The organism is Arthrobacter sp. AZCC_0090 (assembly GCF_014207375.1).
GTDB lineage: Bacteria > Actinomycetota > Actinomycetes > Actinomycetales > Micrococcaceae > Arthrobacter.
Map to the genome: position 1 here is coordinate 1 of NZ_JACHEE010000020.1, position 57,671 is coordinate 57,671.

Annotated in this window: 52 protein-coding genes and 2 pseudogenes (1 of these 54 running past the window's edge); 21 read left to right on the forward strand and 33 right to left on the reverse strand. The window is 62.3% G+C overall.

Annotated features, from left to right (window positions below; genetic code table 11):
* Positions 1-325, forward strand: a 325-nt coding sequence (locus tag HNP00_RS21840) for a 3-methyl-2-oxobutanoate hydroxymethyltransferase (protein WP_184741816.1), incomplete at its 5' end; no start/stop codon positions are given.
* Positions 326-547: 222 nt separating this feature from the next.
* On the opposite strand, the pseudogene HNP00_RS21845 reads toward HNP00_RS21840, so the two are convergent.
* The 4 genes and pseudogenes from HNP00_RS21845 to HNP00_RS21860 form a co-directional block, all read right to left on the reverse strand.
* A pseudogene (locus tag HNP00_RS21845) lies at positions 548-1,596 on the reverse strand (IS110 family transposase).
* A 1,207-nt stretch (positions 1,597-2,803) separates the two neighbouring features.
* Positions 2,804-4,189 carry a Re/Si-specific NAD(P)(+) transhydrogenase subunit beta gene (gene pntB, locus HNP00_RS21850; RefSeq protein WP_184741863.1) on the reverse strand — a complete coding sequence of 462 codons (1,386 nt, stop codon included), beginning with the start codon at positions 4,187-4,189 and terminating at the stop codon, positions 2,804-2,806.
* Positions 4,190-4,272: 83 nt separating this feature from the next.
* Positions 4,273-5,838, reverse strand: a complete 1,566-nt coding sequence (locus HNP00_RS21855) for a Re/Si-specific NAD(P)(+) transhydrogenase subunit alpha (protein ID WP_184741817.1) — start codon at positions 5,836-5,838, stop codon at positions 4,273-4,275.
* A 508-nt stretch (positions 5,839-6,346) separates the two neighbouring features.
* Positions 6,347-9,022, reverse strand: a complete 2,676-nt coding sequence (locus HNP00_RS21860) for a CoA transferase (RefSeq protein WP_184741818.1) — start codon at positions 9,020-9,022, stop codon at positions 6,347-6,349.
* Positions 9,023-9,216: 194 nt separating this feature from the next.
* Between HNP00_RS21860 and HNP00_RS21865 the strand changes: the two genes are divergently transcribed.
* The 10 genes from HNP00_RS21865 to HNP00_RS21910 all read left to right on the forward strand — a co-directional run bounded on the left by HNP00_RS21865 (position 9,217) and on the right by HNP00_RS21910 (position 20,072).
* On the forward strand, positions 9,217-10,122 hold the full coding sequence (locus HNP00_RS21865) for a LysR family transcriptional regulator (protein WP_184741819.1): 906 nt from the start codon (positions 9,217-9,219) through the stop codon (positions 10,120-10,122).
* Between the two features lie 146 nt (positions 10,123-10,268).
* Positions 10,269-11,519 carry a cytochrome P450 gene (locus tag HNP00_RS21870; protein WP_184741820.1) on the forward strand — a complete coding sequence of 417 codons (1,251 nt, stop codon included), beginning with the start codon at positions 10,269-10,271 and terminating at the stop codon, positions 11,517-11,519.
* 35 nt (positions 11,520-11,554) lie between these two features.
* On the forward strand, positions 11,555-11,863 hold the full coding sequence (locus HNP00_RS21875; protein ID WP_184741821.1) for a 2Fe-2S iron-sulfur cluster-binding protein: 309 nt from the start codon (positions 11,555-11,557) through the stop codon (positions 11,861-11,863).
* Positions 11,864-11,897: 34 nt separating this feature from the next.
* On the forward strand, positions 11,898-13,157 hold the full coding sequence (locus HNP00_RS21880; RefSeq protein WP_184741822.1) for an NAD(P)/FAD-dependent oxidoreductase: 1,260 nt from the start codon (positions 11,898-11,900) through the stop codon (positions 13,155-13,157).
* Positions 13,154-13,681, forward strand: coding sequence for an HtaA domain-containing protein (locus tag HNP00_RS21885; RefSeq protein ID WP_184741823.1), 528 nt, complete (start codon positions 13,154-13,156; stop codon positions 13,679-13,681). Before HNP00_RS21880 ends, HNP00_RS21885 begins: the two co-directional genes overlap by 4 nt.
* Before the next feature lie 37 nt (positions 13,682-13,718).
* A complete protein-coding gene (locus tag HNP00_RS21890; protein WP_184741824.1) occupies positions 13,719-14,498 on the forward strand; it encodes an SDR family NAD(P)-dependent oxidoreductase in 780 nt (259 codons plus the stop codon).
* Positions 14,499-14,818: 320 nt separating this feature from the next.
* Positions 14,819-16,432 (forward strand): NAD(P)/FAD-dependent oxidoreductase, encoded by a 1,614-nt coding sequence (locus HNP00_RS21895; protein ID WP_184741825.1) that lies wholly within the window; start codon positions 14,819-14,821, stop codon positions 16,430-16,432.
* A 187-nt stretch (positions 16,433-16,619) separates the two neighbouring features.
* Positions 16,620-18,437 (forward strand): NAD(P)/FAD-dependent oxidoreductase, encoded by a 1,818-nt coding sequence (locus HNP00_RS21900; protein WP_184741826.1) that lies wholly within the window; start codon positions 16,620-16,622, stop codon positions 18,435-18,437.
* Between the two features lie 46 nt (positions 18,438-18,483).
* Positions 18,484-19,668 (forward strand): thiolase family protein, encoded by a 1,185-nt coding sequence (locus tag HNP00_RS21905; RefSeq protein WP_184741827.1) that lies wholly within the window; start codon positions 18,484-18,486, stop codon positions 19,666-19,668.
* The gene (locus HNP00_RS21910; RefSeq protein ID WP_184741828.1) at positions 19,665-20,072 is read left to right on the forward strand and encodes a Zn-ribbon domain-containing OB-fold protein; all 408 of its coding nucleotides are present in this window, start codon (positions 19,665-19,667) and stop codon (positions 20,070-20,072) included. The genes HNP00_RS21905 and HNP00_RS21910 overlap by 4 nt, the downstream gene beginning before the upstream one ends.
* A 389-nt stretch (positions 20,073-20,461) precedes the next feature.
* On the opposite strand, the gene HNP00_RS21915 is transcribed toward HNP00_RS21910, so the two are convergent.
* The 13 genes and pseudogenes from HNP00_RS21915 to HNP00_RS21970 all read right to left on the reverse strand — a co-directional run bounded on the left by HNP00_RS21915 (position 20,462) and on the right by HNP00_RS21970 (position 30,062).
* Positions 20,462-21,238, reverse strand: a complete 777-nt coding sequence (locus tag HNP00_RS21915; RefSeq protein ID WP_311770649.1) for an ABC transporter ATP-binding protein — start codon at positions 21,236-21,238, stop codon at positions 20,462-20,464.
* 2 nt (positions 21,239-21,240) lie between these two features.
* Positions 21,241-22,521 (reverse strand): ABC transporter substrate-binding protein, encoded by a 1,281-nt coding sequence (locus HNP00_RS21920; RefSeq protein ID WP_184741829.1) that lies wholly within the window; start codon positions 22,519-22,521, stop codon positions 21,241-21,243.
* A 51-nt stretch (positions 22,522-22,572) separates the two neighbouring features.
* Entirely contained in the window at positions 22,573-23,670 is a 1,098-nt protein-coding gene (locus HNP00_RS21925; protein ID WP_184741830.1) for a branched-chain amino acid ABC transporter permease, read from the reverse strand.
* A 14-nt stretch (positions 23,671-23,684) separates the two neighbouring features.
* Complete coding sequence (locus HNP00_RS21930; RefSeq protein WP_184741831.1) at positions 23,685-24,587, reverse strand: branched-chain amino acid ABC transporter permease; 903 nt, start codon at positions 24,585-24,587, stop codon at positions 23,685-23,687.
* A complete protein-coding gene (locus HNP00_RS21935; RefSeq protein ID WP_184741832.1) occupies positions 24,584-25,408 on the reverse strand; it encodes an ABC transporter ATP-binding protein in 825 nt (274 codons plus the stop codon). Before HNP00_RS21935 ends, HNP00_RS21930 begins: the two co-directional genes overlap by 4 nt.
* Before the next feature lie 557 nt (positions 25,409-25,965).
* A complete protein-coding gene (locus HNP00_RS21940) occupies positions 25,966-26,196 on the reverse strand; it encodes a hypothetical protein (protein ID WP_184741833.1) in 231 nt (76 codons plus the stop codon).
* A 128-nt stretch (positions 26,197-26,324) separates the two neighbouring features.
* Complete coding sequence (locus HNP00_RS21945; protein ID WP_184741834.1) at positions 26,325-26,576, reverse strand: hypothetical protein; 252 nt, start codon at positions 26,574-26,576, stop codon at positions 26,325-26,327.
* A 213-nt stretch (positions 26,577-26,789) separates the two neighbouring features.
* Complete coding sequence (locus tag HNP00_RS21950; RefSeq protein WP_260405124.1) at positions 26,790-27,278, reverse strand: hypothetical protein; 489 nt, start codon at positions 27,276-27,278, stop codon at positions 26,790-26,792.
* A gap of 22 nt (positions 27,279-27,300) precedes the next feature.
* A pseudogene (locus HNP00_RS23870) lies at positions 27,301-27,435 on the reverse strand (MBL fold metallo-hydrolase); the annotation flags it as partial.
* A gap of 62 nt (positions 27,436-27,497) precedes the next feature.
* The gene (locus HNP00_RS23565) at positions 27,498-27,620 is read right to left on the reverse strand and encodes a hypothetical protein (RefSeq protein WP_260405118.1); all 123 of its coding nucleotides are present in this window, start codon (positions 27,618-27,620) and stop codon (positions 27,498-27,500) included.
* A 154-nt stretch (positions 27,621-27,774) separates the two neighbouring features.
* Positions 27,775-28,359, reverse strand: coding sequence for a nuclear transport factor 2 family protein (locus tag HNP00_RS21960; protein ID WP_184741837.1), 585 nt, complete (start codon positions 28,357-28,359; stop codon positions 27,775-27,777).
* A gap of 73 nt (positions 28,360-28,432) precedes the next feature.
* Positions 28,433-29,230: an SDR family NAD(P)-dependent oxidoreductase gene (locus tag HNP00_RS21965; protein WP_184741838.1), complete on the reverse strand. Its 798-nt coding sequence runs from the start codon at positions 29,228-29,230 to the stop codon at positions 28,433-28,435.
* Between the two features lie 16 nt (positions 29,231-29,246).
* Positions 29,247-30,062, reverse strand: a complete 816-nt coding sequence (locus HNP00_RS21970) for an SDR family NAD(P)-dependent oxidoreductase (protein WP_184741839.1) — start codon at positions 30,060-30,062, stop codon at positions 29,247-29,249.
* 240 nt (positions 30,063-30,302) lie between these two features.
* Here HNP00_RS21970 and HNP00_RS21975 point away from each other — a divergent pair, with 240 nt between their 5' ends.
* Positions 30,303-30,989 carry a GntR family transcriptional regulator gene (locus tag HNP00_RS21975; RefSeq protein ID WP_184741840.1) on the forward strand — a complete coding sequence of 229 codons (687 nt, stop codon included), beginning with the start codon at positions 30,303-30,305 and terminating at the stop codon, positions 30,987-30,989.
* A 71-nt stretch (positions 30,990-31,060) separates the two neighbouring features.
* On the opposite strand, the gene HNP00_RS21980 is transcribed toward HNP00_RS21975, so the two are convergent.
* From HNP00_RS21980 to HNP00_RS23875, 5 genes are all read right to left on the reverse strand, one after another.
* Positions 31,061-31,489, reverse strand: a complete 429-nt coding sequence (locus HNP00_RS21980) for an SgcJ/EcaC family oxidoreductase (protein WP_184741841.1) — start codon at positions 31,487-31,489, stop codon at positions 31,061-31,063.
* A 21-nt stretch (positions 31,490-31,510) separates the two neighbouring features.
* Entirely contained in the window at positions 31,511-32,467 is a 957-nt protein-coding gene (locus HNP00_RS21985) for an alpha/beta hydrolase (RefSeq protein WP_184741842.1), read from the reverse strand.
* Positions 32,468-32,727: 260 nt separating this feature from the next.
* Positions 32,728-33,120, reverse strand: coding sequence for a nuclear transport factor 2 family protein (locus HNP00_RS21990; RefSeq protein ID WP_184741843.1), 393 nt, complete (start codon positions 33,118-33,120; stop codon positions 32,728-32,730).
* A complete protein-coding gene (locus tag HNP00_RS21995; RefSeq protein ID WP_184741844.1) occupies positions 33,117-33,329 on the reverse strand; it encodes a hypothetical protein in 213 nt (70 codons plus the stop codon). The genes HNP00_RS21990 and HNP00_RS21995 overlap by 4 nt, the downstream gene beginning before the upstream one ends.
* A gap of 39 nt (positions 33,330-33,368) precedes the next feature.
* Positions 33,369-33,560, reverse strand: a complete 192-nt coding sequence (locus HNP00_RS23875; protein WP_184741845.1) for an FAD-binding protein — start codon at positions 33,558-33,560, stop codon at positions 33,369-33,371.
* Positions 33,561-34,079: 519 nt separating this feature from the next.
* Here HNP00_RS23875 and HNP00_RS22005 point away from each other — a divergent pair.
* The 8 genes from HNP00_RS22005 (at position 34,080) to HNP00_RS22040 (ending at position 43,877) form a co-directional block, all read left to right on the forward strand.
* On the forward strand, positions 34,080-35,282 hold the full coding sequence (locus HNP00_RS22005) for an acyl-CoA dehydrogenase family protein (RefSeq protein ID WP_184741846.1): 1,203 nt from the start codon (positions 34,080-34,082) through the stop codon (positions 35,280-35,282).
* Positions 35,283-35,330: 48 nt separating this feature from the next.
* A complete protein-coding gene (locus HNP00_RS22010; protein ID WP_184741847.1) occupies positions 35,331-36,176 on the forward strand; it encodes an MBL fold metallo-hydrolase in 846 nt (281 codons plus the stop codon).
* A gap of 515 nt (positions 36,177-36,691) precedes the next feature.
* Positions 36,692-37,267, forward strand: coding sequence for a flavin reductase family protein (locus HNP00_RS22015; RefSeq protein ID WP_184741865.1), 576 nt, complete (start codon positions 36,692-36,694; stop codon positions 37,265-37,267).
* Between the two features lie 1,099 nt (positions 37,268-38,366).
* Entirely contained in the window at positions 38,367-39,215 is an 849-nt protein-coding gene (locus HNP00_RS22020; RefSeq protein ID WP_184741848.1) for a fumarylacetoacetate hydrolase family protein, read from the forward strand.
* A 4-nt stretch (positions 39,216-39,219) separates the two neighbouring features.
* Positions 39,220-40,965: an FAD-dependent monooxygenase gene (locus HNP00_RS22025; protein ID WP_184741849.1), complete on the forward strand. Its 1,746-nt coding sequence runs from the start codon at positions 39,220-39,222 to the stop codon at positions 40,963-40,965.
* Between the two features lies 1 nt (position 40,966).
* A complete protein-coding gene (locus HNP00_RS22030) occupies positions 40,967-41,389 on the forward strand; it encodes a nuclear transport factor 2 family protein (protein ID WP_184741850.1) in 423 nt (140 codons plus the stop codon).
* A gap of 49 nt (positions 41,390-41,438) precedes the next feature.
* The gene (locus tag HNP00_RS22035; protein WP_184741851.1) at positions 41,439-42,314 is read left to right on the forward strand and encodes a VOC family protein; all 876 of its coding nucleotides are present in this window, start codon (positions 41,439-41,441) and stop codon (positions 42,312-42,314) included.
* 144 nt (positions 42,315-42,458) lie between these two features.
* A complete protein-coding gene (locus tag HNP00_RS22040; RefSeq protein ID WP_184741852.1) occupies positions 42,459-43,877 on the forward strand; it encodes an FAD-dependent oxidoreductase in 1,419 nt (472 codons plus the stop codon).
* 348 nt (positions 43,878-44,225) lie between these two features.
* Here HNP00_RS22040 and HNP00_RS22045 read toward each other — a convergent pair whose 3' ends face one another.
* From HNP00_RS22045 to HNP00_RS22095, 11 genes are all read right to left on the reverse strand, one after another.
* Entirely contained in the window at positions 44,226-44,729 is a 504-nt protein-coding gene (locus HNP00_RS22045) for an HtaA domain-containing protein (protein WP_184741853.1), read from the reverse strand.
* An 89-nt stretch (positions 44,730-44,818) separates the two neighbouring features.
* Complete coding sequence (locus HNP00_RS22050) at positions 44,819-46,078, reverse strand: NAD(P)/FAD-dependent oxidoreductase (RefSeq protein ID WP_221451734.1); 1,260 nt, start codon at positions 46,076-46,078, stop codon at positions 44,819-44,821.
* Positions 46,075-46,269 (reverse strand): ferredoxin, encoded by a 195-nt coding sequence (locus HNP00_RS22055; protein WP_184741854.1) that lies wholly within the window; start codon positions 46,267-46,269, stop codon positions 46,075-46,077. The genes HNP00_RS22050 and HNP00_RS22055 overlap by 4 nt, the downstream gene beginning before the upstream one ends.
* Positions 46,270-46,308: 39 nt before the next feature.
* A complete protein-coding gene (locus tag HNP00_RS22060; protein ID WP_184741855.1) occupies positions 46,309-47,580 on the reverse strand; it encodes a cytochrome P450 in 1,272 nt (423 codons plus the stop codon).
* A 195-nt stretch (positions 47,581-47,775) separates the two neighbouring features.
* Positions 47,776-48,861: a zinc-binding dehydrogenase gene (locus tag HNP00_RS22065; RefSeq protein ID WP_184741856.1), complete on the reverse strand. Its 1,086-nt coding sequence runs from the start codon at positions 48,859-48,861 to the stop codon at positions 47,776-47,778.
* A 57-nt stretch (positions 48,862-48,918) separates the two neighbouring features.
* The gene (locus HNP00_RS22070) at positions 48,919-50,382 is read right to left on the reverse strand and encodes an aldehyde dehydrogenase (RefSeq protein WP_260405122.1); all 1,464 of its coding nucleotides are present in this window, start codon (positions 50,380-50,382) and stop codon (positions 48,919-48,921) included.
* A gap of 82 nt (positions 50,383-50,464) precedes the next feature.
* On the reverse strand, positions 50,465-51,193 hold the full coding sequence (locus HNP00_RS22075; protein WP_221451735.1) for an ABC transporter ATP-binding protein: 729 nt from the start codon (positions 51,191-51,193) through the stop codon (positions 50,465-50,467).
* The gene (locus HNP00_RS22080) at positions 51,190-53,013 is read right to left on the reverse strand and encodes an ABC transporter permease subunit (protein WP_184741858.1); all 1,824 of its coding nucleotides are present in this window, start codon (positions 53,011-53,013) and stop codon (positions 51,190-51,192) included. Before HNP00_RS22080 ends, HNP00_RS22075 begins: the two co-directional genes overlap by 4 nt.
* Positions 53,014-53,877: a branched-chain amino acid ABC transporter permease gene (locus HNP00_RS22085; protein WP_184741859.1), complete on the reverse strand. Its 864-nt coding sequence runs from the start codon at positions 53,875-53,877 to the stop codon at positions 53,014-53,016. It abuts the gene before it with no gap.
* A 215-nt stretch (positions 53,878-54,092) separates the two neighbouring features.
* Positions 54,093-55,313 (reverse strand): ABC transporter substrate-binding protein, encoded by a 1,221-nt coding sequence (locus tag HNP00_RS22090; protein WP_184741860.1) that lies wholly within the window; start codon positions 55,311-55,313, stop codon positions 54,093-54,095.
* A 438-nt stretch (positions 55,314-55,751) separates the two neighbouring features.
* On the reverse strand, positions 55,752-56,564 hold the full coding sequence (locus HNP00_RS22095; RefSeq protein WP_311770650.1) for a CoA ester lyase: 813 nt from the start codon (positions 56,562-56,564) through the stop codon (positions 55,752-55,754).
* Positions 56,565-56,728: 164 nt separating this feature from the next.
* On the opposite strand from HNP00_RS22095, the gene HNP00_RS22100 reads away from it, so the two are divergent.
* Positions 56,729-57,671, forward strand: the 5' portion of a protein-coding gene (locus tag HNP00_RS22100) for an NAD-dependent epimerase/dehydratase family protein (protein WP_184741861.1). 161 nt of this gene lie beyond the right edge of the window; 943 of the gene's 1,104 nt are visible here — the first part of the coding sequence; its start codon is at positions 56,729-56,731; its stop codon lies beyond the right edge, outside the window.

The following is a 57,671-nucleotide window of genomic DNA, read 5'->3' on the forward strand; positions in this document are numbered from 1 at the left end:
TGGCGACGACGCGCTGCGATTGGTCGAAGACGCCGTTGCCCTGGCCCATGCCGGGGCATTTTGCGTCCTCATGGAAATGGTCCCCGCGGACGCTGCTGCGGCAGTGGACGCAGCAGTGTCGGTGCCGACGATCGGCATCGGCGCCGGTAATGTCACTACGGGCCAGGTTCTGGTCTGGCAGGACATGGCCGGGCTTCGGGGCGGCAGGATGGCCAAGTTCGTCAAGCAGTACGCCGACCTCCGGACCTCACTCAGCGACGCCGCCAAGGCATACGGAGAAGAAGTGCGTTCGGGCCAGTTTCCGGGACCCGAGCACTCCTTCTAGTGGCTACATGTAATGTCGGGCAACAGCCTTCGTCGACGTGAACTTCCTCATTCCCGGCCGGCGCGTGCAGGGCATCACCTTGGGCTACAGCGAAATCGAAAGCTGATACCGGCGCTTGTCTCGCTCGTTGAAGCCGTCGGATTCCCGGTGAATAAAGCTCGTGACCACCTACAAGCTGGAAGACATAAACCAGGCCGTGGACGACCCTTCTATGACGGGAAGTCAAGCCAGGAGTGTCTGGAGTTGGCGGAAGATCTGTCTGGCGATGAAGCGCTTGAGGCAGCGGCGCATTTCCCGTGGGCTCTTTCCTTCCGCGGTGCGTCGCTCGATGTAGGCGCGAGTGGCGGGGTCTGTGAGGCTTCTGGTCCTGGCGACGACGTCCAGTGCGCGGTTGAGCTGCTGGTCACCGTAGCGGTTGAGCCTGTGCCTATTCGTGTTGCCCGAGGATGCCGGGATGGGGCTGGCGCCGGCGAGGGCTGCGAAGGCCGCTTCCGAGCGGACCCTGCCGTGGTGCGAATACGAGGCGAGGATGATCGCCGCGGTCACCGGGCCTACCCCGGAGATGTCCAGGATTCCCGGAGCCATGAGCTGGACATGTTCAGCAAGGGCCCGCTGGTTGTCCTCCAGTTCCGTGCCGAGTGTAATGACGGCGGAGGCGAGGCGCCGCGCCTCGGCCCGTGCAACGGCGGCGGCCGCTCCGTCACCCGGTCTTGCCCGCCAGCCCTGGACCGTCGTGACCTGGGCAGCGGTCAGCGGGGAGCGTGCATCGATTCCCAGATCGAGAGTCCGCAACAGAGCGGTCAGCGCGTTGCGCGCATCGGTACGCCGGGTGTCCATCGAGCGCCGGGCAGCCAGAAGGATTCGCAGTGCGTCCCTGAGGCCCTCGGACCTGGGGCTGACGAGTTCGGTCGTCGCCGTCTTCCCGGGACGGTCCGGCAGGGGCGACGGCGTCGATCGTCGGATTTGCCGTGGGCGCGACGGGATTGCCGCCGGGGCGGCCTGGCCTCGCAGACAACGAAGCACTCAACCTCGAGCAGGCGCGTCAGGCGTGCCCCGTAGGAGCTCGTCCCCTCGACAGCGGCCAGGACGTTCCCCGTCGGGGTGCGGCGCCGGATCCATTCCACCGCCCGGCTCATGCCCGCCCCGGTGGTGGGAAACGTTTCGGTCCCGATTACCGCGCCCGTAGTGGCGGCGAGCATTGAGAATGTGTGGGTCCTGGCGTGCGTGTCCACGCCGACGACGTGTGTGTACTGCTCTGCGACTATGGTCATTTGCTTGCTCCTGTCCGAAATGTCTGATCGGAACCAGCCGGGAGGGATCACACCGAGGCAAATCTCTAACGGGTTACGCAGCACCACCGGGGCGACGCGGACAGCCTTCTATAAAGCCATTGGAGTGGGCCGGCTGCTCCCGGGCCCTCCGGGCGGACAGGTCGTCTATAAGACACCGCAGGGCGGGTCAGATATGAAGGGGGTCACGCCCGGTGGTCCCGGAAGCAGTCTGCCAACCAACCTCGGGCTGGTCACAACCCATTAGAGATATGAAGGCAGGCGCCACCATCAAGCCGGTCTTCGTCCTCTAGGAATGGGCGGTGACGGTCGCGTTCCCTGCCTGCAGCGAAGCAGCCGTTACCGCTTGCCGACTTCACAACATGGGCGATGACGAAAAACGGAAGCCATTGATCATGCAGTAAGCCCCGGACAGCACCATGAACGAGAAGCGAGGAACAAACATCGTTCAAACTAAGGAAGGAAGCCCCGGCCGCACCGTCGGTCTCCAACGGCTCAGCCCGGTCGGGTCGTATGACGTGGAGTTTTGCAGCGACCCGAATTAGGCAGTGACCCGAATTAGCAAGTTGGGCTGCACGTGGGAAAGCCTGCCACTACCGCAGCCGCAATGATGATAACCGACCCTAACAGTGGACGTTTGCGGAGCCGGTAGGGGGATACCCACGGTGGCACCGGGTAAGAAGGAACCGTGCCCAGATCTCGTGTGGTCAGCGGAGAGGCACTGAATTCGTCGCGATAATTGATGATCCGCTGATCACCCAGTGCTTCCTCGCAGCTATCGGCGGATCGTCCGTGTAGTAGCCCACACCGCGTCGGTTGCCTTCCGGCCGACGGAACTTCAAGGGCTTATGAGATGCAAGTTTGGCATTGGTACTTAGACCCTATTCCAGCAATTCGTGCTTGTAGTGGAGCAAAAACTCGTGCCGGTAGTGGAGCCCTATCCAGGGTGATGCTGTAATCTCATCGATGTTGAGAGCAGGCAGGTACGCTGGTGCTTCTTCGGCCCGCGGTGTCGGCTCGGGCACGCCTGGTTGGCACGCCTTCTGGACGGGGCTACTTGGCGGAACCCGGCTTCTGGGCATGGCATTTCTCTTCTCGTTAGTGGCATCGGCTATATGTATGAACGGAAGCGTGTCAGCAGGGCGGACGAAGGTGACCTGGCGACCGGAATACACCAGAAGCTGTTCTGTTAGAACGCTTTGAGGATGTCTTCGACGCGTTGTTTGGCGTCGCCGAAGAGCATCTGGGAGTTGTCGCGGAAGAACAGGGGGTTCTGGACGCCGGCGTAGCCTGCGGCCATGGATCTCTTGAACACGACGACGTTCTCGGCTTCCCATACGCGCAGGACGGGCATGCCGGCGATGGGGCTTCCCGGGTCTTCGGCGGCGGCGGGGTTCACGGTGTCGTTGGCTCCGATAACGAGAACGACCGAGGTATCGCCGAGGTCATCGTTGATTTCGTCCATTTCCAGGACGATGTCGTAGGGGACTTTCGCTTCGGCGAGGAGCACGTTCATGTGTCCGGGCAAGCGTCCGGCGACCGGGTGGATGCCGAACCGTACGTTCACGCCGCGTTCGCGGAGCTGGTGGGCGAGTTCGGCGACGGGGTACTGGGCCTGGGCGACTGCCATGCCGTAGCCGGGGGTAATGACGACGCTGGATGCGTTGGACAGTAGCTCGGCGGTTGCCTGGGCGGTGATTTCGCGGTGTTGGCCGTAGTCGGCGTCCCCTCCCGTCGGGGCGGCGATGCCGAAGCCGCCGGCGATCACGGAGATGAAGGACCGGTTCATGGCCTTGCACATGATGTAGGACAGGTAGGCGCCGGAGGAGCCGACCAGGGCACCGGTGATAATGAGGAGGTCGTTGTTGAGCAGGAAACCCGCGGCTGCTGCGGCCCAGCCGGAGTAGCTGTTGAGCATCGAGACGACGACGGGCATGTCGCCGCCGCCGATGGAAGCCACAAGGTGCCAGCCCAGTGCCAGGGCAAGGGCAGTGACGACAACCAGCAGCCACAACTGGGAGTCATTGACGTACCAGACCGTGAGCGCGACAAATGCGATCAAGGCGCCGAGGTTGATGGCGTTCTTTCCGGGCAACATCAGCGGCGATGACTTCATCCGTGCCGAGAGTTTGAGGAACGCGACGATTGAGCCGGTGAAGGTGACCGCTCCGATGAACACGCCGATGAACACCTCGGCGTGGTGGACGGCCGTCAACGCCCCGGGCAGGTCCGGGGCTTCAAGGTGCCCGTTCCAGCCGACGAGCACTGCCGCGAGGCCAACGAAGCTGTGGAGCAGGGCGATGAGTTCGGGCATGCCCGTCATTTGAACGACGCGGGCGCGCCACAACCCGATGGCGCCGCCCACCAGCACCGCGGCCACGAGCAAGACCAGCCCGGTGAACCCTGCTCCTGTCCCCCAGGCACCCTGGAGGGTCAGCCAGATGGTGGCCGCGAGCGCGATCACCATGCCGGCGATGCCGTACATGACCCCGGCGCGGGCCTTCTCATGCTTGCTCAGCCCGGCAAGGCTGAGGATAAACAGCAGGGCCGCGACAATGTAGGCCGCCCCCGCCATGGATTCTGCGGTCCAGGGACCGGAGACGGTATCAGACACGGTGAGGCTCCTCGTTAATGTTCGTGCTGCTTCGGTGACGGCGCTCATCCGTTGACCCGGTTTCCTCGGGAGAACATCGCGAGCATGCGCCGCGTGACGGCGAAGCCACCGAAGATGTTGATGCTGGCCAGCAGGACCGCAACGGCGGCAAGGGCCTGCATGGGGAGGTTGCCGGAAGTGATCTGCAGCAGCGCCCCGACGACGATGATTCCCGAGATGGCGTTCGTGACCGACATCAGCGGCGTGTGCAGCGCATGATGGACTTTCCCGATGACGTAGAACCCGACCACGACCGAGAGCATCAGCACCGTGAAGTGCTGCGGCAACGGTGCCGGCGCGATCGCGTTGATCACGAAAAGGACCGCGATGCCCGCGGCAACGAGCCCGGCCTTACCGGCCCGGCTGAGCCCCTTCTTCTTCGATGCCTTGCCGGCAGCGGACTCCCCCGCACCCGCGGTGTCAGTCTTCACCGCAGGCGCGGCGGAGACCTGGACCGGCGGCGGCGGCCAGGTCTTCTCACCGTCGCGCACCACCGTCACCGAGCGCTGCACCACATCATCGAAGTCAATCCTCAGCTGCCCGTCCTTCTCCTTGGTCAGGAGCTTGAGCAGGTTCAGCATGTTGGTCCCGTACAGCTGGGACGCTTGTGCCGGCAGCCGGGCCGGGAGGTCGGTGTAGCCCAGGATCACGACGCCGTTGTCCGTTACCACGCGTTCCCCGGCGACCGAGCCTTCCACGTTCCCGCCCTGGCCTGCGGCCATGTCAACGATCACGCTTCCTGGTTTCATGCCGGCCACATCCTCGGCCGTGAGCAGCTTCGGCGCGGGACGTCCCGGGATCAGTGCCGTGGTGATGATGATGTCAACATCTTGGGCCTGTTCGGAGTAAATCTCCGCCGCCCGGGCGTTGTACGCCTCGGACGTGGCCTTGGCGTACCCGTCGGAAGACGTCATGACCTCCTCGACCTCCACCTTGAGGTAGGTTCCGCCGATGGACTTCACCTGGTCAGCCACCTCCGGCCGCGGGTCAGTAGCGCGTACGACCGCACCCAGGCTGCTCGCCGCCCCGATCGCCGCCAGGCCGGCCACCCCGGCCCCCGCAACCAGTACCTTCGCCGGCGGGACCTTGCCAGCGGCGGTCACCTGCCCGGTGAAAAACCATCCAAATTCGTGTGCTGCCTCAATCACGGCCCGGTAACCGGCAATGTTCGCCATCGAACTGAGCACGTCCATCGACTGTGCCCGGGAGATCCGCGGCACCGCGTCCAACGCAAGCGCCGTGATCGGCCGTGCCGCCAAAGCCTCCACCAGCTCCGGCCTCAAGCCCGGGCTCAGCGACCCGATCAGGGTTGCCCCGACGGCCAGACGGCCGATCTCTTCCTCCGTGGGCGCGTTCACCCGCAGCACCACTTCGCTGCCCCATGCCTCGTCCGCGCCCACAATCACGGCACCCGCCGCAGCATACGAGTCGTCCGCGAAGGACGCCGACTCCCCGGCGCCCTTCTCGACCACCACCTCGTAACCCAACTCCAACAACTGTCTGACGGTGACTGGCGTCGCCGCGACCCTTGTCTCTTGGCCTAACTCCGCCACAATCCCGATACGTGTCACGTTTACTCTCTCTCATCCATCCAACATGCCCGGGGCGGATTCCGCTGCCCGGCCAAAACCCGCGTATGTTCATTTCCTCGGAGGCGCTGTCAGCAAGACGGTGACCGCTCCTGTATCTCCTCAACTTGGCCGCCCCTTTGGTCGTCATAAGCCGGAGGCGACAAGGTAAGGCCGGTACGGTGTAATAGCTCCCTGGATTGGAGGAGGGGCGGCCATCGTAGCGCAGCACGTCGTCAGGGGTGCGACCTCGCCGGACCGGAGAGCCTAGTTGCCGGACACGAGGAAGGAAGCCGAAGTCAGGCACCCGTGCCGGCCACATGGTCTCTGCGCAGCTGACCTTGAAACGGCGCCGTTGTCGTTTGTCAATCCCATCCGGACTCCCGTTGATGATCTCCTGGCTGGCAGCGGCCTAGAGGCACTTGGCCTTTCCCTGAGCACCCTGTCAGGGGAACCGTCGAATCCGACCGTCCGTCAGACACTCAGCCGGCTGAATCACCAATCTCAGCAGTCACGACAGATTCCTCGCCTCGACCTGCTCACGTGATCCCTCGATGACTCCGTCTCTTGCCAGGAGTTCAATTTCGTCATTAGTCAGGGAGAGGATTTCCTTGAGGACAAACCAGGTGTCCTCACCGTAGCTGGGGGCGTGCCGATCAAATTTTCCACCTATGTAGGAAGGTGTTCCGCTCAGCCTGCCAGCGAGCTCACGCACGGGCCAGGTGCCGATTTCGGATTGATTCAGGTCCACCAGCCACTCAAGATGCTTTAGCTGCGGATCCGATTCGACTCGGTCTGCAGCCGTTTGGCAGACGCCCGCAGGAACCGACCGGGCCTGGAGTGCAGCCATAAGCTCGAAGCCGTCCCGGCCGGCCGTCGCCGCCTGGATCTCGGCTTCGAGCTCTTCTTGGTGGGCGAGCCGGCTTTCCAGGGTCACGAAGCGAGAGTCTGAGAGCAGATCCTGGCGGCCCAACTCGCCCACGAGCTGCGCCCATTGCGGATTGTCGAAAACCGAGATGGCGATCCACCGGTCGATCCCTGCGGTGCGGAACGCGCCACTGGGCGCCGCCGCCTTGTAGGGAGAACGGTTGCCGATCCTGGCCCATGGTCGTCCGTTGACCACGAAGTCCAAGGTCGCAGTTCCGGAGTGGTAGATTCCTGCCTCGGTTTGGGAAGAGTCGATCCAGCACCCCTCACCCGTCAGCCGCTGGCGGTACACGCCTGCCATCATCGCCATGGCCATCTGATAGGCGCCCACCCAGTCGAGGTAGGAGTACCCGATTCCGGCTGGAGCATAAGGCTCAGGGAGGCCCGACATCTCGGTCAGCCCAGAGAACGCCTGCGCCGTCGGACCGAAGCTCCGCAGGTTGCCAAAGGTCCCCTTCTGCCCGAATCCCGATTGCTGCACATACACGATCCGGGGGTTGATTTCCTTTAGCCGCTCATACCCGAAGCCCATCCGCTCCATGGTGCCTGGAGAGAAGCCCTCAATGATGACGTCCGCCTCGCGGATGAGGTCGGTTAGTATCCGTTTTCCCTCTTCGGATTTCAGATTGAGCCCCAACCCCAACTTACCGGCGTTTATTTCGCCGAAGGCCCCACTGCGGTTGAGGCTTTCTCCGCGCTGGGCAAAGATGGGTCCTGTCGCGGCGTCGCGTTCCGCTTTGCCCCCCGGCGGAACAATCCCGGAACCGAGCCGCATACCGTCGATGCGTGAACTGTGCTCGACCTTGATCACCTCGGCGCCGTGGGCGGCGAAGAAACGTCCGGCACCCGCGCTCGCGAGCATCCAAGCGAGATCGACAACGCGAATTCCGTCCAGGGCAAACGGCTTCCCGTGAGCGCTGAGGGCGCCGGTGCGGCGGGGCGGCCCGGCCGGATGAGCGGAGGGAGTACCCAGCTTCCTCGGCAGCGAAGCACGAAGGCTTGTGCCGTGCTCGTTATGAAGGGGTGCACGCGGACCGGCCTGCCACTGGGTGTTGCTCGCACACCATCGCCCGGTGACCTGGGTGAACGTCTTGCCCAACTCCGGGTATGCGACCTCACTGAAAGTGCTGCGTATTTTCCAGTGCTCGTCCGCCAGGTTCTCTTCAGGCCGGCGGACCGGAGCCCACGTCATTCCCTGTGCTTGGCCTGCTTTCCAGATGTCCCGATCGTACTTATACGCGCCGACCATCCGGTTGATGACATCCTGGAGGTGCTGGGCGTTCGTCGGCTCTGACAGCGCCCCTGGTTCGGCATACTTGGCGTCCGCTATGTCTTCTTCGGAGCCGAATTCCCGCAACACGGCGAGCATCTGCTCTGCTGAGCCGCCGAATCCTTCCAAGTACGTGCGGTAGGCCAGCACCCAGCGTCCGTCCTTGGACCGTGCATTGGGATTGACGGTCGTTGCGGGAAGGCCGTTCTTTCCCACCGGCGCCGCCAACGAATGCCGCGAAGTCTGCCTGGCGTGCTCCTGGCGCGCGTAGATCCAACTCGGGACATCTGTCTCCGTATTCTTGCTCACGGCGTCGTGGACTGCCGTCGCCATGGACTGCCCTTCGCCCGTCTCAAGCCGGTAGTTGAGCGCCGCCAGTAGCTGGATAACGGTGAGATCGCCGGTGATATGGTAACTGTGCCAAAGTTGGGGCGCGATCGGCTGCGTATCGTAATCGCCGAGCGGCGTCCGGTCATATCCACAATTCATCATCACGCCCCCAAGGGCGAGGTGTACGAGGTCGCTGCTGACATAGTCCGCCCACGGACCATCATCACCGAAGGGGCTGATCCTCGCGTAGATAAGGCCGCGGTTGCGCTGGCGGAGGACGTCGCCGCCGATGCCTCGGTCATTCAGGTAACTTCGGTGCCGGGTGTCGATCACTATGTCGGCAGAGTCGCACAGGAGCTTAAACTCCTCGCGGCCCTCCTGACTGTCGAGGTCGATGGAAATGGATTTCTTACCGAGGTTGTAATGCCAGAAATAGAGGCTTCGCTCAGGATCCGGCTGATCCCCGTAGAACGGCCCATAACTGCGTGTCGCTTCGCCCTCGGGCGGTTCTACCTTGATCACTTCAGCGCCGAGGCCCGCCAGGACGCGGCCGCAGAATTCGCCCAGTTCGTCCGCGAGCTCGATCACCCGGACACCCGACAGGAACCCCTTGGCCGCAGGTTCACTGCTGCCTGCTCGTGAATGAGTTTCAGATGGCATCATTGGCTCCGATTCGTCTTCCGGCCACGCCGCGCCTCCAGGCACGATGGTCCAGAATAGTCCCACATGTTCCGTCCACCCTAGGCTAAAGAATCTATTCCTGGCAAACGATGACATTCTTTGGGATTTTGATAAGAAAGAGGAGTTGCGTCTCGCCGAGATGCCCGGATCGCAGCCCATGCCAAGATGGGGGCGTGATCAACCTCGTAAAATTGGAGCACTTCCGCGTGCTCGCACGTACCGGGAACTACGAGCAGGCCTCCCGGAAACTTCACGTCACCCAGCCCACCCTGAGCCGCAGCATCCAGTCGCTGGAACAAAGCCTTGACATGAGGCTGATAGAACGGCAACGGGGCCGAGCGGGCCTGCGCCTGACCATCGGCGGCCAGGAACTGCTGCGCAGGTCAGAGCAATTACTCGAGATAGCCGGGGCCCTCGAAGAAGAACTTACCAACATCAAGCACGCACCTCAGCGAGAGCTTGCCTTTGGCATCGGGCCAATGCTCGCCAGCACAAGCCTCACCGAACCGCTGCTCCAAATCATGGAGGCCTACCCGTCGACAGATGTTTCGGTGGTCATCGATCAGGGCGAGGTGATGAACCAACGCTTGCTAAACGGAAGCATCGAGTTCTATATCGCCCCGTTCCATCGCAATGCCAAGGTTCCCGGCGTCGAACGGCGGCGATTTGGTAGCCGACCGCCCGGCATTCTGGTGCGTCCGGGGCACCCACTGGTAGGGCAGCATTCAATCTCGTCCGAGATGATTAGCCGATACCCCCGCATTTCGGGAACGGCCTGGAATGACCGGCTACTTTACGTCGATGAGGAGCTGGCCAGGCATCTTCACGCCACGGTGGAAATCGACAACTTCGAGCTGCTAGTCCGAACGACCCTCAGGTCAGACGCCGTCCTCATGTTTTCAGCGCGGGACCGGGAGCGGGAACTTGTCCCACTCGATGTCGACTTTGACCTAGCCGAGTCTCCCGAAATAAGTGCCTTCATGCTTGCAGGCCACCCCCTTTCGCCCGCTGCCGCGTTACTCATAGACCTGCTCAAAGCAGCGTATGTCCACCGCAAGGGCGAACCCGACGCGATCTGAGGTTTTAATATACTTTTTTCGTATAAATTTTAGATGAAACATTCATTGGCGGAAATTGGAAGAATCGGCTTAACTTCCAATCAGGCCACCAGAGCACCTTCGGCGGTCACTGAAATCAATACGTGACTCGATGGAGAGGCCCGAATATGACCGACTGGCATGAAATCGACAACCAGCTGACAGACCCAGCCTGGTACGGGAAGGGCGACTCCCACCGGACCTTCAAACTCTTGCGTGACGAGGACCCTGTTCACTGGACCCAGGACGACCGCTACGGCCGTCACTATTGGACGCTGACCAGGCATGAGGACATCAAGAACTATTTGCTGGACGACCAGCTGTATAGCAACCGGATTGACACGCGCATCCCCCGCAGTTCGAAGCGGCGCACGCCCGAGCAGCGCCATCAACTCGGGTTCGACGTGCTCATGACGGCAAACGATAATCCCCTTCACGATCTCTACCGGCGCCCGCTCAACAAGCACTTCAGCGTCCCGGCCGTAGGCCGGCTGAAGTCCCAGATCGACGCCGTTGTCGACGGCATTATCGCAGAGGCGTGTGAACGCGACGAGGTTGACGTGGTGGACAACATCGCCGAGGAGCTCTCTGCTCGTGTGATCCTGACGATGCTCGGTGCGCCTCCGGAAGACTGGGATATGTTACGGGAGGCGACCTCCCAGAAAATGGCTGCTGCCGATCCTCGCTACATCATCGACAACGATCACATCAAGACGTACCAGATTGGCGCGCAGCGTCTCTACGACTACAGCCAGAGGCTCACCCAGGAGCGCCGCAAGGATCCCAAGGACGACCTGGCCACGGTGATCGCACAAATGCAGATCGATGGAGACCCGCTGAGCCCCCATGAGTCGGCCACATACTGTTCACTGATGATCTCCGGGGGTCTCGAGTCGACGCGCAACACGGCCGCCGTCGGACTGTGGGCCTTCATGAACAACCCCGAGCAGCGCACTCTGCTGCTGGAAGATCCCTCCCTGACTAAGTCCACCGTCGAAGAGGTCATCCGCTGGGTCAGCCCGGGCTCGGGCCGGCTGCGGGTCGCCACCCGGGATTTCGAGCTGCACGGAAAGACGATCCGTCAGAATGACTGGATCATCGCCTTCCTGGCCTCGGCCAACCGCGATGAGCGCGTGTTCGAGAACCCGGAGAAGTTCGACATCCGGCGCAATCCGAACCCGCACCTGGGACTAGGAGAGGGCCTGCATATGTGCTTGGGGCGTAACCTGGCCCGCCTTGAGCTGGCCTCATTCTTCCCCAAGTTCCTGCGGGCATTCCCGGACATCGAACTGACGGCCGATCCCGAGTGGATCCCCGACGCCAATGTCACCGGCTTCCGCACGATGCCGGTCCGACTCAACACGCCGGCCCTCGTATAAACGCCAGGGACAGCGGCACCAAAGAAGGAGATTCCGTGCCAACAGTACGATTCACTACCCCGCAGGGCGACGTTAAAGAAATCGGCGCAAGCGACGGCGAGAACCTGATGAAGATCGCCGTCCAGAATGGGCTCCCGGGAATCGAGGGCGAGTGCGGCGGCGAGATGAACTGCGCCACGTGCCACGTGTACATCACTGAGCCCTGGAAGAGCAGGATGAGGTCCGCATCGGTAGACGAGAACGATTTGCTGGAGTTCGATGACAAGGTCTGCGCTGACAGCCGACTCGGCTGCCAGGTAAAGGTAACCGCCGCCCTCGATGGCATGGACGTCGCCATTCCCTGACCCCGGTCAGGGACCTAACAGCAGGAGATGAACGATGGCGGTCTACTACGACACGCTGATTGTCGGCACCGGCCACGCCGGAACCCAGCTCGCCGTATCGCTGCACAATGGCGGCTACACAGGTACGGTCGGGCTCGTCGGGAGTGAGACGGAATTGCCCTACGAGCGGCCCCCGCTGTCCAAGGGATACATGTCCGGCGAGCAGGACGACGACGAAATCCTGATCCGGAGCCAGTCTTTTTGGGACGAATCCGGCATCGACCTTCGGCTCGGAGAGGAAGTGACGGAGGTCGACGCCGGATCCTCCACCACAACCACCCGCGGCGGGGAGCACATCGGTTTTGGAACACTTGTCTGGGCTGCAGGCGGCACGGCTCGCCGTATCCCGGTTCCCGGCAGCAACCTGCGTGGCGTACGGAGCCTGCGGACCATTGCCGATGCCCGGCTGCTGCGTCATTCGGCCAATTCGGTCAGGCGCCTAGCCGTGATCGGGGGCGGCTACATCGGGTTGGAGGCCGCAGCCAAGTTCACCGAACTGGGCGTCCAAGTCACGGTCGTCGAGGCACTCCCCCGGCTCCTGGCCCGGGTGACCGGACAGGAGATCTCGGACTACATCGCACAACTGCACGAGAACCACGGCGTACGGATCATCCTCAACTCGGGAGTGGAGGAGATCACCGGCTCCAAAGGTCACGTCACGGGGGTGCGACTGGCCTCCGGCGAACATGTCCCCGCAGACCTCGTGCTGGTGGGCATCGGACTGATCCCATCCTGCCGAACACTTCAGGAAGCGGGCGCCGCGGTTGACAACGGCATCGTCACCGACGCGTTCTGCCACAGCACGCTGCCGAATATCTACGCGATCGGCGATTGCGCGAACACTCCGTCAAAATACGCACAAACAGGACGCGTCCGCCTGGAATCCGTGCAGAATGCGACCGATCAGGCAAAAACCGTCGCTGCGGCCATCCTAGGCGATGCCCGTCCCTACACCGCTCCCCCCTGGTTCTGGTCACACCAGTACGACACCAAGATCCAGACCGCCGGTCTCCAAACCGGGCATGAAACGACCATCATCCGGGGAAACCCGGCCGAATCGCGCTTCAGCGTCATCTATCTCAAAGAGAATGAGGTCCTCGCGGTCGACGCCGTCAACATGATGCGCGACTATGTGCAAGGACGAAACCTGGTGGAACGCGGGGCCCGGATCGATGCAAACCTGGCGAAGGATCCGGACGTTCCTCTCAAAGACACCGTAGTGAACACTGCCCACTCCGCGGTGATCCCGGCATGACTGCAGCCACGCACGGGTCCGACCAAACAGCGATCCTCGCGTCCGCGCCCGGCACACTGCGATGGGCGATCAAAAGAAGCTTCCGCGGATATATCTCGGCGCTGGAAGACGGCTCCGAGGCCGGAATCGGCGTCACTTTGACAGAGGACGAGTACGAGTTTCCGGGCGACTCCATTCACATCGCACCGGATGGTCGGCGCATCTTCGTGAAGTTCCAGGGTGCGGTCGCCTTCGACGGCTACGGTGGCCTGCTGGCGATAACATTCGCACAGCCCTGGCTCGAGCTCGACGGGGACCGCGTCACGCTGACGGTTGAAGACGCGCTGACCGGCGGCGTCCGGCACGCCATAGCCCGGTTCACCTTGGCCCCTGCGCTCCTCGACGCGCCGACGGGGGTCGTCCGCTGGAACAACTGCTCGCCCGAGCTCACCTTCGAGGGGGTGCGGTTCTTCGGAGACACCTACCGTGTCGGCGCGCCGCTGGATCACCTCAGCTTCTACCTGACGACCGCTCCCCCGGCATGACCTCGACGACCTCACCCGACTACAGCAAGGACGTACCATGACAGAACGGAACGGCCCCTCCTACCCCGAGCTCGACGGTAAAGTCGCTGTCATCACCGGGGCAGCACGCGGCATGGGGGCGCGCTTCGCCGAAGGCCTTGCCGTGCGGGGCGTCGCAGTGATCGCCGGCGATATCAACGCCGAGGCCATGGAGGCGACAGCTGCGGCCATCGAGTCCTCCACCGGGGGACGGGTCATCGGCTGCCGCCTTGACGTGACCCAACCGGAAGACCACACACGGCTGGCCGAGCGCGCCGTCGAACAGTTTGGCCGGCTCGACTACTGGGTGAACAACGCCGGCGTCTTCCCGCAGGCACCGATCCTCGACATTACCCCCGATCAATTGCATGCCACCTTTTCAGTCAATGTCGACGGCGTACTCTTCGGGGCGCAGGCAGCGGCCCGAAGCATCGGTACCGGTGGCGGGTCGGTTGTGAACATGGCCTCGCTGGCTGCTTTCCGCGTCAGGCCTGCACGGGGCGCATACGGAACCTCGAAGGCCGCCGTGACGCACCTGACCAAATTCCTCGCCCGCGAGCTCGGCAGCACGGGCATCCGCTTCAACGCCATCGCGCCAGGATTCGTCGAAACCGAGATGACCCGGTGGCTCCACGACGATCCGGCCGCCCTCACCGCTGCCCTCGACACCGTCCCGCTCGGCCGGATGGGCACCACCGACGACATCCTGGGTGCTCTCCTTTTCCTCCTGTCCGACAGCTCGAGCTATATCACGGGAACAACACTCACCGTCGACGGCGGATCCAGCACCCACTCGTGACTGCGCGCCCGCAACCATCCAACGGAGATTCCATGAACGAGCAAGAGGTCATCGTGATCGGAGGCGGCGTAGCCGGACTCGATATCCCGGGCGGCTCCATGAGACTCCCGTCTGGAGCAGTAAGCGCCGGCAGGATTCCGGAGGTTTGGCGAATATTCAATTACGAGAAGAATAGATTATTTGTTGAGATACGAGTTCTCCACCGATAGTATTTTAAAAAGCTAGTCGCGCGGAGAACTTGCCGCATGGCCGAGTCGCAGCGGCGGCCCCCAAGTTTTTTCACCATTGAGTGCCCCCAGGGGCGACACCTAGGAGTTGACGTGACCAAAGACGGTACGAATTCAGCTGTAACTGACTATGACGTTGTGGTCGTAGGCGCCGGTGCAGGCGGCATCTTCGCAGTACACGAGTTTAAGGAAAAGGGACTCTCGGTACTCGGCCTCGAATCGGGAAGCGGGTTCGGCGGAGTCTGGTTTCACAACCGCTACCCGGGCGCCCGCGTCGATGTGGAAAGCTATTTCTACTGCTATGTGGACCCCAAAATCTATTCCGAGTGGAAATGGTCCGAACGCTATGCCGCCCAGCCAGAAATCCTGGCCTACCTCAATTTCGCTGCTGACAAGTACGACGTCAGGGGGAACTACAAGTTCTCCACCCGGATGACAGGCGCCCAGTGGGACCCGTCAACCGACAGCTACACCATCGCGATGAGCGACGGTAAGGCGGTCACCGCCCGTGTTTTGGTCATGGCCACCGGGCAGCTTTCCGAGGCACGCAAGCCCAGTTTCGATGGGCTGGACGACTTCAAGGGCGAATGGGTCCAGACCTCACACTGGCCCGAACATCCGGTTGCGCTCAAAGGCAAACGTATTGCCGTGATCGGCACCGGATCCTCCGGCGTCCAGGTCATCCCCCAGCTGGCCAAAGAGGCCGAGCGCCTCTACGTCTTCCAGCGCACTGCGAACTACTCGGTGCCCGCGCAGAACAGCCCGATGGACGAGGGCCGCTACCAGGACATCGCACGCGGAGTCGAAGACGTCTGGCGCGAACTGGTGGGCACCTTCTCCGGGACGCGTAATCCCCGCGGTTCCGCACGTGCCGCCGACATGTCCCCCGAGGAACAGCAGCAGCTCCTTCAAGAGCGGTGGGAACATGGCGGTCACACTATGAACTCCGTGTTTACCGACCAGTCAAGTAACGCTGACGCAAACGCAATTGTCGCGGAGTTTGTCCGCGATAAGGTCCGTCAGACGGTCAAGGACCCGGCAGTGGCTGAAAAGCTGATTCCGACCGAATATCCGATCGGCTCGCGTCGTCTGTGCGTCGATATCGGCTACTACGAGACTTACAACCGCGACAACGTGACCCTTGTCAACGTCAAAGCCGACCCGATCGAGCGCATCACTCCCCACGGCATAAAGACCCGGGACCAGGAATTTGAGGTGGACCTGATTGTCTTTGCACTCGGATTCGATGCCTTCACCGGAGCGCTGGATCAGTCCAACATCCGCAACGAAAAGGGCGAGCAACCCACCGACAAATGGGATCGGGGGCCGAAGACGTTCCTGGGCCTTATGACCACTGGCTTTCCGAATCTATTCATCGTCACCGGCCCGGGCAGCCCCTCGGTGCTCGCCAACATGATCCTGGGCAATATGCAGCACGTGCGGTTCATAGCCAATGCGCTGACGTATATGAAGGATCACGGGCATACCCGCATTGAGCCGACGGAGGAAGCCCAAACCGAGTGGACGGCGCACGTTGCGGATGCGGCCAGCAAGTTGCTGCGGCTGGGCGTCGAAAACTACATGGTTCACGTCAATAAAGACGATCAGAGCCGGACCTTCATACCGTACGCAGGAGGTTTGGACAAATACGTGGCCCGGACAAACGCAGTCGAAGAAAACGGGTACCAAGGGTTCGCCTTCGCCTGACGACGTCCGCGGAACCGGCCGGCGTGCCAGAAGGCAACGCGAGGTTCGGTCCCACCGGAAACGTAGTGCCGGAGCTTGCCCGTGAGGCAAGAGTAGTAGCCCGTGATTCTGCCCTTGGGGTGTTGCGGTGGTTGGTTGGGCCGGGATGGCCGGTCCTTGGTGGTGACTTTGATGGAGGTAACAGATCATGGTGCGGAACGGGAGTGCTGTGTTGGCGCCGGGAACGGCGGAGCGGTGGCTTGAGGAGTTCGGGCTGGCGTTGGCGGCGGGGGCGCCGGGGCGGGTGCGGGATCTGTTGACGGAGGATCCATACTGGCGTGACCTTCTGGCGTTCAGTTGGACGATCGGGTGGAAGCAGGGGGCGGAGGGCATCGCCGGGGCGCTGGTGGATGCGTCCGCGGAGCTGCGGCCCTCCGGGATCCGGTTGTCCGGCCGGTACGGGGAGCCCGAACTGGTGGTGCGGCATCTGCGGGAGGTCCTGGAGGTGTTCTTCGAGTTCGAGACGGTCCACGGGCACGGGATCGGCATTGTGCGGCTGGTCCCGGACGCGGGGTCACCTTTGGGTGCCCGGGCATGGCAGCTGTTCACCACGCTGGAGGACCTGCACGGGTACGAGGGTGTTTCGCGAGGTGCCCGGAAGAAGGGGGTGGGCTTCAGCCGGGACGGCTCGCGGCGGAACTGGCTGGACCGGCGCGTCGAGGCCGCCGCGTTCGCGGACCATGATCCCGAGGTGCTCATTGTCGGCGGCGGACAGGCCGGAGTCATGAGCGCGGCCCGGCTGGGCCAGCTCGGCGTGGAGGCTTTGGTCGTGGACCGGCATCCGCGGGTGGGCGATAACTGGCGCACCCGCTACCGGTCGCTGGCGCTGCACAACGAGACCGACATCGTGCACTTCGCCTACCTTCCGATGCCCGACACGTTCCCGCAGTACATTCCCAAAGACAAGCTCGCGAACTGGATCGAGGCCTACGTCGAGGCCATGGAAATCAACTACTGGGCCGCCACGGAATTCGTCAGCGGCGACTACGACGAGGAAGCCGGCCGGTGGACCGTCACGATCCGGCGAGGGGGCCAGGAACGGGTGATGCACCCCCAGCACGTCATCGTCGCCACGGGCAACGAGGGCGGCAAACCGCGGATCCCGCAGCTTCCCGGGATCGCGGACTTCGCCGGCGACGTCCTGCACACCAAAGCCTACCGGGACGGGGCCGACTACGCCGGCAAGAACGTCCTGGTCGTCGGGGTCGCCACCAGCGCCCACGACGTCTCCCTGGACCTGAGCACCAATGGCGCGAACGTCACGATGCTCCAGCGCAACCCCACGGTGATCATCAACATCGATACCGCCAACGTCCTGCTGAGCCTCTACACCCAGGGCAAGCCCACCGACCAGATCGACCTGGTCTCGGCCGCGAACTTCATCCACCCTTTGTTCCTGGAAAACCTCAAGGCCGCGACCCTGAAAACCGCCGAGCAGGACCGCGAAACCATTGAAGCGCTGAACAAGGCCGGCCTGCGCACCGACCAGGGCGAGGACGAATCCGGCTACCTGATGAAGTTCTTCCGCTACCGCGGCGGCTACTACATCAACGTCGGCGCCTCCGAAGCGATCATCCGCGGCGACATCACCATCGCCCAGCACGAGGACCTCGACACCTTCGTCCCCGAAGGCGTGCGCCTGAAGGACGGCACCGTCAAGGACTACGACGCCGTCATCCTTGCTACCGGCTACCTGGGCCCGATCGAGGAAATCCGGGACCTCTTCGGCGACGAGGTCGCCGGCAAAATCGGCGCGATCGGCGGCTACGACCCCGACACCCTCGAGATCCGCAACACCTTCACCCAGACCCCGCAAAGAGGTCTCTGGTTCATCGGCGGCGGCATCTCCTCATGCCGGATCTACTCCCTCCACTTGGCCCTGCAGATCAAAGCCGCCCAGGAAGGCATCCTCCCCGGCTACACCGGCACCACCCAGACCCGCCAGACCCAGGACGCACTGAACTAACCCCACCGCACGACCAGAACCACACCCGCCCGAGAGAGAGCAAAGAATGACGGATGCAACAGTGACGGACCCAGTAGTAATCGCCGGGGCAGCGGAGACGAAGTTTGCGCGGAATTCGGAACTCATGGACCTTGAGTTCCTTGCCGAGGGGATGCGCCTTGCACTGGCAGATGCAGGTATCGGCAAGGACGACGTCAACGGCCTTGTTCTCTGCGCGCCGGTGATCCCCGATGATTCTTCCTACATGGCGGAACATTTCGGTTTCGGCGCGAACTGGGTCATGAAAGCCGACTACGGCGGTGCCTCTCCTGTCGTTGGAATGTTCCGTGCACGCCGCGCCATCGAAGCCGGCGAAGCAGACGTCGTCGTGATAGTCGGCGGAGGCAACCGCCTCGAATTCCCCGAGCGTCAGCATGACGTGACAGGTTCGCCCCTGGACTATATGAACCGTAGCTGGGTTCTCCCCTATGGTTACGGCGGACCCAACAGCTCATTCGGCCTGGTCCAGAGACGGCACATGGCCGAGCACGGAACCACGATCGAACAACTAGGGAAGGTCTCCACGACATTCCGCCGCCATGCGCAGCTGAACGAGAACGCCCTTTTGCGTGATCCGCTCACACTTGAGGACTACGTCAACTCGGAGCTGATTTCAGACCCCATCCGCAAATATGATTGCGTGATGCGCTGCACGGGGGCGGTGGCCGTGGTACTTACCCGGGAGTCGATAGCGAAAAAATCCGGACGCCAGCCGGTGTACCTCGGCGACTCAGCTGAACACCACGGCCATCAGGTGCAGGAGGGCTCACCGGACCGTCTTGAGACAGGCTTCGTGAACATTCGCGACAAACTCTTCGCCAACACAGCGCGGGAGGACCTGGACTTCCTTCAGCTCTATGACGACTACCCGATAGCGATCCTCCTTCAGCTGGAGGACCTCGGTTTTTGTGAAAAGGGAAAGGGCGGACAGTTCCTCGAAGAAACAGACTTTTCCATCTGGGGTGAACTGCCCATCAATACCGGCGGAGGTCTGCTGTCGATAGGACAGCCCAGGCTAGGGGGCGGCCTTATTCCGGTCGTCGAAGCAGTGCGCCAACTCCGTGGAGAAGCGGGGGCACGCCAGCTCAAGGACCCCAAACTCGGTTTTGTATCGAGCATTGGCCTGATCGATTATCTGAGCAACCTCGTGGTCACCGCTGGCCTCATCGTCGGAAAGGAACGTTTCAAATGACCAAGCCCATGCCGACGCCGGTCCACTGGGACCGGGGCTTCTGGAATCTCGCCGCCCAAGGCATCCTCAGTGCCCAGCGCTGCCAGGACTGCAACCACCTGCAGCACTATCCGCGGCCCGCTTGCGGAAAGTGCCTGAGCCCGAGCCGCCTCTGGGAGCACCTGTCAGGTCTCGCCACGGTCTATAGCTTCACCGTGGTTAGGAGACCCTTCACGCCGGGATTCGATGATCAATCACCGTTCGTACTCCTCGATGTCCTCCTGGACGAAGGCCTGCGGTTGTTGTCGCGGCTCAAAGACGAGTCCCAGGCAGAGGGCCTCGGCATCGGCGACCGGCTGCGGGTGTCATTCCAGCAGATCGAAAACGGACTGCACCTCCCGTATTTCACAAAGGTGAATGCCTGAGCCGCAGTCCCCCTACAGCCGGACGTCCCCACGACCGGGTCTCAACTCTCCCGCTCCGCTGGTTACCACCTCCTGGTGGCAACCAGCGGAGCATCCTTAATGAAGCTCTTCCACGATGGAAGGCGGCAACAATGAAAAAGCGGCCATGCACTGGGCTCCGGTCATAAACCCCACCGATCAATAGCAGTCGCCCGGGCGTGCCGCCGTGGAAGTGTGGCTGGCTGACCGCTTGTGCCGTCGAGGGTTCGGTGGATGGCGGCGGTGTGAACCTGACCGCGCCGACGTCGGACTCTGAGACCGAAATCCGCCAGCTCCCGACCCCCTGCACGGAAGCGGCACCCGGCCTTTTCCTTGGCCGGGTGCCGCTGGGTCTTCGTCAGGTGCCGCTGTCAGACGGCCGCGGCCCCTGTGTGCCCTCCCAGGTACGCCGCATGAATGCGGGGGTTGTTCCGCAACTCTGCAGTGGGGCCCGAGAGCACAACCCTCCCGGTCTCCAGGACCACCGCATGGTCGGAGAGGTCGAGACTCATGGCGACGTTCTGTTCAATGAGCAGAACCGTGGTTCCCTGCGATTTGATCTCAGCGATGGTCTCAGCCACCATTTCGACGAGTTTCGGCGCAAGACCGAGTGATGGTTCGTCAAGCAGCAGGACCGAGGGTCGGGCCATCAGCGCCCGCCCGATCGCCAGCATCTGTTGTTGACCGCCCGAAAGATAGCCTGCCTTCTCCTTCCGGCGCCCGGCGAGGTCGGGAAACCGGCCGTAGACAGCTTCCACATCCCTCAGGATTGCAGCATTGTCCCGCCGCGTGATGGCACCTGCGCGGAGATTGTCGTCGATGGAAAGCTCAGAGAAGACTCTCCGGCCTTCCATGCATTGCGCTATTCCGGCTCGCACCCGGGCGAACGGAGACAGCTGAGCTATTTCCACTCCGTTCAGGCGGATGGACCCCTTCACGATTCGCCCCGAATGGCTTCCCAGGACTCCTGTGATCGCACGCACCGTCGTCGTCTTGCCGGCGCCATTCGATCCCAAAACAGCCAGGGTTTCGCCGGCGCCCACCCGAAGATGAACGTCCTCGATGGCGAGGCTGTGCGCGCCATACGCCACCGACAGCCCTTCAACGATCAGTTCCCCGGAGCCAGTCAGATCCTTCGAGGCGGCCACGGTCAGCTGCTCTTCACAAACTGATACGCGAGCACCTTATCGGACGACCTCTCTCCGTACTTCAGGATGCCCACTGCTCCGATACCGCTGGAGTCGGGCCGGAAGATCGAATACTCCTGAGGAATTCCACGCTTGTCCCCTGAGCCCCAGGGGCGGTCGAACTGTGTTGGGTAGTTGAGTTTCGTCAGCGATTCTTCCGCTTTCTTCAGACCTGCCCGTGACACGTCGCCCGTTTCGACAGCCTTGGTGAGGATCTGTTCGGTAATGGCCGCATTGTTGTAGCCCCATGAGAACTGCTGGTCGGTCCCTTCCTTCGGGGTGTACTTGTCGTGTGCTGCCATCATGGCTTTTTCGTTTTCTGCATTCCCGTGTCCGGTGTCGCCCCAGAGGAGGTCGTCCGCCACGATTGTCATGTTTTTGTGGGCGTAGTCGTACACCGGGCCGCTGTTGAGCGATTTCGTCCAGGTGCTGCTGACCCCAACCCACTTGGGCTCATAGCCGAGCTTCGCGGCCGTGGACAGGACGTTGGACACAAAGGGAACGGCGATCCCCTGGATCATCACGATCTGGCAACCCTCACGTTGCAGCTGCTGCATTGCCGGCGTCGGGTTGGCATCCTGGCCGCCGATGCTGACGACTGGCCCCGTCGTGACCCCCAGTTTGTCCTTAGCATACGCTGAAATGGATTCGACCGTCTTGGTGATCGCACCCTCGACTGCGGCGCCGCAGACCTTCTGGCTGCTGCCGCCTTCCCGGAGCAGGTATTCCACTCCATCGAGGAGCAGAGTTTCGGTTGGGGTGCCCGACGGGATGAGCTGTTCTTCGAGGGTGAGGCTTCCTTCTGTGGTGCCTCCGATCGCCAGGATGTTGTCTTTGGTCAATGAGGGCAGGACTGCTCTCACCGGGGGCGTGCCGGAGATCCAGGTGAACATGGCAACCTGGTCCTTGATGGCCTGGTACGACTGGGCTGATTTCGCCGGGTCGTAGGCGTGGTCCCGGACCACCAGCTCAACGGGGTACTTTCCGGCAATGCCGCCCTTGGCATTGAGTGCCTGAATGTACGCTTCGATCCCGGCACTCGACGGCGCGCTGGCAGGTGCCATGGGACCGGCAGTGATGGTCAGCACACCGATGCTGAACTTCTTCCCGTCGAACCCTGGGGCCATTGCCAGACCACCTGAACTGGAGCTGACGGCCTCGCCGCGTGCGCAGCCTGAGAGCAGCAGCGTCGCTGCAGCAAGTGCGCCGATGCCTTGCAGTAACCTTCTGTTGACCGGTTTCAATTGTGCCTTCTTCTGGTTGTTGTGATGAAGCAGATGGGTCGGGAAAGATTTTCAAGGGCGGTGTGCCGTGAGCCGGCGGTAGAGCCTCGAGCGGGACAAGGACCCCATGATTCCGTCCGGTTCTATGGCCAGGACAGCCACGATGAGAACTCCGAATATCAGGGTGCTGAACGAGCCCACGGTGAAGAATCCGGAGTCTGTCACGCCGGTGGTGATGATCGGCGCGAGGAGCAGGCTGTCGGCCTGCTCGGAAATGTAAAACTGGACGCCGGGAACAATAATCGCCCCAATGATTGCCCCCGCGACCCGATTGATCCCCCCGAGGATCACGATGGCGAACAGCAACATGCCGGTGTTGAAGCCGAAGTCAAGAGGCGAGAGGTATTGCTGCAGCCCGGCATAGAGCCCTCCAGCGAGCCCGCCGATGCCGCTGGCGAGGGCGAAGATGGCAATTTTGGTGGACCGAACGTGGATACCTACGGCTTCCGCGGCGCGGCCGTTTTCCCTCAGCGCAATCCAGGACCTGCCCGGCGCCCTCCGGACTAGCATCGAGCAGAAGAACGCCACCGCAGCCACTGTGGCCCAAAGCACCCAGAAGAGAGACTGTTGCTCGGTAAAGGTTCCCAACTTCTCCAGGTTCAGCGGACCAAGCGAAATCTCGACTCCCGAAGAGAGCACGCCTGTCTCGCCGCCCGTGACGGGGGTCCATGTATTGAAGATGTATTGGCCGATCACCAAGATCCCCAGGGTGACGATTGCAAGTTCCAGGCCGCCGAGCCTTACGGCCAGCCAGCCGCTGCCGGCTCCCACCAAGCCGCTCACCAGGATGGCAAAGACCAAATCGAAAGCGAAGGGCACGCCCAGTTGCACAGTGACAAACACGGTCGCATATGCGCCGATACCTATGAAGAACGGCTGAGCTAAAGAAATCTGGCCGGCATAGCCCGTGAGGAGTGTCAGGCCCAGGGCCGCGACAGCCAGGACTGCGCAGTAACCGAAGAGATACAGGACCGGGTCGGTCGCGAGGAAAGGAATGACGATATACGCAACTGCGAGGGCAGCAAAGCCGGTGATGACCCAGGGGCGCCGCTTGTGGGCTGAAGCGGCTTTGCTCCCGGCCGTGGGCGCCGCGGTGAGTGTCGATGTCATGGTGTGTTCTCTTTTCAAAACCGCTGGACGGCTCGTGTGCCGAACAAGCCTTGTGGACGAATGAGGAGCACGACGATGAGCACCAGGTAGGGAATGACGCTCGAAAACTCTGAGCCCAGCCCGCTAAGGTATACGGGTTGCAGAAGCGAGGTGAATTGCTGGACCATGCCGATGATGAGGCCGCCGAGGAGCGCCCCAATCGGGGAATCGAGTCCCCCGAGTACCATGGCCGGAAGCGCCGCGAAGGCCGCGACTGCCAAAGTGCCGTTGACGCCGTTGGATCCGGTCGCAAGCAGAACCCCCGCCACCGCCCCTGATGCGCCGGCGAGGCCCCACGCTACAGCCGCGACACGTCGGGGATTGATGCCCTGAGCGATGGCAGCTTCCTGGTCACTCACGCTCGCCCGCATGGACAGCCCGCCGCGGCTAAAGCGAAGGAAGCCGAAGACCAACCCGAGCAGCACGCTACTGAGGCCGATGGCCCATAGGCCAGAGACGGCAATCGCGGCTCCAAAGATGCGCACCGTTTCCAGGCCCCACGGATCACCGAGGTTGCGCGCGGAGTCGCCCCAGAACCCGGCCACTACGGCCTGGCTGGCGAAGAGAAGGCCGACCGTTGCCATGACAGCCGCAAACGCCTGGGAGTGGGAGAACCTGCGAATGACCGTGCGTTCGATCAGGATCCCGATGAGTGCCGAGACTAGCATCGACATGACGATTGCGATCGGGAACGGCCAGCTGAGCTGGCTTTCGAACTCGAAGGTGAGGTAGGCGCCAATGAGTACAAAAGCCCCTTGGGCAAAATTCAGCACTTTCGTGGCAGCGAAAACGATAACGAATCCCAGCGCAAGTATTGCGTAGCTCGCGCCGAGGGCGAGGCCGGAGAAAAACGTCTGTAGCACTTCATAACCGGTCATAGCTCTACCTTTTGTCCGCCAAGATAAGCCTCAATCACTCGGGGGTCTCGTTGGATCTCAGCAGGTGACCCCGAGACGATCTGCCTCCCGAAGTTGAGGACTACGATTCGGTCGGCGATTGACAGTACAAATGGCATATCGTGCTCAATAAGGACAACAGCCAGGGACGGCCGGGCTGCCCTGATTCCGGCCAGATACTTTGCAAAAGTCTCGGTCTCTTCCGGGTTGAGTCCGGCAGCCGGCTCATCGAGGAGCAGCACTGAGGGATCCATGGCGACCGCCCGGGCAAGTTCGATGCGCTTGCCGACGCCGTGAGGCAGTTTGGAGACGATCTCGGAGCGGATGTCTGTGAGGTCGAACTGCTCCATCAATGCCGTGACCTTTTCGGCGTAGGCAGCTTCCTCGCGCCTTGCCCTCCGCGGAAACAAGGCAGAACCGGCAAGCGTGGAATGGATGGCCCGGTGATACCCGAGCAAGAGGTTCTCTTCGACCGTCATCGGGCCGAACAGTGCCAGGTGCTGAAACGTTCGCGCAATGCCCTTGCCCACGATCGCTGAGGGCCGGAGACCAAGTATCTCTGTCTCGCCCAGCTTTACGGAACCCCGCTGGGGACGATAGAGCCCGCTGATGCAGTTGAACAAGGTGGTTTTCCCGGCACCGTTGGGGCCAATGGTCGCGAGAATCTCACCCGGGGCGACGTCGAAGCTTATGTCATCGAGGACCTGGTTTCCGCCGAAGCGAAGGGAAAGACCCGAGACAGTGAGCGCAGCCGTTTGAGCAGTCGCCTGCAGGGGAATCAGAGATGCAGTAATCGGTCCCATTGCAGTCCTCTCCATCGAGGTTGAGTGATTCAGATCACCCAAGTGGGCGTTTCATCAAAGTGAAGCACATATATATTGAATGAGTCAAAAAACTTTTTTGGACCATAAATTGATTACTACGTGGAAAATGTCGAGAGGCTGGATCCGCGTCTCGTGCGGCGGGAACAGCGGTGTACGAAACGAGGCCTAGCCGTCGATTCCAGCACGCCTAGCGAAGCCTGAATCAACCGACAGGCTCGGCAGAGCCGAGGATTGCTGGTTTGAGGGTTCTGCAGAGCAGATCTCATTTCCGGGCCTCAACGTCCGTTTTGTTCCACTGCTGTATGGCCTGCCGTTCAACTGAATTGAGGCCACTGGGGCCGGGGATCCTGGTACCTCGCCGCCCAGGGCATTCCAAGCGCGCAAGGCTGCCTCGACTGCGGCCACCTACAGCACGACCCTGCGTCCGGCCTGCGGCACATGTCTCAGCCAGCACCGCACGTGGAGCACCTCTCCGGCGACGGCGAGGTCGACAGCTTCCCGCTGATGCGCCGCCCGATGGACCCTGGACGACCGGTTCACGATCGAGCCCCGCCGGATTCCAAGATCCCGGGCATCTGGACGTGCAAGCCGTAAAAGGTGCCGCTCAAGGTGACCCCGATCGGCCGGTCCCAGTCAACGAGATCCAGCTCACCGATCGGCCGCCGCCGCCCTTCTTCCTCGATGAGATTGACACACTCACCCTGATCAGCCTCGCCCGGCGCCGCTGCGACGTCCGTTTTGCCACGCTCAGGGACGGAACGCTTCATGAGGAACCGGCGGCCAAAACCGCCTGAGCGCCCAGGCACCAAGCCGGCGGCTCTTCGACGGCCTGTTAAAGGTCCTGATCACCGAAAATGTTCCGCGGAGCATTTTCGGTTTCCCGTGGCCCGCTTAGTCATGTGGCCGGTGGCGCCCTGCGGCTCTGCAGAATCAAAGACACGAGCCAGAACGCCGGGTTACCGCCGGGACGCACAATCTCGGCCATGCCGCGTTCCTCGAACTGCTCCTGACGGACGAGCGTGCAGTTCTGGCGCGCCCACACGCTCGTCACCCTGGCTTTGGGGTTCAGTTCCGGGATCCCTCGCATCAAGAGCCGGCCGCTGACCTGCTCGGTTGTCCTGCGGGAGTTGGGCGCCCTAAAAAACAAGCACCAGACAATCCTGGGGTTCCATGCGTTCTCCTCAGGTAGTCCGTCTCCAGTCTCCTCCGGCCGTCAGGGCACTCACAGCTTCAGGAAATCCGAGTCATGCCCGCGTCATCGAGGGGGTTAACTGATTTCAGCTCTGCGTTCGCCGTCCTCAACACCACCCAGCGTGGCGGCCGGCCCCAAGGACGAGAGGACCTGCGCCTGCCCGGCGCGTTAGTTCTCCGGCATCCAACCGTAGCCGTTTCCGTTCTTAACCACGCGTCCCCATGTCATGCCCGTAAAGTGCGACGCCGAGCACGGCAACTGCTCCTCGACAAGGTCGTCGCGCATTCGCTCAACCGATTGGAGCGCCGATACTGCTTGGGTGTGGACCGGAAACTTCCAGCCATACAGGAGCTCAGGCTGGCAGTGGACAATGTCGCCCAGGAGAACGCCGCGCTCCCCGTTGGAACTGATGATGAAGGCATCGGTTCCGGGAGTGTGGCCCGCGGCATCCAGGGTATGCAAGCCAGGAAGAATTTCTGCTTCGCCTTCCCAGTACTTCATCCGGTCAGCCAGTGGGGCCAATCGGACAAGGGCCGCATCCACTTCCGGATTCGTCTGTGCCTTCTCCCAGGCCGGCGTCTCGTAGGAAGCTGAGACGAAATGGTCCCAGTCCCCGGTCGCACCGGTAGGCCGCGTTGCGGAAGACGACCTCGCCATCCTGCGTCGACCAACCGATATGGTCCGAATGCAGATGAGTGAAGACCACATCAGTTATATCGTCCGGGTCGACGCCGAGAGCCTGCAGTCCCGATAGCAGCGCGCCGCCGGTGAATGGCGGCGTGGGCTTGGGACCTACCCCCGCATCGACCAAGATAGTCCTGCCAGCCCCCCCCCCGGATGAGGTAGGATCCGATCGACATCACCAGGTTGCCGGCGTCATCGGCGGAAGGACTCGGCTGCCGCCAGTTCGGCCTCCGGAGCGGAAGCATAGAGGTACGGCAGAGTTCGGCTGGTCTCGCCGTCGATGACGGAATCGACGGTCAATGAACCTATGCGCATGCGTTCTCACTCAGCTGTCATACAGGGGCCAGAGTGCGTTGTGGTTCTGGCCTGTCGTTGGGGTGGTTTAGTTCAGGGCGGTCTGGATCTGGCGGGTCTGGGAGGTGTCGGTGTAGCCGGGTCGACACTCTGGATTGCTTTGACATCTTGGAGGTCAATGGAGCCCGGGGGTCTCCAGGCCGACCGCCTGTTCCTCGACGTTGAGCTCGCGCCGAAGGCTTGCGATGGGATCATCTCCGTTCCGCAGCCCCACGAAACGCCGTCCCCCGGTGAAGGAAGCCGCCTCGGAGCCCACCACGGGCAGTCCGAGGACGTGATCCAGCAAAAGCCTGCGGGTCGAGATTCGCCATGCTCCGTCCTCACGCCGCTCAAGCTCGTCGCCGTAGCGGACCCAGTAGACGAAGTCCGTCGGTTCATCGGCATCCGGCCGATGCTGGACCTCGACGGCCCAGCTCTCGCAGAAAGCCCTGTCCTCGCCGAGGAAATCGATCAGGACATTCGTCACCTGCAATGAGGCGTGCTGAATCGGTGAGTGCCGGAGGACAATGTCCGGAACATACTCATCAATACCGACGGGACCTGGCCCCTTGTCGACCAGCGCGTCAGGCTGGAAGACCTCCCGGAGTTCCCGTTCATCGATACGCTGTATGGCGCGGCCGTACCGCGAAAAGAGGTCGCGGATCTCCATCCGGTCCTGCAGCCTGTAATCAGCAGCCTTGCCAACATGGGCATTGTTCATCGTCTATCCCTTCGCCTGGGCAATACCGGGTCCAACGCTCGCGGCAGGCGTTGGAGCCTGCCGCGGCTAACGACTAGTTGGCGCTGCGGGCACCCTGATAGCCGGCGGTGAATCCGCCGTCGACCATGTGCATGCCGCCGGTCATGAAGCTGGCGGCGTCAGACAGAAGGAAGGCCATGAGGTTGGCAACCTCTTCGGCAGTGCCAAGGCGCTGCACCGGATGCTTTGCCGTGAGGACCTGGCGGCGCTCTTCGGAGATGCCTCGCTTGACCATGGGTGTGTCGATGTAGCCGGGGCCCACGGCATTCACGCGGATGTTTTCCGCGGCGTAATCCAGCGCCGCAGCCTTGGTCAGCCCCACGATGGCGTGTTTGGCGGTCACGTACGAAGCGTTGTGGTAGGTTCCCCAGACGCCGGCGATCGAGGAGACGTTCACGATCGCGCCGCCCCCCGACTCCAGGATCGCGGGGATCTGGTAGCGAAGCCCGTACAGTACGCCGTTGAGGCTGACGTCCATTTCCCGATGCCACTCGTCCAGATCGATCTCGCCGACAGGTCGGCCCGTTGATCCAAGACCGACATTATTGACGGCGTAGTTGAGCCCTCCGTAGCTCGCGACCGCATGGTCCACCGCTGCCGAAACCTGGTCGGAGTCGGAGACATCGACGGTAAAGGCAGAGGCCGCACCGCCTGCGTCGCTGATCTCATCGGCGACCGCCTTAGCCGCGGCGGCAGAGATGTCGGCCACGACAACCGAGACGCCGTTGCGGGCAAGTAGGAGAGCCACCGCTGCGCCTATGCCCGAGCCGCCGCCGGTCACGATGGCTGCCTTGCCCCGGAATGTCCAGCTTTGTTCTGAAGAGTTCGTCATGTGAATGTTCCTTCGCTCAGATTGCCATGTATCCGCCGTCAACCGGGATGGTTACCCCGGTGATGTAGCCTGCCTGGTCGGAGACACAAAAAGTCACTGCCAGCGCGATGTCATCCGGGGTGGCGACCCTGCGCAACGGCAGCTTGGAAGCGTAGGACTCTAAATGCTGCTCCACGGCGGCATCCTCATCTTGCCCTTCGGCGCGCGACTTCGCTCCCGCGATAACCCCCGGCGTTACGGTGGCCACCGGCGCGACGGAAAGCACGCGGACGCCGGATGGTCCAAATTCACGCGCAAGGCCCTTCGTCAGCCCCCGGACCGCAGCCTTCGAAGCACCGTAGTGTGAACGGCCGTCGGTGCCGACCCGGAATCCGGACGTCGACCCGATGTTGAGGATGACGCCGGAGCCCTGCGGCACCATATGCCGTGCGGCGGCCTGGGCCCCAAAGAACGAACCATCGACATTGATGGACATGACGCGGCTCCACAGATCCGCCGTTGTGTCCAGGGCAAGCGCGCTCGGGAAGATGCCCGCGTTGTTTACCCAGATGTCCAGCCTGCCGTGCCGTGCGACGGCCTCAGCAGCCACCCGAACATGGTCGTCGCGGTTCGCGACGTCGATCTTGGAGCCAGAGACGGACGCCCCGGAATCTTCTAGCCCCGCCACGACTTCCTGCACCGCGTCATCGATGTCCGCCAGAACGACGGTGGCCCCTGCCTCGATGAAGCGTTTGGCAATCGCCAAGCCGATTCCCTGGGCTGCACCGGTAATGACGGCGACTTTGCCATCCAGTCGCGCCAGCTCCGCGAGCGGTCGATTCTCAGTAGACATGGTTCCCCTTCGTCTTTGAAGTTCATGTGCGAGAACTACCCGGGTGGATGTCTTGCGGTTCTGACACTATTGTTGGCAGAGTCGATATGTCAAGGAATTATCGACTCTGTGTCTCCACAGCGTATATATTCTCGGTCAGCGAAGGGACCACCGCCGTCGGGGAGGTTCATTGCCCACAGAGTAGACTCTTGAGTAGTAATTGGCCCTTCCCGGAAAATTTATGAAAGGTGCGGTCGGCACATGGTAAGAAGAGGTTCAGCGAATTCGCTCTCAGAGGATGTCTATCAGCGTATTCGTAATGCGTTGTTCGACGGCAGCATTCACCCGGGTGATCGACTCCAACCCGCGGTGCTCAGCAAGGAATACAACGCCAGTACGACGGTGGTCCGCGAGGCACTTGCCGTCCTGGCCGGTGAGCGTCTGATCACGTCAAGAGCGGGGCAGGGCTATTACGTACCTGAGATCGAGCCGGACCTTTTGCGTGACATTACGGTTGTGCGGTGCCACACGGAGAGTCTCGCTATCCGATGGGCGATGGAGCGCGGTGGCATCGAATGGGAGTCCCGTGTCATTGCAGCCCACCATCGTCTGACCCGTGCGCCTCGACGCTTGCCGGACGGTCATCCGAACCCTGAGTGGTCCCGCTTGCATACGGCCTTCCATACTGAGGTCATAGCTGGCAGTGGCATACCTGTCCTGATCGACATGTGTGAGCAGCTCAGTTCCGCCACGGAGATCTACCGGGTTTGGTCGGCACGCTTCACGGATTGGTCGGGGCGTGACGTCGAAGGCGAGCATGCAGGCATCCTCGAGGCTGTTCTCGAAGGGGATGCCGATCTGACGATTGCGCGACTGACCGCACATTACGAGGCTACCGCGAACCTCATCATCGACAATTGGCCTGCGGACGAGGTGGCCGCGTCCTGAGGACTCCCCCCGCCCTGCGCGGTACGGCCACGCGGTACGGCTGATGTCCTGCCGCCAGGTGTCAGGTCCGGTCAGGCTGGTCGTGTAAAAATGAGGGCAGTGGCGCGCTTCTTGATTTTCCAGCCGGCCACCGTGAGTTGCAGCTCATCGTTGTAGTCAAAGATTTTGTCGGGAAGCTGCAACGGCACCGGCATCCCTCCAGCATCGGACCCGGAGTAGAGCACCATCTGGGTCTGGATAACGGCCGTGTCGGAACTCGGCAGCCCGATCACCGAGCCCCCTGAGACATGCCTCGTCACGCGATCCGATGGAATAGCGCATAGGGCCGCCCGGATCACGTCCCGCCCATGGATCGGCACCCCACTGCCTGGGATCCAAACGCCGTCGTGAGCGAAACCATCGGCGTAAGCACTCGCATCGCCGTCATCCGCTGCCTTGCGCACCGCATTGAGCAGCTCAAGGCAGGCGAATTTCGCTGCTAGGATTTCCAAGTCGTCCATTTGCGTTCCTTTCAATTGCCGTCACTCCAGACAGCCGCGTTTGCCCTCGTCGGATCCTCCTACATATACGGCGATATCCCTGCACAGCTTTTCGATCGCCAAATCTGCATCCTCAACGATTCCGTACATGCCGATGAACCCGTGGATCTGGCCGTCGTAACGTGTCAGTTCACTGGGGACCCCATCACGGCGAAGGCGCGCGGCGAATTGCTCCGCTTCGTCCCTCAGCGGATCGCATTCGGCCGTAATGGTGATCGTCGCCGGGAGGCCGGCCAGGGACGTGGCATGAGCCGGAGAAATGAACGGATGCCGCCGAAGTGATTCGTCGGGAACGTACTGTGCCAGGAACCATTGCATCTGCCGGTGTTCGAGCGAATAGCCGGTCGCGTATTCGCGGTGCGAGCCCGTCTGCATATCGGAATCTATGACCGGGTAAATCAGGACTTGAAGCCTGGGTTTAATCCCGCCGGCGTCCCGCAGCTTAAGTGAGACGGCCACTGCGAGGTTCCCTCCCGCACTGGTACCGGCCAGGACAAGTCGCTGCGGATCGCCGCCGTACTCCCGGGCGTGCTCGTGAATCCACTGCGTGGCAGCAATCGCATCTTCCAGCGCAGCCGGGTAGGGGTGTTCGGGAGCCAGCCGGTAGTCAACGTTCAGCACCACTGCGCCGACACCGTTGGCGAGTTTCCGGCAGGTGGCGTCGTGCATGTCAAGATCACCCATGACCCAGCCGCCTCCGTGCAGGAAGACGATGACGGGGAACAGTCCGTCTGCGTCCGGCCGGTAAATACGTACCCGGGGGCCGCCGTCGATCCTAAGTTCATCCACGAATGCCACAGCTTCGGGTGTTGGCCTTGCTCGGGGGGTCCGCGACCTGTCGAGATAGGCACGGGAAGCCCCCGGATCCGTCAGCGCAGCCTCGGGAAAGACTGCGCCTTGGGCCAAAAGGACCTGTTGGATGTCTGGTTTAAGTGCCATCTACTGCCGACTCCTTTCGGAAAGCCTCACTGGTTCCGCACCGCAGTTCCATAGTATCTATTCATATCCTCAAAATCACTTTTAAGTCCGATAGTGTTAACTTCGAATAGCCGGACCATCGGGACCCTGCAACAGCGCCCAGCGCAACGATGGCGGATGTCAGAGCCGCCACCCCGGAGCTAACTACTACTACATCGACCTCGCGATGCCATGCATGAGGCAGTTCCGAGTTGCTCCCGATTGATTCCCCTTCGTGGCACTCAGTGAACGATGTCGCTACTTCCCCAGTGGGCGGCATAGTGCCCGATGAGCCCGGACGGCTCGAACCGGACGAGGCTGATGCAGTTCAACCGTTTGGTGTCTGTGCTTACACAAAGCGGCACGGCCACAGTGTCGGCAAACGACCCGCAGACCGGGCCTGAAATGCGCAGCCGTGCTCCGCGTTCCATCACTCCCGCGTAAAACGCACGGATTTCGCCCAGCCCGCGAAACTTCCGGCTTTCGTCGCCGACCGGATCTTCAACCAGCGCATCATCGGCGTAGAGTCGCACCACCGCCTCCAGGTCGCCGGCGGAGACCGCGGCGGCGTACTCCGCTACAACCCTTCGATAGCGGGCGATCTTCTCCTCCTGGCTGACATTGCCCGTGTTCAAACGCCCACCGCCGACGCACTGGGCACCAGTTCCAAGGTGACTTCCACATTGCCGCTTATTGCCCGGGAGTAAGGGCAGCGTTCATGCGCCAGCTTAAGCAGCCCCAGTTCTGCCGGAATGGCAAGGCGTTGTTGGATCATCCCGGCGTCCGAGCGCACATCGCCGTCGCGTCCGCCCCTGGTGACAGACGCCTCTGCTGTGTAGTTCATGTCCTCTTCCTTTCGTTGATTGATGGATCGGGCGGAGTTTCAGACAGCCGCGGGTGTGCCCAAAGCCGACATCGCGACGAGGGTGGCGGCATGCTCGCCGGCAGGATAGCCAAACACAAAGGCGTGGCCGAGCGTTCCCCGCCGCGGCCCGTTGGCGCTCCCGGTCGGGGACCCCATCACGTTGCCAGCAGCGTAAAGTCCGGGAACAGGCTGTCGATCGCCCTTGAGCACCCGGGCGTGGGCCGTCGGTTCGCGGACCGTCCTTCGTGCCCAGGGGTTCCGCAGTAGACCCGGACGGCGTAGTACGGCCCCGCATCGATGGGGCCGAGCACGGCCTCCCGGCCGACTCGTAGTGCGGGGGTCTCCCCACCAGATGTCGTTGGCGCTCTCGCCGCGGCCGTATTCATCGTCCTTGCAGTTGGCGACCTGCGCGTTCCAATGGACACCAAGCCCACGCGTCGCGGTAAGCGACGGCTCGCGATGGGCGTTCGCTGTCTTCTGATCCGGCCCGGGGCGGACGCGGAAGTCGGGGAATAAATCATTAAGCCATTCAAAATCGATTAATCGTTTTTTAGCATTGTAATCGATCTGTTGTGTATGAGAAGCTCATCCCAGCCGTTCTAGATAAAGGTTCAGGCATGCAGAAACTTGACCTCATGCCTAGTCCTGAGCCCTCGGTAGATTCCACCCCCAAAACCTAATACCGCAGCGCTGTGGACAGAGAGCTGCGGACAGAGATTGGAGTCGTTGATGACTGCGCAATTGGAAGACGTAAAGACCAGGCTAGAACTGGTCCAAAAAATCGCACCACTGCTCGACCGCGAAGCGGAGGCCGGGGCGGCACAGGGAAGGATCACGGACGCCGCGTCCGAAGCGCTCATCGGGACCGGCATCCTCACCATGAGCTCGCCGGCCGAACTCGGCGGAGATCAGGCGCCATACCAGGACTGGTTGCGTGTGATCGAAGAGGTCGGCCATGCCGACGCATCGGCCGCCTGGGGCGTACAATCCCTCGGTGGGCACGCCGGGGCATACCCGTCGCTGTTTCCAGAGGCCGGCGCGACAGCGATCTTCTCGGGACCCGTTCCTCCGCGCATCGCCGGTATGCCTGCCCCGCGCGGTAGGGCAGAGAAAGTCGACGGTGGTGTCATCTACACTGGCAGCCTGCAGTTCGCATCTGGTTCAAGCTGGGCGACGCATTTCACTGCGGGCGGCCTCCTGTACGAAAATGACGAGCTGTTGATGGCCGACAACGGTCTTCCCCGAATGATTTCGATCACCGTTCCCCGTGAAGATGTCCGACTCCTGGGCAACTGGGACGTTAACGGCCTCGAGGCCAGTGCGAGTGTCGACTACGAAATAGGCCCGCTGTTCGTTTCCGACGACTTCATAGTCTCGGTGAACCCTTGGGCGACAAAGGTCGAGCGGGGGGCTCCCTACTACGCCTTGAGTGCCGAGATCCTTGGCCCGATGGGGCACACTCCTGTCGTCCTGGGACTTGCGGGCCGTGCTCTGGAGGAGATCGCGGCTCTCGCGCCCAAGCGCAAGAGACAGGATGGTCCGTACCCGGCAGTCGGTGAACAGCCGATCTTCCTCCACGCGTTAGTGCTTCTGGACGCCGAACTGAACGCCGCCCGTCTCACGTTCTATCATCACGCAAAGAGCCTTAATGACTACGCTGACGCGGGACTCTGCCCGGCGACACAGGATCAGGTCAACCGGACGAAGCAGATTGCGCGATGGATTCACGATGTGGGTATCCGTTGCGCCGACTTCGCCTACGAATGGTCGGGTTCGGCTGGGCTCCGTAAGGGGCACGCGATCGGTCGGATCTTCAGGAACATGCATGCCATCAATCAGCACATCATCGTCGACCGGTCTGTTTTGCTCGACGCCGCCCCGACGGTCATGAAGGATCTGACCGCCAGCGCCGCGAAGATCGCACAGAGCTGACGGCGATCGTGCCCGTCCGCATGTCAACACTTGTAGGGAGAAAAGCAAATGCAGATAGGTAGAGTGACTGTCGACTCGGTCCTCGATGGCTACATGGCCATCGGAAGAGAGATCGAGTATCCAGACATGGCGGCATCGCGGTGGGAACCGTGGGTACACCTCTTGGGCAACGACGGCAAGGACGTCGTCAATCAACTGGGTGGATACCTCGTGCGCAGCGATGACTATGTCGCGCTCATTGATACGGGCTTCGGGCCGTCGAAGGTCGAAAACTGGCACGCGGGCGAACTGCTGAATTCGCTCGCTGCGCTCGGCATCACCCCGGAAGACATCACCGATGTGTTCTTCACCCATCTTCATTTCGACCACATCGGCTGGGCATCAGTCGATGGAAAGCCGGTTTTCCCCCACGCGAACTACCGGTGCCACGTCCGCGACTGGGAGCACTTCGTCAGCGTCGGCCACGCCGAGCGAATAGAGGAATCCGGTTTCCCCGACGAGATGAGCGCGGAGAATAAACTACGCCCCATCGAGCACCTGCTGAAGACGTGGCCGGGAACCGGTGAGATTCTTCCCGGACTCAGCGCATGGGCAACACCGGGGCACTCGCCGGGAACAACCGTGATCCGGCTGGACTCCGAAGGCGAGTCAGCGCTATTCATCGGGGACGTTGCCCACCATCAGGCCGAGCTATGCGAACCCGACTGGCAGGGAGTCGCAGATGACGATGTCGCTCTCGCCCGGCAGAGCAGGCAGGCCGTAGCCCAGTCCCTCGCTGAAACCGGAATCCCGTTCGTCGCCGCCCACTTCAGGGACTTCGAATGGGGCAATGTGATCGCCGACGGTTCCAAGTTCGGGTGGGCCCAGGTGCAAGAGACGGTCGAATCGAAATAGGCAACGGAATTGTCAGCCGGTTTGTGAAGCGCGCGGTGCCCTGAGTCAGGACCATCACCGCGCGCTTTCGCATTGGACCCCGGGGCGCAAAGTCGAAAGGTGGCACTGAAACCGGACGTGGCGAGCACACGGGTCGGCCGTCGCAGAAGCGATGACGGATACAGCCGCTTGGAAGTTCTACCTCTCGGTGTTGAGAACCTCGTGCCACAGGATTTCTTCGCATGGGGTGGCTCGCCCATTAGGACCAGCGATGGATCCTATCCATGGGCCATCCGCGACTTGTCGAGGGACAGCTCGCATCGACATGGAACCCAACATTGATACCGCTCGCTCAGAGCTTGACCCGCGCCCAGCCGCAGTGAACAAAGCCTGTGGTGATTTTCCTGTTGGCGGGGCAACCACAGGCAGGCCCGAGGCGAACTGCAACATCTGCCACTCAAGCGGCCACTAACTCCTACCAACACAATGCCAATCTGGGCATTTCCAAAACCTCGAAAGGATTCAGACTAATGACGATGAAGATCAATCCGGCCGGCCAAGCGCCCAGGGCTGGCGCTGGCCCGCGGGAAGTGCTCGCTTCCGCCAGTATCACTTCGGAGCAGTTCAAGGCGGTCTTCCGGAATCATGCCGGTGGCGTGGCGGTGATAACGGCGGATATCGGACAGGGACCGGTGGGGCTAACGGCGACGTCGGTTACTTCGGTCAGCCTCGACCCACCCTTGCTCATATTTTCGGTATCTGAGCTCTCCTCGAGCACGCCTACTATCCGGGAAGCGGACACCGTGGTCATTCATCTGCTCGGGGCAGATCAGCTCGATATCGCGAAGCTGTGTTCAACAAGCGGCATCGATCGATTCGCAGACACTTCGATCTGGTCCAGGCTCGTAACCGGGGAACCTATGTTTCCTTCGGCCCATGCCTGGATCCGCGGCCGGATCGTCAATACCATGGCCGCCGGTGGTTCCACGGTCGTGGCCGTCCAGGCCCTTCAGGCACTGTCTCCGAGGGACGCCGACGACCCGCTTCTGGGACGCCCTCTCGTCTATCACAACCGCACATGGCACGTACTGGGAGAGCATTCCAAGCTATAGATCAGCGGTTGTACCAACCCGAGATCGGGGCGCCTAGCCGTGGGGCGGCATGTTCCTAGCGGGGCCGGGCGCTGTGTGGCCGATTCAGCCCGGACAGCTTCGCCAGCCCGTAGCGGTGAGATGACCCGGTGGAGGCGGGATGCCCAGCTATAACCGATCCCTGCCAACCGTCTATGCCCTTCCGGGCCTGCGCCGCAGCGAGGACCTTGGAGCGTTCGAGTCTCTGGCCGGCAGCGAGGCCGTAACGGATCGGCGGGCGCGTTCGGCCCGGTCAAGGTGTGATGGTCGGTGGTTGAACCAGTCTATGTACCCGGTCCTGGGCCAGATGCCCATCTCCGGGGCATCGAGCGCCAGATCGGTGTAGAGGCTGGTGGCCACCTGCCACCGACGACCGGCACGAGATCAGATAGATGACGAACGCCGCATAAACCAGCGGGCGAACGTGCGGACGTACGTCATGTCCGCGACCCACAGCCGGTTCCCTTCTGACGCATGAGCCGCTCGACGGCGCACGGCGCAGCCGGGATGTCCTGGCAGCCCAGCGCCTTGCGGATCTCTTTCCGGGCGCGCACATCCCCTCGACGGCCAGTCGGGCTCCGGCGCGATAGACAAGCCGAGGCCTGCTTCAGGATCGGGTTCTCCAGGCGCAGCTCGCGGACCTCGCGCTCGCGTTCGGCGATCCGGTCCAAGTCCGCCGTCGTCGTCCCTGGACGCAGGCCCTCGTCGACCTCCGCCCGGCTCACCCCAGGTCCGCAGCGCCTCGGGATTCACACCGAGCTGTCCACCGATCCGGCGGTACGCTTCGGTCCTTGTCGAGGGGTCTTTCCTTGCATCGATAGCCATCCGCGTTTCACGCTCACGCAACTCGAACGGGTACTTCCGTTGTGGTGGCATGGGAACCATCCATCCGGGTGACCTTTTGCTCTTCATAATCGATTCGTACTTGTTTTTTATAATTTGTCTGGATAATGTGTTTCCAGCGGTTCTAGGGCCATTGCCCCTACATCCGGCCGCACGGACTACCCACGCGGAACGATGTCCGATCAACTGGAGCTCCCCCGGGAGTCCGTACAGCCACCCACCGTGAGGGGATCAGATCATGAGGTATGCAAGCTACGTGTCTTCGGACGGAAACAAGACCTGGGGCGTGGAGCGCGATGGTGTTCTGCACGACCTGGGGCCTTCGGGGAAGAATCTCGCGGACTCGTTGAAGGCGGCCATCGTTGCCGGGCTCTTTGCTGCTGATAACGCCGATCTGGAGGGGGCGCCGCTGACGAACGTTGAAGGAGCGGAGTTCCTTCCGCCGATTGTCAATCCCGGCAAGATCCTGTGCATCGGGGTGAACTACCGTTCGCATCGTGATGAGGTCGGAAAGCCCGACCCCTCGGCTCCGACGGTCTTCACGCGTTTTGCGGACTCGCAGATGGGCCATAACCGCCCGGCGGTCCGGCCTGCCGTCTCTGACGCCTTCGACTACGAGGGAGAACTGGCGTTGGTCATCGGCAGGGACGCCTACCAGGTCGCGGAAGAGGATTCCTGGGGGGTCATTGCCGGCTACGGTGCGTACAACGATTTCAGCGTCCGCGACTGGCAGAAGGCCTCAACTCAGTGGACCGCCGGCAAAAACTTCCCTGACACTGGCGCCTTCGGCCCGTACCTCGTCCCCGTTTCGGATATCGATGACATCAACGCGCTCAAGCTCGAGACCCGGGTGAACGGTGAAGTCCGCCAGTCGGCCACCGTCGCCGACCTCATCTTCAACATCCCGCAAATCATAGCCTTCGTGTCCGCATTCACCCCGTTGCAGGCTGGCGACATCATCGTCACGGGCACCCCCGGCGGTGTGGGGCAGTTCATGGAACCCAAGGGCCTGCTGAGTCACGGCGACGTAGTTGAGGTTGAGATTACGGGCTTGGGAGTCCTTTCCAACCCCGTTATGCAAGGCTGAGACCATGATCGACTTTGAGACCGACGTGTTCATCGTCGGATCCGGACCCACCGGTTCCGCCGCCGCACTCGCGCTGGCGACTTACGGTATCCGGACCCACATGGTGACGCGGTACCGCTGGCTTTCCAACACCCCGCGTGCACACATCACCAACCAGCGGACCATGGAGGTCCTACGGGACCTGGGAGTCGACGAGGAAGTCGAGCGGTACGGGTCGGAGTGGGACGTCATGGGGGATACTCTCTTCGCTACGAGCCTTGCGGGCACGGAGATCGCGAGAATCCGAACCTGGGGTACCGGAGACGAGAGATTCGGGGACTACTTGCGCGGCTCCCCCTGCACCATGCTGGACGTGCCGCAGCCGTATATGGAGTCTGTTCTGCTGCGTAACGCGGCAGAACGCGGCGCGCACCTCTCGTTGAACACTGAATACCTCTCGCACGAGCAGGACAACGACGGCGTTACGGTAAAGCTGCTGGACCGTCTCAGCGGACGAGAATACGAGGTTCGGGCAAAATACCTGATCGGTGCCGACGGCGCCCGGTCACAAATTGCCGAGGAAATCGGTCTCGAAATTGAGGGACACCAGGGCAGGGCCAACACCGCCTATGTCCAGTTCACAGCGGACCTGTCCCGCTACGTCGCACACCGTCCGAGCATCCTGCACTGGATCATGTCGCCAAGTGCCAGCTACGGCGAGATCGGCATGGGCCTGCTGCGGGCCATCCGTCCATGGACGAAATGGATTGCCGGCTGGGGATACGATCCGGCCCAGGGCGAGCCTGACTTCTCCCCCGAGGCTGTGATCGAGAAGATCCGCACACTGGTCGGCGACCCGGAGCTTGAGATAAGTATCGATGCCACGTCCACGTGGCTCGTGAATCAGGCCTATGCTACGACTTATTCCGTCGGACGCGTTTTCTGCGGGGGTGACGCCGTCCACCGCCATCCGCCCTCGGGCGGCCTGGGATCCAACACCTGCATCCAGGATGCGTTCAACCTCGCGTGGAAGCTCGCCTTCGTCCTCAAGGGCGACGCCGGCGCTGCGCTGCTCGACTCTTATACGCATGAAAGGATGCCGGTTGGCCGGCAGATCGTCGAACGTGCAAACAAATCACGGGCCGACTTCGGACTGCTGAACGAAGCCATCCGGACCGAGGGAGCGGCCGACCCGATCGCCGCGGCAGTGGCGAAGCTCCGGGATCCCTCACCGGAGGGCGTCAAGACGCGCGAGGCCATCACCAAGGCATTGGCCGGCAAGAACTACGAGTTCAACGCCCAAGGCGTGGAAATGAACCACCGCTATGTCTCGGCCGCCGTCATCCCTGACTGTGCGGAAGAAGAACACTGGACCCGCGACCCGGAACTCTTCCTCCAGCCCAGCACTAGGCCCGGCGCCAAACTTCCCCACGCCTGGCTTGTGAATAGTCAGGGTGTGCGCACCTCGACCCTGGACGTCATCGGACACGGGCTGCTCACGTTGGTCACCGGCTTGGGCGGGCAGGCCTGGGTGAAGGCCGTCGAGGCCCTCGGCCACCCGTTCCTGCGCGCCGTCGTGATCGGCGACCCTGGGACCGAGGACGCCTACGGCGAGTGGGCAGCCCAGCGGGACATGGACGAAGCGGGGGCACTGCTCGTCCGTCCGGACGGCTACATCGCCTGGCGCCAGCGTGAGGCAATGTGGAACTCGGACGACGCCGCAGCGCAGCTCGGCACCGCCATCGGCACCATTTTGCACAAGGGGGCATAAGATGACCGCGCGAAGAATCCCCCTCGAAGACAGACTCAACATCCAAGATCTCTACGCCCGGCAATCCCACGCGATCGACGGCGGGGACGCGGCCGGATGGGCTCGGACCTACACAGTCGACGGTTCGTTCATTTCCCCGACTTTCAATCTGACGGCGGTCGGACATGAGGAGCTCGAGAAGTTTGCCCAGACGTCGAACGATTCGGCGCTGGCCCGCGGGGAGCAACTGCGTCACTGGCTGAACTCCCTGGTCCTCAGGCCACGCGACGCAGACACCATTGACGCTAACGCCTACCTTTTGATCCTTGCGACATCCGTGGACGGGACGCGGATAGACCGCAGCCTGCGGATTGAAGATGTCATCACGTGCGTGGGAGGCGAATGGCTGTTTATCAGCCGGACAGTCTTTCGAGACGCAAGCTAATTTCCCACCTGCACGCGTTGCTGACAGGCAACAGAATAAGGAGTTACACATGTCCTGGGGCTTGATCAGGGAGATGGGCCATGTCGCCATTCAAACGACGGATGTGGACGCTGCAGTTGCGGATGCGACCCAGCTCTTGGGGCTGCGGGTCACCGAGCGGACCGGCAACGATGTCAACCTGGCTGCCGGCAATGTCCATCACGAGCTTGTCTACGTTGACTCCAACGTCAACGGCATTCACAGCCTTGGACTGATCGCACGTGACGGTGAGGCTTTGCGCACGATCAGGAAACGCGTCGAAGCGGAGAATCTGCACATCGTCAGCGACAAGGCTTACAGTGCGGGGGTCCAGGACGGCTTTTCGTTCATCGGACCGGAAGGCTGGATTTTCGAAATCTATGTCGGAATGCAGGAGAACATCTCCCGGGAGCCCACCTTCGGACCCAATCGCTACGGACACATCAACTTTCATCCCCAGGACGTAGTGGGGATGAAGAACTTTCTGGAACGCGTCCTGGATTTCCGCCTGTCCGACGTCATCGGAGACGATTTCGCCTATTTCATGCGCTGCAATCCGGACCACCACGGCATCGCGCTGATTGCCGGACGCGGGACTTTCCACCACCATGCCTGGGAAGCACAATCCATCGCCGACCTGGGGAAACTTGGAGACCGCCTGCATCTGGCCGGCCGAGAATTGATCTGGGGCCCCGTCCGCCATGGAGCCGGGCACAACATCGCTGCCTACTACGTCGAGGCCTCGGGCGCGGTCGTGGAACTCTACACGGATCTCGAGCAGATCTACGATGACGCTCGCCCGCCCATCAAATGGGGCGCCGACGACAACTGGTGGAACATGTGGAGCAGCTTCCGCCCGGACAGCTTCCGGACCTTCGGCATCCCACCGGTGACCAACAGGCGATAGCCGTCAAGCCATGGTCGGTTGACTTCGAGATATCTCGAGGCTCCTTGATCCGGTGACTCCCGCGTAGATGCAGCCCGCCGGGAGTCACGCGCGACTCCCATCGCTTACCTCACACCTTCACCTCACAACCTCCTGGGAGCACCCTTGTCAGACATCGACGTTCTGGTTATTGGATCCGGCATCGCCGGTCTCAGCGCGGCCATCGCCGCCCGGCAGGCGGGAGCCGAATCGGTCATTATCGCCGAGGCAGCGGGGGGCATCGGCGGAGCCTCTCGACTGTCCTCGGGCCTGATCGTCGGCGCGGGTACCGCGATGCAGGCGACCGCCGGGATCGCGGATTCGGCAGAACTCATGTTCCGGGACTACATGAACGCGAACCAGTGGGGACTCGACGGCGGGGTCACGCGCCGCCTCGCCGCGGAATCCGGACCGACCATCGACTGGCTGGTCTCCCTCGGTGCCGAGTTCCATCCCACCCCTGTCAGCGGCGGTTACGAGACCCAGCCACGCTGCGCGGTCGCGATCGACGAAGGTCAGGGCCTCATCGATGCCCTCGCACGGGCTGCGCGCAACCTCGACATCGACGTCGCGCTCGGCCAGCGCGTCGACCGGCTGCTGGTAAAGGACGGCGTAGTCGTCGGAGCAGCAGTGGGAGACGACGAGCTGTCCGCGTCGGCCGTGATCATCGCGAGCGGGGGCTTCGGTTCGAACCCAGAGAAAATCGCGGAGTTCTACCCAAGCCTCGCGAAGGCCGGCGACTGGCTCTGGTACGTGGGAGAAGACGGCTCGCACGGCGACGCTATCGATCTCGGTCAGCAGGTCGGCGCCCGCATCACCGGTCACGACACCGGCTGCAGCATGTTGGCGCCCGGGTTCACCCGTTCCCACGAAACCTACCTGCCGGGCTGGCTCGTCATCGTCGATCCGGACGGGCAGCGCTTCATCGCCGAGAACGCGCACTACTCCGCGCTTGACCGCCAGGCAGTCCTGCGCGGCGGCCGGTTCTTCGTGCTCTTCGATTCCCAAGCGCTGGACCCCGAGGCCGCCAAAGCCACGCCCTTCTACGCGGGCGGGAGCAAGGCCTACCCGGGGCGCACGGAGCGCACCAGCCCCAACTGGAATCCAGACATCCTGCGGGAAATGGTGGCCGCGGGCCGTATCCCCTTCGCAGACAGCATCGCCGAACTTGCCGTAGCCGTGGGAGTCCCGGATGACCAGCTCGAGGCTACCATCGCCGAATACAACGAGGGCGCGCAGGCTGGCCTCGACCGCATGGGAAAGTACCCCGAGTTCCTCCGCCCCCTCGAAAAAAGCCCGTTCTACGCCGCTGAAATCCGGCTGTCGGAGATCGTGATCACCGGCACCGGACTGCAGATCGATCCGGAGGCCCGGGTGCTCGATGCCCTCGGATGTCCGATCCCCGGTTTGTTCGCCGCGGGCGAGGCAACGGGCGGGGTGATCTGGCCGTTCTATCCAAGCAGCGGTAGCTCGCTCGGACACGGCGCGGCCTTCGGGCGAGTCGCCGGAACAAATGCGGCAGCCAGGTCTATCGCCGGGGCATGACGCCCGGGAACTGGAATCTCAAGAAGGGGTGCTCATCTCCGTCGACGATAGGGTCCGGCCGGTGACATAGGTCTCATTGCCGCCGACCGAGCTGCAATCTCAGGGGACGGCCGCATGGGTTGCCGGCCCGTCGGTACCGGCATGATAGAGCCCCGAGCCGTTCCATGACCCGGGGGGTGTTGTTACCGGGGTGCGATCTGCGCCACGAAGCAGGTGCACGCCTCCGTATCGAACCACGGTACGGGAGATGGAGCTCGGTTCGGCACACTGGTTTGGAGCCAACTTCCAGGAAGCGGCACGGGACGCCCCTGAGCCATCACCGGTCGACGACCCCAGATTTGAGCGCTCCTACGGTTGCTCCGACGGGATCCAGAAATCAAACGGATCAAGATCCGTTCCCACAGGATAGACGTTACCCAGGAGGCCCGAACCGTCGTCGGTCAGAGCCGCCGGGACACCGCTCCATCGCAAGCCCTCCCCCGTCCGAACCGGTTTGGTCGGGATCGCTTCGGCGAACACGACCCGGGTCGGCGCCCCAGACGAAGAGCTGTCCACCGACAGCACCATATGGCCGGACGTTACCTCCACCCAAGGATCTGAGATCGTCACATGCAACATGCCACGATATCCCCGGAACCGGATCGAGCCGTGGAACCGGATGACTCCCGTTCCCCGGTCAGGGTCGTATGACGAGGCCGGATCGAGGTGGAACACGACGGCCTGTTGCTCGATCCGACCATCACCCCGGAGCCATTCTTCGGTGCCGTCCGGTATTGAGCGCACGTAGTCGCGAAAGCGCGAATAGACATTCCAACTGAGATCACCACTGGTTGTGGGCGATTCTAGGTACATTGCTTGCCTCACTGACACACGGCCTCATGCACGATGTCAAGGGATGGGTCAGGTTACTCCAGAAGCGCGGAACTTGCGGTTCGGAGGGGCTACTTCGTCACCACCGCAGCCCTCAATCCCTCCCGCAGGCCCCGATAGTGCTCGAGCGCCTCGATCCAGGATGCCCCGATTGCGATCCGGCGGCGATCCTTCATGATCTTCGACGGCTCATTCACTGCCAGGGCTCCGATCAGCCGGTCTCCCGAACGATAGAGGGCGACGAACCGGTCATCCTCCACTGCGCCGAAGACGACTTCGGGTTGTTCCCTGCCGGCCCTGCCCGCGAATTGGATCCGGTTCCCGTACCAATCACTCCAGAAATAGGGAACGGTCGAGTACGCGGACCTTTCGGTTGCGCTCACAGCGTTCCGTCCAGCGACATTGCCCTGTTCGTTGGCGCTGGTCCAGTGTTCAAGGCGCATCGGGGCGCCCATCGCCCCGTTCGGCCAGTGGGCGATGTCACCGGCGGCAAAGACGCCCGGGATCGACGTCTCGAGGAACTCATCGCAGACGATGCCTCCATCTGGATTCATGGCGATACCGGAATCCTTCAGCCAGGACGTTGCAGGGGAGGCCCCGATGGAGACCAGGAGCAAATCTGTGCTGAGGGTCGTTCCATCGCTCAGAATCGCTCCGCGCAGCCCGTTCGCGTCAGCATTGACCTCGGTGATGGTCACGCCGCATCGCAGATCAACCCCGTTTCGGCGGTGCATTTTGGAGATCGACTGCCCCATCTGCTGGCCCAAGGCGCGTTCGAGTGGAAACATGCTCGCTTCGATGATCGTGACCTGGCCCCTGCGCTTTCGGGCGGCCGAGGCGATCTCGGCGCCGATGAAACCGGCGCCGAGGATCGTGATCTCGCGCCCGGCCTCGATGGCCTCGCGAATGGCCAGCGCATCATCCACGCTCCGAAGCGTGTGCACACCCGGGACGGAGGCGTACTCGGGAAGAACCCGGGGCGTGGCGCCCGTGGCGAGCACCAGCGCGTCATAGTGAACGCGCTCTCCTCCGACCAGGACGGCCTGTTCGGAGGGGATCAAAGCCGATGCCCCCTCCCCGAGCAGCAGCGTCGCGTCCAATTCGTCTGCGTAGAGGGCGGCATCATGAAAGTAGGGCACGTCCCGGTCGTCGTTCAGGAATCCCTTGGACAAGGGCGGCCGGTCATAGGGAAGACGCTCCTCGTCGCCGATCAGGATGATTTCTCCGGCGAAACCGGCCCGCCGGGCAGCCCGGACCGCTTGCACGCCTGCCAGGGACGCCCCCACGACGACCAGGCGGCGGACCTCACGGGCCGATTCCGAGATACTCACGGCACGAGTCTCAGGGCGGTGGTCGGGCAAGAAAGGACGGCTTCCTCGACTTCCAGAACGTCTGGGCTTCCTCCGACAGTTTCACGGAGCACCAACAGTTTCCCGTCGTCCTGCACCTCGAAATACTCCGGGGAGGCGGCTTCGCAGAGTCCCAGTCCCACACATTTGGCACGATCAACTTCTATTTTCATCAACTTGTCTCTCTGATTACGGCGCAGGCTGCGCGCGGGCTAGGCGATATGGACCGGAAGGTGCCGAACGCCATTGATGATGCTGCTGACGAGATATTCCGGTTCGCCTGTGATCGTCACCGTCGTGCGGCGGAGGAGCTGCCCGAACAAGGCCTGCAACATTGCGGTGGCAAGCCGGTTTCCGAGGCAGTAGTGGACACCGCCGCCGCCGAACGAAATTTGCGGGTTCGGCCGTCTCGAGAGGTCGAACCGCATAGGATCAACAAACCGTTCTTCATCCCGGTTACCTGATGTGTAGAAGATTGCGACCTTGTCGCCCTTGGAAATCTCCTGCCCGCGAAACGTGATGTCCCTGGCCGCCGTGCGCGCGTGCGCAATAACGGGAGTTGCGTTGCGCAGGAACTCATTCGTCGCTGTGCCGATCCTCCCGTCGAAGTCCGCCATTAGCCAATCTTTCTGGTCCGGATTCGCCGCGAGCGCCATCAAGGTCAGCGTGGTGGTCTGCTTCGTCGTGTCGTTCGAGCCGACCGCCATCAGCGACGTGAATCCGGCGATATCCTCATCCGTCAGGCGCCGGCCGTCCAGCTCAGCCTGGACCAGGCTGGTCATCAGGTCGTCGCGTGGGTCCTCGCGTCGCTCGGCTGCCAGCCGGAGTCCCAGAGCGCGGAAGTAGGCCTTCGCCTCGACGAAAGACTTGAGCGGGTCCTCCGGGTTCCCGGCTTCCGGATCCCCCTGTGCGACGACGCTGTTCGACGCTTTGCCGAAGGCTTCCCTTTCCGACTCCGGGAGTCCGAACAGCCGTGCGCCGGTGATTGACGGAAGCTTCTCCGATACTGCGGCAACGAAGTCAATGTCGCCTGCCCCGATCAGATCGTCAACTATCAACTCCGCAGTCTCATGGATCTGGTCGATCATCCTGGCAACGTTTTTCGGCGTGAACGCTGTGCTCACCAGTGCTCGGTTGTTCTTTTGTTCCTCACCGTCCTGGGTGTGGAAGAACGCACCGATCCGCGGATCGAAGGGCAGTGGATCCGCGATGTTTCCCAGTCCGGATAGGAACACATCATCCATTCGCGCCACTTCGGTGATGTCCGCCGCCGTCGTAACGGCCCAGAAGCCTTTCTCCTCGTGCTCGTAGGCGACCTCAATCGGGCGGTGGAAGCTGACCGGGGCTTCTTTCCGCAACCTGGCGAACGACTCGGCACGCTCCTCAAAAGGCTTCGACCAGAAGGCCCTGGATGAAATGTCAATGTCTGTCGTGAGATCGTGGTCGACATACGCTTTCTTGGCGGGGTTGATGACTGTATCCATGTTGACTCCTTTGTCTCCCCTGGTTGTTCGATGCTTCCGATAGCGATTTAACAAAGAGCGCCTCAGGCCGTTTAAAGCTGGCTCCAAGATAAATAGCTAAACAATATAGGTCATGGGATAGTGTATTTCTGCTATCCTTGTAGATTTCATCCGTTCCAGAACACAGGACGCAGGACCGGAGTCGGGCTCCTCAGATCAGTCGAACACGACCACCGTGCGGGCGACGGCGCCGCTCTCCATACGCTCGATGGCGTCCGCCAATTTGCTGAGCGGGATACGCTCACCGATCAGTTCATCAAGGCGGAACTGTCCCCGGAGGTAGAGGTCGGCCATGATCGGGATATCAAGTTTGAAGTTATTGGAACCCATCAGAACGCCTTTCACGCCCTTCCCGTTCATAATCAGGGAAGCGCCGGGAAGCGGAATGGTGACGTTCTGTCCCGGTACGCCCACGAAGTAGGCGTCGTGACCGGGCTTGAGGATCTCGACCGATTCGAGCATGGTCTGCTGCAGACCGATGCACTCGAAGGAGAAATCGACTCCGCCGCCGGTCAGCGCACGAATCTGCGCAACGGTGTCGCCGTTGCGTCCGTTGACGACGTCGGTGGCACCGAATCGCTTCGCCAACTCGAGCTTGTCCTCGGCGATGTCGATCGCAATGATCTGGCGTGCGCCGCTCATCCTGGCCGCCTCGATGGCGCTGAGGCCGACCCCGCCCGCGCCGAACACCGCGACGATGCTGCCGGCGTTGACCTTCGCCGCTTTGATGACGGCGCCGGCGCCGGCGGTGACTGCACAGCCGAGCAGTGCCGCGATGTCCAGGGGCATCTCGTCGGCCACCTTCACAAGCGCGTCCTCGCCCACGAGCAGGTACTCGGCGAAGCCTGCCAGGCCGCCGCCCTGCGCGACCTCCTGGCCTTGGTACGTTAGCCGCGGGGAGTCGCGTTGGACGTTGCGGCGATTCGCGCACAGCTGCGTGAATCCCTCCAGGCACTGCTGGCAGTGTCCGCAGTGCCTGGAGGTGCAACCGACGACCTTGTCGCCGACCGCGAACTCCGTGACTGCGCTTCCGACTTTTTCCACGTAACCGGCGACTTCGTGCCCGATCACTGCTGGCGCGTTGACCGCGCCGAGCAGCGCGCCGTTGATGATGTGGATGTCGCTGTGGCAGAGGCCGCATGCGGCAACCTTCACGAGCACTTCATCAGGCTTCGGATCGTCGATAGTGACTTGTGCAATGACCGGTTTGCCGGGCATTTCGAGAATAAGCGATGCAAGCACGTTTGAACCCCTGTTCTGGTGGATCTTGTCTAGGTACCGATTGGTGTCGCCCGGGAGCTACGACAAGGCGACATTGATGGTCTTGACGCGGAGGAACTCCTCGATCCCCTCGCGTCCGCCCTCACGGCCGTAGCCGCTATTGCGCACGCCGCCAAAGGGCGCTGCGTAAGAGGCGGGCGATGCGCCACCGTTGATCCCGATGGTCCCCGCGTCGAGCTTGGATGCCGCCCACAGCGCCTTGTTGATGTCGCGGGTGTGCACGAAGCCGGCGAGGCCGAACTGCGAGTCGTTGGCGATCGCGATCGCCTCTTCCGCTGTCGAGAACCGGCTTATCGTGACGACTGGGCCGAAGACCTCTTCCTGGGAGATCTCACTGTCATGTGCGGCGTTGGTCAGCAGCGTTGGTGGAACGAAGAACCCGTCGGCGAGGTCCCCGCCGAGGCGACCGCCGCCGGTGGCCAAGGTCGCGCCGTCGGCGAGGGCTCGGTCGATCATTCCCAGGATGCGATCCCGGGCGCCTTCGCTGATGACGGGCCCCATAATGACGTTCGGGTCGAACGGGTCCCCCACGGTGATGGCCTCGTACGCTGCCTTCACGCGCGCCACGGTTTCGTCATAGATCTCGTCATGCACGAGCAGCCGGGTCGGCGAGGTGCAGACCTGTCCGGCGAGGCGGCAGAACGCGGTCTGCTGAGCGACGACGCTGTCGAGATCCGCGTCGGGGAAGACGATGTGGGCCGACTTGCCACCGAGCTCCAGAACGAGGGGCGTGATGGTCTGCGCGGTGTTTGCGCCGATGATCCGTGCGGTCGCAGGTCCGCCGGTGAAGCTGATCTTGTCGATGCCCGGATGCCGGGTGAGAGCATCCCCGGTGGCCGCGCCGCCGGGGAGGACGCTGACCGTACCGGCCGGAAAGCCCGCCTCGCGGCACAGTTTGCCGAACCGGATGGCCCCGAAGGGGGCGAGTTCCGGGGGCTTGATGACGACGGCGCAACCGGCGGCGAGTGCCGGGGCCACCGCCATGTAGATGTTATTGAGCGGGCCGTTCCAAGTCAGGATCTTGGCGACGACACCGACGGGTTCCTTGGTGGTGAACAGGAAGGCCCGGCCAGGGTCCAAATCAATCGTGTCGCCGTGGAGTTTCTCGATCCAGCCGGCATAGTAGTCGAACCAGGCAGGAAACCGGTTGACAATCATGGACCGGAAACCTGCATACGGGGTCCCGGTCTCGAGCGCGTTGATCGTCGCGAACTCGTCAGCCTGCTCCACCATAAGCCGGGAGAGGTTCCTGAGGATTTCCTGCCTGCGCGCGGCGGGAAGGCCCGCCCAGACCGGCTGGGCGGCGCGTGCGGCAACGACCGCGTCATCGACATCACGGGCCGAAGCTTGCGGGAAGTCCGCCTGCTCCCTGCCGGTAGCCGGGTTGACATGGGTCATCCGGCCCTCGCCCTCCAGGCGGATGTCGTCTCCAACGACAATGGCGCCCTGGAGCAGATCGGTCTTGCTGTGTGTATCGAGCATCGGCACTGCAGCTCCTCTGTTGTCTATTTCAATGGTTCGTTACGAAGAAGCGGGATTTCGAGGGCTCGCTCTGATCGGAGCATCACCCCTCGACGATCACGGGGGCGCCCAGGTAGCTCTCCCGCAGGACGTCCCAGTCGCCGAGTTCATTCACCGGGCAGTCCAGTGTGATCCGTCCCCGGTCAAGTACGGCCACGTGATCCGCGACGGCAAGCGAATTGTCGATCAGCTGCTCCACGAGCAGCACGCAGAGCCCCTCCTTCTTCAGGGCGTTGATCTCGCCGAAGACCTCATCAACGACAGAAGGCGCCAGTCCGGCGGACGGCTCGTCGAGCATCAGGACTTTCGGTTCCGCCATCAGGGCCTGGGCGATGGCCAGCATCTGCTGCTGGCCGCCGCTCAGCATCCCCGCCGCGTCGGAACGCTTCGTCTTCAGGACCGGAAATCGCTCGTAGGCTTTCTCAATCCCATCCGAGATGAAGCCGCGCCGCCTTCTATGGATGAAGCCTCCCAAACGGAGGTTCTCCTCGACCGACCGGGAACGAAAGACCCGCTTTCCCTCTTGTACCAGGCCCAGCCCCCCGTGGATCCGCTGCGAAGCTCCGTCCGTCTGCTCGGCGCCCAGGATTGATATGCTCCCGCCCAGAGTCGGCAACAAGCCGGCGATCGCCGACAGGGTCGTCGTCTTGCCGGCTCCATTCCTGCCAAGGAGCGCTGTGATCTCACCGACCCGGCAGGTGAAGTTGACCCCACGGACGATCTTCATTTCACCGTAGCCGGTGACCAGGTCACGCACGTCCAGACCGATCATGATGCTGCCCCCTCTTTTCCCGCAGTCATCAGGTCCCGAGCCGCCTTTCCGAGGTAGCTCTCGATCACCGCCGGGTCGTCGCGAACCACACTGGGTGGCCCGGATGCGATGATCTTGCCGAGATGGAGCACGTTGACCTGGTCTGCGATGCCCATGATCATCTCGAAGTTGTGTTCGACGATGACGATATTGGCGCCGGCATCCCGCAACGCACGGATCAGATCTCCCAGCGCCTCGACCTCATTTTCATCCAGGCCTGATGCCGGCTCGTCCAGCAGGACGACCGCCGGGTCCCCGGCGAGTGCGCGGGCGACTTCGAGCAAGCGGCGGGTTCCCAGGGGGAGGTCTGAAGCCGGTCGGTCGGCCAGCTCGGCGATCCCGAGAAGGGATAGCAGCCTCAGTGCCTCTGCCCGGTCATTGACCTGGCCGCGGCGGGCGCTTGGCATCCTGAGCATCGTCGCCACGATCGAGGTTCGGGAGCGTGAGAATCGAGCGCTTGCCACGACGTCGACGGCCGTCATCTCCCTGGGGACGACCGGAGTCTGGAAGGTGCGGGAGACACCGGCCATGGCCAAGCGGTGAGCCGATTTTCCTTCCATTGCGTCGCCTTCGATGGAAACGACACCCGACGTCGGCCGATAGAACCCGCTGATGACGTTGAGCAAGGTCGTCTTGCCCGAGCCGTTGGGCCCGATCAGAACGGTGATCTGGCCCGGCTTCGTCTCCAGGTTCACTCCGTCCAGGGCCCGGTTCCCGCCGAAGTCCATGGTGATAGCCGAGGCAATCATGTCCTTGCCATCAATGTGCTCAAGCGCCGATGGGTTCCGCAGCACCTCCTCGACGTCGGGCGCGAGCGCCCTGTGGTCGACAAACTTCGCCAAGATGAACTTGTTCGCGACGGAGGTGAGACCGCCGGTGAAGAACAGGCCAGCGATGAGCAGCAAGCCTCCGAAGAAGATCAGCGAATACTCCTGCAGCCCAACCGTGCTCAGCGGACCAATGACCATGATCGCGGCGCCGATGAGGGCGCCATATATGCTGGCACTTCCGCCTATCACGGAGGCAGCGATTATCGGAATCAGGGCCTGGAATCCGAATGAACCGTGCGAGAGGTAGCCCTGCTGGGAGGCGAACAATGCTCCGGCGACGCCCGCAGGCAATGCGCTCAGGACGTAGGCGGTCAGCTTGAGCCTGGGGACCGAGATGCCCAGGGACCGTGCGAGCACGGGACTCTCCCGCATGACCTTCAGCGCCACACCGTGGCGGGATGCCACGAAGTTCCGGAACAAGGCAAATGTCAGGACTGTGACGCCGATAACGAGCACGTAGAAGCCGGTGGCACTCAGCTTCACACCGAACAGCACGGGCAGGGGGATGCCGCTCAGGCCGGCCTGCCCGCCCGTGAATTCGGGAAGCAGAGTGACGAAATTGGGAAAGAGCAAAACCAGGAACAGCGTGACCATGGCGAGCGACCACGCGCCCAATCGGATTCCCGGAATAGCGGTGATCAGTCCGATCACCGCTGCCGCCAGAATCGCCGCCAGGAGCCCTATCGACAAGTCGAACTTCTGCGTTGCGAGGTATCCGGCGAAATACGCGCCGACCCCGTAGATGGCGGACTGTCCGAGGGCGAGTTCTCCGCCGTAGCCGAAGGTCATGTTCAGGCCAAGCACGAGCAGCGCCAGCAACGCGACCGAGATCACGACCTGCAGGATTCCCGCACCGATGCCCAGGAACGGCAGTACCAGAACCATGAGCCCGACGGCGAGCGGGATGAGCCAGAAGGGTCTGGTGACCAGGGCCCTTTGCGAAATCTTCAATTAGACCACCCGCTTCTTTATCTGCCCGAACAGCCCCGACGGGCGGACGAGCAACACGATGACCAAAAGGATGAAGACCGAGATGCCGGCCCAGTCCCCGCCCAAATAGCGCGCAGAGAACACTTCAACGAGTCCCACGGCGAATCCGCCCACCAGCGCGCCTCGCTGACTTCCGATACCCCCGATCGCCAGAACGACGAAGACCTTGACAGCGATGCTGTCGCCCAGCGAGTAGCTGGCCAGGGTCTTCGAGGCGACCAAGGGTGCACCTGCTGCCACGAGCGCACCACCGAGCGCAAAGGCTCCCAATGACAGAGCCTTCACATTGACACCCCGAAGCATCGCTGCCGCCCTGTCTTCAGCCGTCGCGAGTCCGGCGAGGCCGATGATGGACTTCCGGGCGAACAGGCCAGTCGCGCCGGCGACCAGAATTGAGACCAGGATCAGCAGCACATCGGAGAACTCGATCCGGCCACCCAGGAAATCGAAGGCAGTCTGGCCGGCGAAGTAGGAAACGGAAAGGGGGTTGGGTCCCCAGATGACGAAGGCGATACCGGAGAGGATGACACTGAACCCCAGCGTCGTGACCAGTTCGTTGTCCGCTCCCTTGCCGCTGAGGCGCCGAATCGCGACAACTTCCTCGACAGCCCCGACCAGGGCTCCGACGACCGCACAGAAGATGATGGCCGCCCAGAGCGGGAGACCGAGTTGCGCACCGGAGATCAGCGCGGTGAACGAGCCGATCATCAGGACGTACGCCTGGGCGAAGTTGAAGACACCCGAGGCGATGAAGACGATGTTGCAGCCAACAGCCACAAGCGCGTAGACGGCGCCGATCGCCAAGCCTGCCCATAAAAGTATCACCTACGTTGACCCTTCTGATTGTTGCTCACACTCGGGCAGCCGGGAACGAGGTCGCAGCCACGCGGTGAGAATACTGTTCCGCTCGCAGCCGCCAAGGCCGGGTGCGGGCGGAGTGCGGGCGGAGTGCCAGCGACGCGCGTTTCACGTCGCATCTTGAACGTGTGACAGGGCCCGCGCCATTCCCCGAAGCCGGGGAATGGCACCTGCCAGACGCACTAACCGATCGACTGGATGACGCCGTCGACGTACGGGCCCGGCTTGACGAAGACGTAAGCGTCCTTGGCGGAGACGCCGAGGAAGTGGCTTTCCGGGCTGAAGGTCTGGGTTCCCCAGCGAACGTAGGGGGCTGTTCCATCAAGGGGCCTGGGGTTCTCCAGTGCCTTCGACACGGATGCAGCGTCCACTGCGCCTGCCTGGTCGACTCCGCGCCTGGCAATCTGAAGCATGTCGAAACCGTCCGCGACCTGGTTCATGCCATTGGTTAGCTTGGCACCGCTCGACTTAAGGTGCGCCATGAGCGACTTGAAGAGCCTGCCGGACTCATCACGCTTGGCGGTGTTGATCGGGTACGCGCTGATGGTGAGATTCTTCCAGTCAGCCGGCGAGCTGATCGTGCCGAGGTTGTTGCCGGCGGAGAGCGAGATCCCGGCCACGACCGGGATGCCCAAGCCGAGCTTGGTGATTCCGGTCAGAATGTAGCCGGCAGCCGGACCGAATGCCTGCATCACCAGGCCATCAGGGTCGTCCGCACTGAGACGTTCCAATGGGGCCGTCATGTCGATATCGGCGGCAGCGTACGAGTCTGCAACGACCTCGATCCCGGCAGCCTTGAAGGCCGCGGCATAGGCAGTCGCCGTGTCGGTACCGTTGGCGTCATTCGCCGTCAGCATGCCGACCTTCTTGATGCCCTGGCTGAGCAGTTGCGTGGTGACGGCCTTCGCATCCTGGACGTTGGGCACGGTCGGAGAGAATGCGAACGGAAAATTCGCCGGGTCGCTGATTTTCGACGACTGACCGAGCGTCATAGTGAGAATTTCATTCCGGGTCGTCAACGGAAGCAGGGCCAGCGCAATGTTGCTGGTGACGCCGGCAAGGACAAGGTCAGGTTTCGCCTTGTCGATTTGCTGCTGGAGAAGTGTGACTGCCTTAGCCGGGTCGAGTTGGTCGTCGACAATCGTGAGTTTGGCTTGTCGGCCACCGAAGCCACCCGAAGTGTTGATGTCCTCAACGGCCGCCTCAAGCCCGGTGATCACCGTCTTGGCAGTCGTGGCGAGTGCTCCCGTGACCGGGTAGGACGCATAGATGTTGTAAGTCCCGCCCGCGCCGCTGGCCGGAGCGTTTCCGGCGCCTCCGCCGGTGCACGCAGTGAGGAACAGGCTCGACAAGACACCCAACGCCGCAATTAGCTTCTTCGAAACCACATTGTTTCCTTTCATCGAATGCTCAATCCTCACGGCAATGGCCGGAGCTCAAGCCATAATCACTCTGCTCAACATAGAACACTTTGGTGCCTAGAGTCTACTCTTTTGCCAATTGAATATTCCTGAGAGAGTGGGCGTTGACTGCTGAAGGTTTGGTTGTCTCCTGGTCGGCAACCACCAAGGACCCAGGAAGAGTCAACAGATCGGCTCTTGCGAGTCGTTCGTTCTTCGAGGCCTGACTCTGCGCGCGCGAGTCCCCGACAACGTCGACATTGACTGTGCCGCAGTCGCGACTGATTCGATTAAGACCCCTATGCCGCGTGACTCGTGCCGCGCAGGTGTGGTCAGGTGAGAGCGTAGCCATCATCGGCCTGGGTGGACTCGGGATGAGATGTCGAAGTCATACCTATTGCCGACACGAACGCTGGACATGATCGCCTGCGCAAGGAGAAGTTACAGGTCGACTCGTGGCGCGTCCATCGACGCCTGTCTGAGCAGGATGTTCTTGGCGCGCTCAGTCACCGGTCGGTCGACGAGCTGCCCCCGCACTTGCGCCGCCCCACCCTCACTGTCCAGCACCTCGACCGCCCAGGCTATTTCTTCAGCCGACGGGGCGAAGCCTGCTGCGATCGGGCCAAGCTGCGCCGGATGGATCGCGAGCATTCCGCCGAAGCCGTTGCGCCTGGCGCGCGTTGCGACCTTGAGTACCTTATCCGTGTCTGTGATCTCCGTCGAGGGCGAGTCGATTGGGGCCGAGCCGCCGCCGGCGCGGGCCGCGATGACGAGACTGGCGCGCGCGTAATCGAGTATTTCAGCATCCAGCTCGGCGCCGACATCGAGCGAGAAGTCTACGGCCCCGAAAGCCAGCCTGGTGACACCCGGCAGTGCCGCGATGCCCTGGGCCGCTCGTAGTCCGCGCGCACTTTCGACCAGCGGGATGAGCGCGAGTCCGCTGGGCAACCGCCGCCGAGTCTCACGTATCGCCACGGGATCCTCGGCCTTCGCCACCATGAGTCCCAGCAAACCGTGGCCAGTGACGCAAGACAGGCTGAGCAGAGCTGCGAGCTGCGGCTCGAACAATTCCGAGTCGGTCGAGTGCACGCGAACCACCGCACGCATGTCACCGCCTGGAACGAGCGCAGACAGGGCATTGGTAAGGGCCGCCTCTGCGTTTCCCGGGGCGACGGCGTCTTCGAGGTCGATAATGACCTCATCAGCCCCGGCAGCCATGGCCTTACCGAAGCGATCGGGCCGATCGCCAGGCACGAAAAGAAAAGTTGTAGCATCGCGCGATTGCGGGCCGGATGAACGCTTCACACAAACTACTATACATGGCTAACTATTTTTACTAGATTGCAAGGTGGTACTGCTCTGCAGTCCGGATGCCCCAGCGCCGGTGCATTCAAACGGATACAAAGAGGTGAGCCGCAGTGGCACAATCTGTCGTCGTAGTGGGGGCCAGCGGACTAATTGGTTCAGCCGCCGTTCAGCAGTTCGGCGATCACGGCTGGCACGTGACCGCAATTTCGCGGCGCCGGCCAAAAGTAACTCCGGGAACACCCTTTACCCACCTGCCACTAGACCTGCTCGATTCAGACGTGACCACCGCGGCGCTCGAGCGGCTGCCACCGGTCACTCATGTCGTCTACGCCGCCGCTTTCGAAAAGCCAGGCTTGGTTGCTGGATGGTCGGACCCCGAGCAGATGCAGACGAACCTGCTCATGCTGCGAAACGTTCTCGAGCCCCTCTCCCGATCGGGAAATCTCGAACACGTCACCACCATGCAGGGCACGAAGGCCTATGGAGTACATCTGCACCCCATCCCCATTCCCGCTCGAGAACGCCACCCCCGGGACGAGCACCCGAACTTTTATTGGCTGCAAGAAGACTTTCTGAAACAATCGGCCGAACAGTACGGCTACAACTGGACCATCTTCAGACCAGTTCAGGTCGTTGGGAACGCATACGGCGTCGCATACAGCACGCCATCAGTCATCGGCGCGTATGCCGCGATCTGCCGCCAGGAAAATTTGCCCTTCGGGTTTCCCGGTGGCCAAATCAACCCAGTGAGACAGTCAGTGGACGTCAACCTGGTCGCCGAAGCGATACGGTGGGCAACCCACGCACCGTCGGCCTGGGGACAGCATTTCAACCTGACCAATGGCGAGGTGTTCTCGTGGCAAGAATTGTGGCTGACATTCGCCGAGATCTTTCAGATAAAGGCGGCCGAACCGACTCCCGTCAGTCTCGCGCGCTTTCTGCCCGAGCATGGTCAGACGTGGAATCGCATCGTTGAGCAGTACGATCTTCTTCCTTTGTCAATACTCGATGTCGTGGGCAAATCACACATGTACGCCGACTACACGTTCGGGT

Excerpts from the sequence above, each read along its gene's own strand:
- pntB (WP_184741863.1), bottom strand. The coding sequence starts at position 4,189 with ATGGCGGGGGCGGCCTACATTGTCGCGGCCCTGCTGTTTATCCTCAGC.
- HNP00_RS21860 (WP_184741818.1), bottom strand. The coding sequence starts at position 9,022 with ATGCCATCTGAAACTCATTCACGAGCAGGCAGCAGTGAACCTGCGGCC.
- HNP00_RS21870 (WP_184741820.1), top strand. The coding sequence starts at position 10,269 with ATGACCGACTGGCATGAAATCGACAACCAGCTGACAGACCCAGCCTGG.
- HNP00_RS21880 (WP_184741822.1), top strand. The coding sequence starts at position 11,898 with ATGGCGGTCTACTACGACACGCTGATTGTCGGCACCGGCCACGCCGGA.
- HNP00_RS21885 (WP_184741823.1), top strand. The coding sequence starts at position 13,154 with ATGACTGCAGCCACGCACGGGTCCGACCAAACAGCGATCCTCGCGTCC.
- HNP00_RS21890 (WP_184741824.1), top strand. The coding sequence starts at position 13,719 with ATGACAGAACGGAACGGCCCCTCCTACCCCGAGCTCGACGGTAAAGTC.
- HNP00_RS21900 (WP_184741826.1), top strand. The coding sequence starts at position 16,620 with ATGGTGCGGAACGGGAGTGCTGTGTTGGCGCCGGGAACGGCGGAGCGG.
- HNP00_RS21905 (WP_184741827.1), top strand. The coding sequence starts at position 18,484 with ATGACGGATGCAACAGTGACGGACCCAGTAGTAATCGCCGGGGCAGCG.
- HNP00_RS21910 (WP_184741828.1), top strand. The coding sequence starts at position 19,665 with ATGACCAAGCCCATGCCGACGCCGGTCCACTGGGACCGGGGCTTCTGG.
- HNP00_RS21925 (WP_184741830.1), bottom strand. The coding sequence starts at position 23,670 with ATGACATCGACACTCACCGCGGCGCCCACGGCCGGGAGCAAAGCCGCT.
- HNP00_RS21930 (WP_184741831.1), bottom strand. The coding sequence starts at position 24,587 with ATGACCGGTTATGAAGTGCTACAGACGTTTTTCTCCGGCCTCGCCCTC.
- HNP00_RS21935 (WP_184741832.1), bottom strand. The coding sequence starts at position 25,408 with ATGGGACCGATTACTGCATCTCTGATTCCCCTGCAGGCGACTGCTCAA.
- HNP00_RS21940 (WP_184741833.1), bottom strand. The coding sequence starts at position 26,196 with ATGAAGCGTTCCGTCCCTGAGCGTGGCAAAACGGACGTCGCAGCGGCG.
- HNP00_RS21950 (WP_260405124.1), bottom strand. The coding sequence starts at position 27,278 with ATGGCGAGGTCGTCTTCCGCAACGCGGCCTACCGGTGCGACCGGGGAC.
- HNP00_RS23565 (WP_260405118.1), bottom strand. The coding sequence starts at position 27,620 with ATGCGCATAGGTTCATTGACCGTCGATTCCGTCATCGACGGCGAGACC.
- HNP00_RS21960 (WP_184741837.1), bottom strand. The coding sequence starts at position 28,359 with ATGAACAATGCCCATGTTGGCAAGGCTGCTGATTACAGGCTGCAGGAC.
- HNP00_RS21965 (WP_184741838.1), bottom strand. The coding sequence starts at position 29,230 with ATGACGAACTCTTCAGAACAAAGCTGGACATTCCGGGGCAAGGCAGCC.
- HNP00_RS21970 (WP_184741839.1), bottom strand. The coding sequence starts at position 30,062 with ATGTCTACTGAGAATCGACCGCTCGCGGAGCTGGCGCGACTGGATGGC.
- HNP00_RS21975 (WP_184741840.1), top strand. The coding sequence starts at position 30,303 with ATGGTAAGAAGAGGTTCAGCGAATTCGCTCTCAGAGGATGTCTATCAG.
- HNP00_RS21980 (WP_184741841.1), bottom strand. The coding sequence starts at position 31,489 with ATGGACGACTTGGAAATCCTAGCAGCGAAATTCGCCTGCCTTGAGCTG.
- HNP00_RS21985 (WP_184741842.1), bottom strand. The coding sequence starts at position 32,467 with ATGGCACTTAAACCAGACATCCAACAGGTCCTTTTGGCCCAAGGCGCA.
- HNP00_RS21995 (WP_184741844.1), bottom strand. The coding sequence starts at position 33,329 with ATGAACTACACAGCAGAGGCGTCTGTCACCAGGGGCGGACGCGACGGC.
- HNP00_RS22005 (WP_184741846.1), top strand. The coding sequence starts at position 34,080 with ATGACTGCGCAATTGGAAGACGTAAAGACCAGGCTAGAACTGGTCCAA.
- HNP00_RS22010 (WP_184741847.1), top strand. The coding sequence starts at position 35,331 with ATGCAGATAGGTAGAGTGACTGTCGACTCGGTCCTCGATGGCTACATG.
- HNP00_RS22015 (WP_184741865.1), top strand. The coding sequence starts at position 36,692 with ATGAAGATCAATCCGGCCGGCCAAGCGCCCAGGGCTGGCGCTGGCCCG.
- HNP00_RS22020 (WP_184741848.1), top strand. The coding sequence starts at position 38,367 with ATGAGGTATGCAAGCTACGTGTCTTCGGACGGAAACAAGACCTGGGGC.
- HNP00_RS22025 (WP_184741849.1), top strand. The coding sequence starts at position 39,220 with ATGATCGACTTTGAGACCGACGTGTTCATCGTCGGATCCGGACCCACC.
- HNP00_RS22030 (WP_184741850.1), top strand. The coding sequence starts at position 40,967 with ATGACCGCGCGAAGAATCCCCCTCGAAGACAGACTCAACATCCAAGAT.
- HNP00_RS22035 (WP_184741851.1), top strand. The coding sequence starts at position 41,439 with ATGTCCTGGGGCTTGATCAGGGAGATGGGCCATGTCGCCATTCAAACG.
- HNP00_RS22045 (WP_184741853.1), bottom strand. The coding sequence starts at position 44,729 with ATGTACCTAGAATCGCCCACAACCAGTGGTGATCTCAGTTGGAATGTC.
- HNP00_RS22055 (WP_184741854.1), bottom strand. The coding sequence starts at position 46,269 with ATGAAAATAGAAGTTGATCGTGCCAAATGTGTGGGACTGGGACTCTGC.
- HNP00_RS22060 (WP_184741855.1), bottom strand. The coding sequence starts at position 47,580 with ATGGATACAGTCATCAACCCCGCCAAGAAAGCGTATGTCGACCACGAT.
- HNP00_RS22070 (WP_260405122.1), bottom strand. The coding sequence starts at position 50,382 with ATGCTCGATACACACAGCAAGACCGATCTGCTCCAGGGCGCCATTGTC.
- HNP00_RS22075 (WP_221451735.1), bottom strand. The coding sequence starts at position 51,193 with ATGATCGGTCTGGACGTGCGTGACCTGGTCACCGGCTACGGTGAAATG.
- HNP00_RS22090 (WP_184741860.1), bottom strand. The coding sequence starts at position 55,313 with ATGAAAGGAAACAATGTGGTTTCGAAGAAGCTAATTGCGGCGTTGGGT.